This is a genomic window from Gordonia bronchialis DSM 43247 (genome assembly GCF_000024785.1).
Lineage (GTDB): Bacteria > Actinomycetota > Actinomycetes > Mycobacteriales > Mycobacteriaceae > Gordonia > Gordonia bronchialis.
Window position 1 is genome coordinate 684233 of the sequence record NC_013441.1, and the last position, 57671, is coordinate 741903.

50 protein-coding genes, 4 pseudogenes and 1 riboswitch (1 of these 55 cut by a window edge) are annotated in these 57671 nt (G+C 68.4%); of the genes and pseudogenes, 20 read left to right on the forward strand and 34 right to left on the reverse strand.

Annotated features, from left to right (window positions below):
* From GBRO_RS03110 to GBRO_RS03160, 11 genes and pseudogenes are all read right to left on the reverse strand, one after another.
* On the reverse strand, positions 1 to 4101 hold the 5' portion of the coding sequence (locus GBRO_RS03110) for a non-ribosomal peptide synthetase (protein ID WP_012832546.1). The gene continues 339 nt to the left of window position 1, outside the view; 4101 of the gene's 4440 nt are visible here — the first part of the coding sequence; it begins with the start codon at positions 4099 to 4101; the stop codon falls past the left edge of the window.
* Positions 4102 to 4194: 93 nt separating this feature from the next.
* Positions 4195 to 5133 carry a methionyl-tRNA formyltransferase gene (locus tag GBRO_RS03115; protein WP_012832547.1) on the reverse strand — a complete coding sequence of 313 codons (939 nt, stop codon included), beginning with the start codon at positions 5131 to 5133 and terminating at the stop codon, positions 4195 to 4197.
* An 8-nt stretch (positions 5134 to 5141) separates the two neighbouring features.
* Positions 5142 to 6512, reverse strand: coding sequence for a Rossmann-fold NAD(P)-binding domain-containing protein (locus tag GBRO_RS03120; RefSeq protein ID WP_012832548.1), 1371 nt, complete (start codon positions 6510 to 6512; stop codon positions 5142 to 5144).
* Positions 6509 to 7912 carry an acyltransferase domain-containing protein gene (locus tag GBRO_RS03125; protein ID WP_012832549.1) on the reverse strand — a complete coding sequence of 468 codons (1404 nt, stop codon included), beginning with the start codon at positions 7910 to 7912 and terminating at the stop codon, positions 6509 to 6511. Before GBRO_RS03125 ends, GBRO_RS03120 begins: the two co-directional genes overlap by 4 nt.
* Positions 7909 to 9273 carry a beta-ketoacyl [acyl carrier protein] synthase domain-containing protein gene (locus tag GBRO_RS03130; RefSeq protein ID WP_012832550.1) on the reverse strand — a complete coding sequence of 455 codons (1365 nt, stop codon included), beginning with the start codon at positions 9271 to 9273 and terminating at the stop codon, positions 7909 to 7911. The genes GBRO_RS03125 and GBRO_RS03130 overlap by 4 nt, the downstream gene beginning before the upstream one ends.
* A gap of 186 nt (positions 9274 to 9459) precedes the next feature.
* Positions 9460 to 10845, reverse strand: a complete 1386-nt coding sequence (locus GBRO_RS03135) for a SagB family peptide dehydrogenase (RefSeq protein WP_012832551.1) — start codon at positions 10843 to 10845, stop codon at positions 9460 to 9462.
* Between the two features lie 271 nt (positions 10846 to 11116).
* Positions 11117 to 12372, reverse strand: a pseudogene (locus tag GBRO_RS03140) (DUF222 domain-containing protein).
* A 214-nt stretch (positions 12373 to 12586) separates the two neighbouring features.
* Positions 12587 to 13237: an isochorismatase family protein gene (locus GBRO_RS03145; RefSeq protein ID WP_012832552.1), complete on the reverse strand. Its 651-nt coding sequence runs from the start codon at positions 13235 to 13237 to the stop codon at positions 12587 to 12589.
* Positions 13237 to 14250, reverse strand: coding sequence for an ABC transporter substrate-binding protein (locus GBRO_RS03150; RefSeq protein WP_012832553.1), 1014 nt, complete (start codon positions 14248 to 14250; stop codon positions 13237 to 13239). The genes GBRO_RS03145 and GBRO_RS03150 overlap by 1 nt, the downstream gene beginning before the upstream one ends.
* An 8-nt stretch (positions 14251 to 14258) precedes the next feature.
* Positions 14259 to 15482: an alpha/beta hydrolase gene (locus GBRO_RS03155; RefSeq protein ID WP_012832554.1), complete on the reverse strand. Its 1224-nt coding sequence runs from the start codon at positions 15480 to 15482 to the stop codon at positions 14259 to 14261.
* Positions 15479 to 19327 (reverse strand): non-ribosomal peptide synthetase, encoded by a 3849-nt coding sequence (locus GBRO_RS03160; protein WP_012832555.1) that lies wholly within the window; start codon positions 19325 to 19327, stop codon positions 15479 to 15481. The genes GBRO_RS03155 and GBRO_RS03160 overlap by 4 nt, the downstream gene beginning before the upstream one ends.
* Before the next feature lie 97 nt (positions 19328 to 19424).
* On the opposite strand from GBRO_RS03160, the gene GBRO_RS03165 reads away from it, so the two are divergent.
* From GBRO_RS03165 to GBRO_RS26210, 5 genes are read left to right on the forward strand one after another with little or no spacing between them, the layout of a single operon-like run.
* Positions 19425 to 21293: an AMP-binding protein gene (locus GBRO_RS03165; protein WP_041919697.1), complete on the forward strand. Its 1869-nt coding sequence runs from the start codon at positions 19425 to 19427 to the stop codon at positions 21291 to 21293.
* On the forward strand, positions 21274 to 22302 hold the full coding sequence (locus tag GBRO_RS03170) for a FecCD family ABC transporter permease (RefSeq protein ID WP_012832557.1): 1029 nt from the start codon (positions 21274 to 21276) through the stop codon (positions 22300 to 22302). Before GBRO_RS03165 ends, GBRO_RS03170 begins: the two co-directional genes overlap by 20 nt.
* Positions 22299 to 23381: a FecCD family ABC transporter permease gene (locus GBRO_RS03175; RefSeq protein WP_012832558.1), complete on the forward strand. Its 1083-nt coding sequence runs from the start codon at positions 22299 to 22301 to the stop codon at positions 23379 to 23381. Before GBRO_RS03170 ends, GBRO_RS03175 begins: the two co-directional genes overlap by 4 nt.
* A complete protein-coding gene (locus GBRO_RS03180) occupies positions 23378 to 24190 on the forward strand; it encodes an ABC transporter ATP-binding protein (protein ID WP_012832559.1) in 813 nt (270 codons plus the stop codon). The genes GBRO_RS03175 and GBRO_RS03180 overlap by 4 nt, the downstream gene beginning before the upstream one ends.
* Complete coding sequence (locus GBRO_RS26210; protein WP_012832560.1) at positions 24187 to 24339, forward strand: hypothetical protein; 153 nt, start codon at positions 24187 to 24189, stop codon at positions 24337 to 24339. The genes GBRO_RS03180 and GBRO_RS26210 overlap by 4 nt, the downstream gene beginning before the upstream one ends.
* On the opposite strand, the gene GBRO_RS03185 is transcribed toward GBRO_RS26210, so the two are convergent.
* The 3 genes from GBRO_RS03185 to thiC form a co-directional block, all read right to left on the reverse strand.
* On the reverse strand, positions 24320 to 25501 hold the full coding sequence (locus tag GBRO_RS03185; protein ID WP_012832561.1) for an amidohydrolase: 1182 nt from the start codon (positions 25499 to 25501) through the stop codon (positions 24320 to 24322). The genes GBRO_RS26210 and GBRO_RS03185 overlap by 20 nt on opposite strands.
* A 68-nt stretch (positions 25502 to 25569) precedes the next feature.
* Positions 25570 to 26442 carry a bifunctional hydroxymethylpyrimidine kinase/phosphomethylpyrimidine kinase gene (gene thiD / locus GBRO_RS03190; protein WP_012832562.1) on the reverse strand — a complete coding sequence of 291 codons (873 nt, stop codon included), beginning with the start codon at positions 26440 to 26442 and terminating at the stop codon, positions 25570 to 25572.
* Entirely contained in the window at positions 26439 to 28145 is a 1707-nt protein-coding gene (thiC, locus tag GBRO_RS03195; RefSeq protein ID WP_012832563.1) for a phosphomethylpyrimidine synthase ThiC, read from the reverse strand. Before thiC ends, thiD begins: the two co-directional genes overlap by 4 nt.
* Positions 28136 to 28249, reverse strand: a riboswitch (TPP riboswitch). It overlaps the preceding gene by 10 nt.
* A gap of 209 nt (positions 28250 to 28458) precedes the next feature.
* On the opposite strand from thiC, the gene GBRO_RS03200 reads away from it, so the two are divergent.
* The 6 genes and pseudogenes from GBRO_RS03200 (at position 28459) to GBRO_RS03220 (ending at position 32309) form a co-directional block, all read left to right on the forward strand.
* Positions 28459 to 28806, forward strand: coding sequence for a GNAT family N-acetyltransferase (locus GBRO_RS03200; RefSeq protein ID WP_012832564.1), 348 nt, complete (start codon positions 28459 to 28461; stop codon positions 28804 to 28806).
* Positions 28807 to 28873: 67 nt separating this feature from the next.
* Positions 28874 to 29626, forward strand: coding sequence for a siderophore-interacting protein (locus GBRO_RS03205; RefSeq protein WP_012832565.1), 753 nt, complete (start codon positions 28874 to 28876; stop codon positions 29624 to 29626).
* A 92-nt stretch (positions 29627 to 29718) separates the two neighbouring features.
* Positions 29719 to 30141 (forward strand): annotated as a pseudogene (locus GBRO_RS27460) (ATP-binding cassette domain-containing protein); the annotation flags it as partial.
* A 103-nt stretch (positions 30142 to 30244) separates the two neighbouring features.
* On the forward strand, positions 30245 to 30682 hold the full coding sequence (locus tag GBRO_RS27465) for a hypothetical protein (protein ID WP_321573994.1): 438 nt from the start codon (positions 30245 to 30247) through the stop codon (positions 30680 to 30682).
* Positions 30679 to 31491, forward strand: coding sequence for an ABC transporter permease (locus tag GBRO_RS03215; RefSeq protein ID WP_012832566.1), 813 nt, complete (start codon positions 30679 to 30681; stop codon positions 31489 to 31491). Before GBRO_RS27465 ends, GBRO_RS03215 begins: the two co-directional genes overlap by 4 nt.
* Positions 31488 to 32309, forward strand: a complete 822-nt coding sequence (locus GBRO_RS03220) for an ABC transporter permease (RefSeq protein WP_012832567.1) — start codon at positions 31488 to 31490, stop codon at positions 32307 to 32309. Before GBRO_RS03215 ends, GBRO_RS03220 begins: the two co-directional genes overlap by 4 nt.
* Before the next feature lie 3 nt (positions 32310 to 32312).
* Here GBRO_RS03220 and GBRO_RS03225 read toward each other — a convergent pair whose 3' ends face one another.
* The 6 genes from GBRO_RS03225 to GBRO_RS03250 are packed head-to-tail and all read right to left on the reverse strand — an operon-like array spanning position 32313 to position 36727.
* Positions 32313 to 33101, reverse strand: a complete 789-nt coding sequence (locus GBRO_RS03225) for an exodeoxyribonuclease III (RefSeq protein WP_012832568.1) — start codon at positions 33099 to 33101, stop codon at positions 32313 to 32315.
* A 1-nt stretch (position 33102) separates the two neighbouring features.
* Complete coding sequence (locus tag GBRO_RS03230; protein WP_012832569.1) at positions 33103 to 33603, reverse strand: barstar family protein; 501 nt, start codon at positions 33601 to 33603, stop codon at positions 33103 to 33105.
* The gene (locus GBRO_RS03235; RefSeq protein WP_012832570.1) at positions 33600 to 34202 is read right to left on the reverse strand and encodes a ribonuclease domain-containing protein; all 603 of its coding nucleotides are present in this window, start codon (positions 34200 to 34202) and stop codon (positions 33600 to 33602) included. The genes GBRO_RS03230 and GBRO_RS03235 overlap by 4 nt, the downstream gene beginning before the upstream one ends.
* Before the next feature lie 16 nt (positions 34203 to 34218).
* Entirely contained in the window at positions 34219 to 35247 is a 1029-nt protein-coding gene (locus GBRO_RS03240; protein ID WP_012832571.1) for an N-acetylglutamate synthase, CG3035 family, read from the reverse strand.
* A gap of 12 nt (positions 35248 to 35259) precedes the next feature.
* Positions 35260 to 35862 carry a peptide deformylase gene (locus tag GBRO_RS03245; RefSeq protein ID WP_012832572.1) on the reverse strand — a complete coding sequence of 201 codons (603 nt, stop codon included), beginning with the start codon at positions 35860 to 35862 and terminating at the stop codon, positions 35260 to 35262.
* Between the two features lie 28 nt (positions 35863 to 35890).
* The gene (locus GBRO_RS03250) at positions 35891 to 36727 is read right to left on the reverse strand and encodes an esterase/lipase family protein (RefSeq protein ID WP_012832573.1); all 837 of its coding nucleotides are present in this window, start codon (positions 36725 to 36727) and stop codon (positions 35891 to 35893) included.
* Between the two features lie 224 nt (positions 36728 to 36951).
* Here GBRO_RS03250 and GBRO_RS03255 point away from each other — a divergent pair, with 224 nt between their 5' ends.
* The 4 genes from GBRO_RS03255 to GBRO_RS03270 all read left to right on the forward strand — a co-directional run bounded on the left by GBRO_RS03255 (position 36952) and on the right by GBRO_RS03270 (position 39740).
* On the forward strand, positions 36952 to 37308 hold the full coding sequence (locus tag GBRO_RS03255; protein WP_012832574.1) for a DUF3263 domain-containing protein: 357 nt from the start codon (positions 36952 to 36954) through the stop codon (positions 37306 to 37308).
* 47 nt (positions 37309 to 37355) lie between these two features.
* Positions 37356 to 37841 (forward strand): LytR C-terminal domain-containing protein, encoded by a 486-nt coding sequence (locus tag GBRO_RS03260; RefSeq protein WP_012832575.1) that lies wholly within the window; start codon positions 37356 to 37358, stop codon positions 37839 to 37841.
* Between the two features lie 63 nt (positions 37842 to 37904).
* Positions 37905 to 38561 (forward strand): superoxide dismutase family protein, encoded by a 657-nt coding sequence (locus GBRO_RS03265; RefSeq protein ID WP_012832576.1) that lies wholly within the window; start codon positions 37905 to 37907, stop codon positions 38559 to 38561.
* 39 nt (positions 38562 to 38600) lie between these two features.
* Positions 38601 to 39740, forward strand: coding sequence for a glutamate--cysteine ligase (locus GBRO_RS03270; protein WP_012832577.1), 1140 nt, complete (start codon positions 38601 to 38603; stop codon positions 39738 to 39740).
* A 111-nt stretch (positions 39741 to 39851) separates the two neighbouring features.
* Here GBRO_RS03270 and mnhG read toward each other — a convergent pair whose 3' ends face one another.
* Genes mnhG through GBRO_RS03300 form a run of 6 tightly spaced genes read right to left on the reverse strand, consistent with a single transcriptional unit; the run spans position 39852 to position 46341 of the window.
* Complete coding sequence (gene mnhG / locus GBRO_RS03275; protein WP_012832578.1) at positions 39852 to 40184, reverse strand: monovalent cation/H(+) antiporter subunit G; 333 nt, start codon at positions 40182 to 40184, stop codon at positions 39852 to 39854.
* Positions 40181 to 40444, reverse strand: coding sequence for a monovalent cation/H+ antiporter complex subunit F (locus GBRO_RS03280; protein WP_012832579.1), 264 nt, complete (start codon positions 40442 to 40444; stop codon positions 40181 to 40183). Before GBRO_RS03280 ends, mnhG begins: the two co-directional genes overlap by 4 nt.
* Positions 40441 to 41205, reverse strand: a complete 765-nt coding sequence (locus tag GBRO_RS03285; RefSeq protein WP_052298212.1) for a Na+/H+ antiporter subunit E — start codon at positions 41203 to 41205, stop codon at positions 40441 to 40443. The genes GBRO_RS03280 and GBRO_RS03285 overlap by 4 nt, the downstream gene beginning before the upstream one ends.
* Positions 41202 to 42818, reverse strand: a complete 1617-nt coding sequence (locus tag GBRO_RS03290) for a Na+/H+ antiporter subunit D (RefSeq protein ID WP_012832581.1) — start codon at positions 42816 to 42818, stop codon at positions 41202 to 41204. The genes GBRO_RS03285 and GBRO_RS03290 overlap by 4 nt, the downstream gene beginning before the upstream one ends.
* A complete protein-coding gene (locus GBRO_RS03295; RefSeq protein ID WP_012832582.1) occupies positions 42815 to 43429 on the reverse strand; it encodes a Na(+)/H(+) antiporter subunit C in 615 nt (204 codons plus the stop codon). Before GBRO_RS03295 ends, GBRO_RS03290 begins: the two co-directional genes overlap by 4 nt.
* Positions 43426 to 46341, reverse strand: coding sequence for a Na+/H+ antiporter subunit A (locus GBRO_RS03300; RefSeq protein ID WP_041919699.1), 2916 nt, complete (start codon positions 46339 to 46341; stop codon positions 43426 to 43428). Before GBRO_RS03300 ends, GBRO_RS03295 begins: the two co-directional genes overlap by 4 nt.
* Positions 46342 to 46415: 74 nt before the next feature.
* Between GBRO_RS03300 and GBRO_RS03305 the strand changes: the two genes are divergently transcribed.
* Positions 46416 to 46847 (forward strand): hypothetical protein, encoded by a 432-nt coding sequence (locus tag GBRO_RS03305; RefSeq protein WP_012832584.1) that lies wholly within the window; start codon positions 46416 to 46418, stop codon positions 46845 to 46847.
* Positions 46848 to 47085: 238 nt separating this feature from the next.
* On the forward strand, positions 47086 to 47400 hold the full coding sequence (locus GBRO_RS03310) for a hypothetical protein (RefSeq protein WP_012832585.1): 315 nt from the start codon (positions 47086 to 47088) through the stop codon (positions 47398 to 47400).
* Between the two features lie 8 nt (positions 47401 to 47408).
* On the opposite strand, the gene GBRO_RS03315 is transcribed toward GBRO_RS03310, so the two are convergent.
* From GBRO_RS03315 to moeA, 4 genes are all read right to left on the reverse strand, one after another.
* On the reverse strand, positions 47409 to 49622 hold the full coding sequence (locus GBRO_RS03315) for an AAA family ATPase (protein WP_012832586.1): 2214 nt from the start codon (positions 49620 to 49622) through the stop codon (positions 47409 to 47411).
* Positions 49619 to 50680 (reverse strand): CDP-alcohol phosphatidyltransferase family protein, encoded by a 1062-nt coding sequence (locus GBRO_RS03320; protein ID WP_052298213.1) that lies wholly within the window; start codon positions 50678 to 50680, stop codon positions 49619 to 49621. Before GBRO_RS03320 ends, GBRO_RS03315 begins: the two co-directional genes overlap by 4 nt.
* Before the next feature lie 8 nt (positions 50681 to 50688).
* The gene (locus GBRO_RS03325) at positions 50689 to 51429 is read right to left on the reverse strand and encodes a phosphatidylserine decarboxylase (protein WP_012832588.1); all 741 of its coding nucleotides are present in this window, start codon (positions 51427 to 51429) and stop codon (positions 50689 to 50691) included.
* Positions 51430 to 51555: 126 nt separating this feature from the next.
* On the reverse strand, positions 51556 to 52776 hold the full coding sequence (gene moeA, locus GBRO_RS03330; protein WP_012832589.1) for a molybdopterin molybdotransferase MoeA: 1221 nt from the start codon (positions 52774 to 52776) through the stop codon (positions 51556 to 51558).
* Between the two features lie 77 nt (positions 52777 to 52853).
* Between moeA and GBRO_RS03335 the strand changes: the two genes are divergently transcribed.
* Together GBRO_RS03335 and GBRO_RS27660 are read left to right on the forward strand one after the other, a co-directional pair.
* Complete coding sequence (locus tag GBRO_RS03335) at positions 52854 to 53648, forward strand: HAD-IIA family hydrolase (RefSeq protein ID WP_012832590.1); 795 nt, start codon at positions 52854 to 52856, stop codon at positions 53646 to 53648.
* A gap of 109 nt (positions 53649 to 53757) precedes the next feature.
* Positions 53758 to 53850, forward strand: a pseudogene (locus GBRO_RS27660) (hypothetical protein); the annotation flags it as partial.
* Between the two features lie 593 nt (positions 53851 to 54443).
* Here GBRO_RS27660 and GBRO_RS03345 read toward each other — a convergent pair.
* The 4 genes and pseudogenes from GBRO_RS03345 to GBRO_RS03360 all read right to left on the reverse strand — a co-directional run bounded on the left by GBRO_RS03345 (position 54444) and on the right by GBRO_RS03360 (position 57080).
* The gene (locus GBRO_RS03345) at positions 54444 to 54902 is read right to left on the reverse strand and encodes an SRPBCC family protein (RefSeq protein ID WP_012832591.1); all 459 of its coding nucleotides are present in this window, start codon (positions 54900 to 54902) and stop codon (positions 54444 to 54446) included.
* 102 nt (positions 54903 to 55004) lie between these two features.
* Positions 55005 to 55460 (reverse strand): DUF350 domain-containing protein, encoded by a 456-nt coding sequence (locus GBRO_RS03350; RefSeq protein ID WP_012832592.1) that lies wholly within the window; start codon positions 55458 to 55460, stop codon positions 55005 to 55007.
* A 37-nt stretch (positions 55461 to 55497) separates the two neighbouring features.
* Positions 55498 to 56079 (reverse strand): annotated as a pseudogene (locus tag GBRO_RS03355) (F420-dependent methylene-tetrahydromethanopterin reductase); the annotation flags it as partial.
* A gap of 35 nt (positions 56080 to 56114) precedes the next feature.
* Positions 56115 to 57080 carry a helix-turn-helix transcriptional regulator gene (locus GBRO_RS03360; RefSeq protein ID WP_012832593.1) on the reverse strand — a complete coding sequence of 322 codons (966 nt, stop codon included), beginning with the start codon at positions 57078 to 57080 and terminating at the stop codon, positions 56115 to 56117.
* A gap of 124 nt (positions 57081 to 57204) precedes the next feature.
* Between GBRO_RS03360 and GBRO_RS03365 the strand changes: the two genes are divergently transcribed.
* Positions 57205 to 57600, forward strand: a complete 396-nt coding sequence (locus GBRO_RS03365) for a RidA family protein (RefSeq protein WP_012832594.1) — start codon at positions 57205 to 57207, stop codon at positions 57598 to 57600.
* The last annotated feature ends 71 nt before the right edge of the window (positions 57601 to 57671 follow it).

Sequence of the window (57671 nt, forward strand, 5' to 3'; positions counted from 1 at the left end):
AAGTGCGACGGTGCGGTGGACCTCCACCGGGACGTCCACCGCGGTATCCGCACCGTGGGCGGCGAACCGTGCCTGATCGAGCACCGACGTCAGCCTCAGATCGCCCGACAGATCATAGCGGAGTACGGCGGGTGCGGTCAGCGGCCCGATCAGCGTTGCGCTGGAGGGGGATTCGCGTCCGGTCAGGGTTCCCAGGAGCAGGTCGTCTCCCGGGGCGGCGTGGCCGAGTCGATGGGCGACGACAGCGGTCGCCGCGGCGTACAGGGCCGACTCGGAGAGCCCGGCTCCGACGGCAACCGCCTGCGCGCGGCGGCGGATGCCGGGGGCAACGGTGATGGATGCCGACACCTGGGGTTGCGTGATGGTGGTGACCCGGCGGGTGAGCGGCAGACCGTCGTAGGCGGAGCGCCACCACGCGATGGACGCGGCATCGGCCGTCGCGGTCGCGGCGTACCAGCGTGCGTAGTCACCGAATCGGCCGGAGACCGGTGAATGGCCACGGCCACTGTAGGTATCGGCGATCTCGGCAACGATCGCACGCACCGAGAACTCGTCGCCGGCGGCACGATGGGCGAACACCTCCAGAGTCGGCGCCTCCGCCGATCCGCGCAGCCGGATACGCCACAGCGGGGCACCCGGGGTGAGGTCAACAGCCAGGACACGTCCGGGTGCGTCCGGGGGACCCGTGAGATCCACCTCGAGTTCGACGCCATCGAGAACGGTGAACGTGAGGCTCGTCGCGTCTGCTGTCGTGAGCCGCATCGCATCATGTCGGCCGGCCACCTCGATGACGGCCGCGGTCAATGCCTCCGGATCGATCGGGCCACGCAGACGTGTCATGGCGCACACCACATGCGTGGTCCCGCGACGGACGGCGAGGATCTGGGCGGCGGTCGGTTCGATCAGCGCATCATCGGATCGGCCGGCGACGTCGAAGCCGGGCCGACGGCCCCGCGTGGCATCGACGGTGTCGGCGACGCCGGTGACCGTGGGTAGGCCGTACAACTGCTCGACGTCGAGCCGCACGCCCAGGTGCTCGCGCAGGGCGGCGAGAAACCGGTGGGCGGTGAGCGAATGGCCACCGAGGTCGAAGAACGAGTCGTCGGCGTACACGTCGTCGACGCCGAAGAACTCGGCGTACAGGTTGGCCACGCGTGTCTCGGTGACACTCCGCGGTCGCCGTTGGATGCCCGCTCCGACCGGTCGTGCCGAGGGAAGCGACGCCGCGTCGACCTTGCCGGCAGCGGTGCGCGGCAGAGATGCCAGCGTGGCAAACGCGGTGGGCACCATGACCTCCGGCAGCTGGTGGGCGGCAAACCGGCGTACGGCCGCTACATCGAGCGCATCGGGATTCGCCGTGACCAGATAGGCGTGCACGGCGTTGTCGCCATCCGCAGTGGGCGCCGCGCACACCAGGCAGTCGTCGACGTCGGGATGCCGGAGCAGGGTGGCAGTCACCTCGCCCAGCTCGATCCGGTGCCCCCGGATCTTCACCTGATCGTCGGCACGGCCGATGAATTCCAGAACGCCGGACCGGTTGCGTCGCACCAGATCACCCGTACGGTAGAGTCGCCCGCCGACACCGAACGGGTCGGCGACGAAGTGGGCGGCCGTCATCGCCGCACGATCGAGATAGCCTCGCGCGAGCTGCTTTCCGCCGAGATACAGCTCCCCGACGAGACCGTCCGCGACCACCTCGAGCCGATCGTCGAGGACATGGGCGTCGACATTGGTGTTCGGCCGGCCGATGGGTTCGATCGGATGGCCGGACGCCGGCACCACCGGATGGTGGGTGGCCGAGACCACGGCCTCGGTGGGGCCGTAGTAGTTGCGCAATTCCACATCCAGGGTGCTCAGCGCGCGGTCGGCGACCTCACCGGGTAACCGATCCCCGCCGACCGCAACATGGGTCAGGGCATGCCATTCCGCGCGGTGCGGCAACATGACGAGCTCGCGGAGCAGCGACGGCACGAGGTGGAGCAGGGTGACCCGACGGTCCGCGATCAGGGCGGCCAGATAGCCGAGGTCGCGCGCGCGTCGCGGATCGGGGACGACAATGCTCGCCCCGGTGCTCAGCGTGACAAAGATGTCCAGGAAGGAGGCGTCGAATCCGACCGACGACGTCAGCAGCACCCGCGACTCGGATGGAATCGGCCACTGCGCAATGAAACCGAGCACGTGGTCGGCGATGGCGGCATGTGCGACGGGCACCCCCTTGGGCGTCCCGGTGGAACCCGACGTGTACATCACGTAGGCAAGATTGTCCGGCCGCAACGGGCGAAGCCGGTCGGCGTCGGTGATGTCGGCCGAATCCAGTTGTCGGCCTGCAGTTTCCGCACCGCGCAGATCGTCGGCGTCCCACACCAGCGCCGGCTTCGCGTCGTCGGTCAGGGTGCGGACCCGTTCGGCGGGATAACCGGGGTCGATCGGCAGATAGGCGCCGCCGGCCTTGAGGACCGCCAGCGCCGCCACGACGAACTCGACCGATGGCGGCATACGCAGACCGACGACGACCTCGGTTCCCACTCCGGAAGAGATCAGCTGACGTGCAACACGATTGGCGCGTGCGTTCATCTCACGGTAGGCGATCTCCGCGACGGTACCGGCGCGATCGGCGATCAGTGCCGGACGCTGCGGCCTGGTTGCGACGATCCTCTCCACCACGGCGCACAGCGTTGTCGGCGGGTGGGACGCACGCGGTCCGTACGCGGCCGCCAGCACGGCATCCCGCCGCTCCGGTGGCAGCAGGGGTAGCCGGCCCAGCGTGGTTGCCGGCTCGGCGATCGCACCGGCGAGCAGGGTCAGGTATCGCCGGCCCGTTTCGGTGGCGGATTCGGCGTCGGAGCCGGTCATCGTCATGCGCACCTGCGGGCGTATGCCGTCGAGTTCGACGGCGAGATGCCACGGCACCGGCGGTTTCGGCCGATCCGCCCGGATGACCCGAATGGTGGCGGCACCAGCGTGACTCGCGGCGGAGACCACCGCGCCGGGCGCGGGCACCGCCGGGTGGACGGCGAAGCCGACGCGGGAGACTCGCGTCAGTCCATGGGCGCCGCGCGCGGGCCGGGTGGCCTCGAGCACGTCGTCGAGACCGTCGTCGAGGTGACGCGCCACCCGGTCCAGGGTGGCCGCCACGGCACTCACCTGATCGTCGAAGGTGGCGCCCGGATCGGGGTGCGAGCGCACCAGCATCGCGTTGCCGTATTGGCCGATCGGCGCCCGGGACATCGGTGTGTGGGCAGCGAGTGTGCGGGCGGCGATCGTGGCGGCCGGGACAGTGGTGACGAGATCGGTGATGCCGGTGCAGCGCAGCATGAATGCGCTGTGTGCCGCCAACAGGACGTCGACGAGGGACATCCGTCGGCGGCGTGCGAACTCGTCCGCGGCGCACAGCAGCGCGGGATCGACGTCGATGGTGGCAGTGACTGATTCGCCGGAGGCGGCCGGGCCCGGGGTCATCGGGTTCTGGGCTCTCGGGTTGAGGGCGGCGTCGGGGAGGTCGGCGAGCTCCGTTTGCCAGAACCCGATATCGGTCGCACCGATGCCGGACGTGGCCGTGGGCGCCGAATCGATTGTGTGAGCCCGGTTGTCGAGTTCGGATGCCACATCGTGCAGCAGGATGCCCAGCGAATCGTCGTCCCAGGCGATGGCATGGGCGGCCACGATCATGACGTGTCGGTCGGCGTCGACGCGCAGCACCGCGACCCGCAGCGGCGCCTGGTCCGCCAACTCGAACGGTCGCGCCGCGAGACGCTGCCGGACCACGTCGATGCGGCGCTCCGCGGCAGCAGGGTCGAGCGCCGTGAGGTCATGCTCTATCCACTCCGGTTCGACACCGGAACGCAACCGGTAGGGCTCACCGTCGGGCCCGACGTGGTGGGTACTGGTCAACACCTCGTGCCGCCGCCACACCCCGGCCATCGCCTCGCGCAACCGGGAGACGTCCGGCAGACCGTCGAACGACACCACCGAACACAGAATCCCGCTATCCGATCCGGCGCGGGTGCGACTGCGATCGAACCAGATCCGACGTTCCGCAGCGGACAGTTCCCGGCGCGGCGAGGTGCCGGTGTGGTGCCCGTTCGGGACCGAGATCGTCATGACACCCCCTCGTCTGTGCGGAATCGTCGGTTCGGAAGTCTGATGTGTGGGATCGTCTGGGCCAGAATCCCGCTGGGATCGATCAGCGGGCGATCACGGTGCGTCGGTCAGGTATCCGCCGCGCCGGAAGAAGGCCGCCCCGTCGTGTTCGACGCCGTCCGGCGTCCGAACGCGGGTGATGACCAGGCCGAAATTGTTGCCGCGCAAGGCATCCGGACCGCACACCACGGTGCCGCCATCCTCCTGCACGATCACCCGGCCCGCAGTACCGCCGTAACGCGCCTCGGAGACACGGGACGCGAGCACCTCGATGCGCTCCCCTCGATAATGGGTGAACGCCGGCGGATACGGTGCCGAGAGCGCCCGGATCAGGCGTTCGATATCGGCGGCGTCGCTGCGCCAGTCGATGAGACCGTCGCGCTCGGAGCGCTTGTGGAAGTACGTGCGCGCCGACTTGTCCTGCGGCCGCCACTGAGGATTGCCGGATTCCAGCGCGGCCAGCGCCTCGTTGACCGCGCCGGGGATCAATTCCATTCCGGCGAGGACGAGTTCGGTGCCGGTGATACCCGGCTCGATGGGCAGCGAATGCTGCACCAGGATGTCCCCGGTGTCGAGTTGCTCGTCCATCCGGTGCACCGTCAATCCGATCTCGTCGGCCCCGGAGATCAGCGCCCACAGCACCGGGGAGAATCCGGTGAACTTCGGCAACAGTGAATCGTGCAGGTTCAGCGTGCCGTGGCGGGGAAAGTCGTAGAGCTCCTTGGGCATCCAGGTGTACCAGCTGTTGACCACGATGACGTCGGGTGCGGCTCGCTGCACCAACTCGATGGTCTCCGGGTCGGCACGCTCGGTGAGGTGGACCGGAATGTTGTTCTCGCGGGCGAGTTCCTCGACGGAATCCGACCAGATGCCCTTGTAGGGATCGTCACTGGCCGGATGCGTCACGGCCAGAACCACCTCGTGGGGGGAATCGAGGAGGGCCTGCAGGGTTCGTCGGCCCCAGGTCTGGTAGCCGAATGAGACGATGCGCATGGTCGTGTCTAGTTCCTCGCGTTTGTGGTTTGGGCGGTTGTGGATGGGACGGTCGTCGGTCGGGTGGTGACTGCTGTCGGCCGCGTCGTCGGCGCGAGGACGCGGTCGGAGAGTTCGCCCAGGCAACTGAGATTCGGGAACCCGGGGCCCTGGGCAAGACCGGCGAGGTTGGGTAGGTACAGCGTCGGAGTGAGGTTCTCCAGTGCCAGGTCGTAACCGATCGCGGACTCGACCCGGGCATGCGTGATGGGTCCGCCGAGCGCGAGTTCGACGAGGTCCGAGGCCGGTTCGTCGAACAGCTCGAAGAACCACAGTGGTTGTCCGCCGGTCGCGTCGATGACGAGGTCGAAGGCGTGCACCTGATCCGGCCGGAACTCGTTGCGCAACGTCAGAGAGACGCCGTCGCCGTCGGGGACCACCCGGATGACCCGTCCCTGCAGATGGGCGACCCGCTCGTCGCTCAGCAAGGACTCCTGCACCCGGACGGAGAACACGCCACGGTCGGTGCGGCGTACCACATCTCGGCGTTCGGCCAGGCTCAGGCCGCGCCACTTGAGGGGGTTGCTGTACAGCGAGTTCTCGAAGTAGCTCTCGCCGCGGGTGTAGATGGTGGCGCCCGGCGAGATCACCGAGACGGTCAGCACGTTGTGCCGCATCAGTTCGTCGAGTGCCGATCCGGCTGTCTCGCCACCGCCGATCACCGCCGCCCGTGACGACGCGGGGATCTCCGACCGTGCAGCGAGTCGCCAGAACTCGGCGATGCTGAGCACGCGCGGATGCCGGGTGAGTGTTCGGGTGCTGCTGCCCGGTCCGGTGATCATCAACCGCTCGGCGTCGAGCACCCGTACCGGCGAGCAGGACTGCGAAGCGTCACCGCCGGATGTCGGTTCGGCGATCTCGATCCGCCAGTGCGGGTCAGGTTTGCCGTCGGTTGCGCAGCTGATGGTCCGAGCGCGGCCGATCACCAGGTCGAGATCGACCTTCTGTGCCGCCCACTGCAGATACTTGGCCCACAGGTGGTGTTCCGGACTCGGCCGGCCGCGATCCACCCACTCCGCGTAGGTGCCGCGTTCGATGAGGAAGGTCGCCCAGCTGAATGCCCGCATCCGGTCGTTGATCTCGGCGTTGTGGCCGCGGATCGCCGTCGAATGGTAGGGGAAACCGAGGTCCTTCTCCGGGCTGGTGCCCAGCCGGTGCCGTCCGTTGGTCCATCCGCCGTCCTCGAGCCAGTTGCCGCCCACCGTGGTTGCCTCTACGACGGTGACCCGGGGGGCGGGCAGGCCGGCCGACCGGAGGGCGTGTGCTTTGGCGGCCACCGCGATGGCCTTGGGGCCGGCGCCGATGACGACCAGCCGATCGGGCGTCGTCGCGGCGCTCATCCGGCGACCACCGGACTCGGGGACGCCGCTACGGGCGGCGCCCAGTACACCGTGGCGTCGAATCGGCTGTGCGGAAAATCAGGCAGCGGGATCTGATCAACCAATCCATCAGCATCCCAATGGAAGTCGCTGTCCGCGCCGAAGACGCTCAGCGCATTCGCGGTGAACTCGGCAAGCGGATCGGTTCTCTTCTTGCCGGTGCCGACGATGACGGCGTCGGCACCCTGCTCGGCCACGGTCTCCCCGATGGACAACAACATGGTGGGATGTTCGGACATCTCGACGAAGCCGGTGATCCCGCTGCGCACCGCGGTCGCGATGGCCAGATCGAAGCGCACGGTGTTGCGCAGGTTCCAGTACCAGTACGCGGCGAGGGGGAGATCACGGGTGATGGGTTCGCCGAGCGTGCCTCCGATACAGGGTATTTCGCCATCATGGAACTCGGTGGCATCGAGATGGGCTGCCGAGAGGGTGAATTCGTCGGCGTAGTGGCGGAGCAGGGACGAATGCCCGGCGTGGTCCACTCTGATGCGGCGCGCGAAGACACCGGCCGCGGTGAAGTCGGCGACCACGTCGTCGACGGCGGTGCGTTCCCCCGAGATCGCCTGGATGGTGGTGGAATTGACCACGGCGAGTTCCACCCACCCGGTCTGGCGGGCCAATCGGTCCTCGACGGCGTCACGAGTGGCGCCGATGACCGCCATCGCACTCGGTTCGTGCCGTCCGCTCGTCTCGACCTTCTCGATGCCGACCGCGCGGTCGGTGACCAGCATGATGCCGTCACGCAGACTGAGATGACCGGATTCGACGGCGGCCGCGAACTCACCCTGCGAGTGACCGATGGTGGCCGCCGGGCGTAAGCCGGCGTCCCGCCACATCCGGGCGAGTCCGAGGGTATGCAGAAAGATCGCCGGTTGCACCGAGCGCACGTCCTCGGGGTGGTCGTCGTCGAGCAGATAATCCAACGGCGAAATGCCCACGACACGGCCGAATTCGGAGTTCACGTCCTCGACGTGTCGCCGGTAGGAGGCGCAGTGCCGGTGGAATTCGATTCCCATGCCGGCGGTCTGACTGCCCTGGCCGGGGAACACCATGGCGACCGCGAGGCGTCGCGCCGGGCCGGGCCGGATCACGTCGGGGTGTGCGCTGCCCGCGGCGGCGGCGCGCAATGCCGCGATGGTGGCGTCATTGCGGGTGCGGTCGCCATGGGCCCGGACGATGACACGATGACGACGAAGCGATCTGGTGCGCAACAGCATTCGTGACACCGCGGCCGGATCGGCGTCCGGGTGGGTCTCGAGGTAGCCGGCGACGGCGGTCGCCTCGTCGGCGAGCCCGGCCGGGTGCTCGGACGAGATCGGCAGCGCGACCGTTCCGTCCGGCAGATGAATGCTCCTCACGCCTCGCCACCGGATCGCGCGTCGGCGGTGTGCGGTGTGGTCGCGGGCATCGTCACAATGGCGTGCGCATTCGTTCCGGCGATTCCGAACGACGACACCGCGGCGTGCCGCGCACCGTCGCGGTCAGGCCAGTCCTCGAGTTTGGCGGCCAGCCGCAATCCAGATGTGTCCCAGTCGATCTCGGTAGTCGGCGACTCGGCGTGCCGGGTCGGCGCGATCTGCCCGTGCAGACCGCAGAGCAGGACCTTGATCAGGCCCAGCATGCCGGCGGCGGCCTGCGCATGCCCGAGATTGGATTTCACCGATCCGATGACCGTCGGCTCGCCGGCCGAGCCGGCGCCGTAGACCGCGCTGAGCGCAGTCAATTCCAACGGGTCGCCGACGGCGGTGCCGGTGCCGTGACCTTCGATGAGATCGACACCCGGCAGGCCGGATCTGTCCCGCACGCGCGCCATGAGTCGTTGCTGGGCCGTCGCACTCGGCAACGCGATGCCGACGCCACCGCCGTTGTGGTTGACGCCGGTGGCCGCGATCTCGCCGTAGATGCGCCGATTGTTCGCGAGCGCACGAGAGCGGCGTTCGAGTACCACCACGCCGGCGCCCTCACCCCAGAGGGTGCCGTCGGCGAACGACGAGTACGGCCGGCACTGTCCGCCACCGGCGAGCGCGTTGTTCTTGGAGAACTCGTAGAACGCGGCCGCCGATCCCATGACGCAGACCCCGCCGGCCAGCGCGAGCTCACTCTCGTCGTCGCGCAAGGACCGCACGGCAAGATCGAGGGCGGTGAGCGAGGACGCACACGCCGTGTCGACCGTCAACGACGGTCCGGTCAGCTCCAGACAGCGCGAGATCCGGCCCGCGAGTGCGCCGAGGGCCGTACCCGACGCGCGGTAGCCCGAGTATTCGTTGACCTCGGCGGCGCGCGGCCCGTACTCGTTGATGGAACCGCCGACATACACGCCGACCTCGCGTCCGGACAGGCTTGCCGGGTTGATGCCCGCATTCTCGACCGCATGCCACGCGGTGCGCAGGACCACGCGCTGCTGCGGGTCCATCGCCACGGCTTCTCGTGGCGAGATACCGAAGAACAGGGGATCGAAGGCACCCGCACCGTCGAGGAACCCGCCGGCGTCGGCGACCGGGGCCCAACCATGGTCGGTGGACAGCGACAGGAGTTCCTCGACATCCCAGCCTCGATCGCGGGGGAACGGCGAGATGAGGTCGCGACCGTCGGCCAACGCCTCCCAGTACCCGGCCAGCGTGTCGATTCCGCCGGGCGCTTCGACCGCCATACCGACCACCACGACGGGATCGGGTTCAGCAGTAGGCGCTGTGGGATCCGTCGTTGTGGCGTCGGTCATGTCACTCCTCTGGCACCGCGTCGAGGCTCCATCCGATGGGCGACCGATGCCCGACGTCACGCGCGCCGTCCATCGACGCCTGGCTGTACGAATAGTTAGCCTGGCCTAAGTCAGTTTGAACAGTACCCGTCGTCACGGGACGAGACAAGACGTGGCCGCGGTGCGAGAATCGGGCCCGCGAGACGGTCACGACGGTCCCGAACCGGTCGCGATGGCACCCACCACGAAGGTCCCGACGTTGCATTCGACCAGCTCATCACGGCCGGTGGCGGCCGCGAATGCTGCGGTGTCGCCGTAGCCCTGGGCCACGCCGCCCAGGCCCATGGCGGTGGCGGCGAGATAGAGATTCTGGGTGAGCACGCCCACATGCTTGAGGATCACCGCGTAGGGCATCTGCTCATAGGTCCAGCTGATCCGGCCGGTTCGTGCGGCGAGCACCAGCAGGACCTGGGGGAGCCGGCCTTCCAGGGTGAGTGCGGCCGGGGCGATGAGCTTCTCGACGGCGGGATCGGCGTAATCGGCCACCGGGCGCAATGCGTGCTCATACGCGTCGTAGTGGTACATACCAGGGGACAGGCCGGCCGCGGTGCGCACCACCGGGTAGATCTCGAGCTCGTAGAGCGATCCCCCGGACGGGAAGGGCTTCGACGGGAGTTCTTCGGGCACAGTGCGTTTCGTGTTGGTGGTGCGCACCCCGCGAACTCGTGCACAGCGAAACAGCAACTCGCCCAGTTGTTCTGCGGTGATCGGATAGTCGTCGTCGAAGCTGCGGTGCGATCGGCGGTCCTCCACGACCGCAGCGAGAGGGACGTCCTGCGTGCGCAGCCGCGCGAGGTCGGGTTTCGGAAGGGGCAGCGGTTCACCGGGGTACTCGGCGGGACAGGCCGGCAGAGGTTCGAACTGGCCGTCCGCCCACCGCGTCGGCCCGAAACCGGCCCAACTGGTGCCGCGGTCACCGACCGTGCTGCGACGGTGAAACCACAGCTCGTGCGGATTCCAGCTGCGGGTCTCGAAGCTGGACTCCTCGACTCCGGCCGGGGTGAGATGACCCGCCCACCCGAGGTCGGCCCGTAGCCGATCACGCAGCACCGATGGGCTGATCGTGTCGGCGGACGGATCGGTGAGACCGGCGAGGACCGACGGATCGTGCAGGACGACGTCGGCCCAGGCGCGTGGGTTCTCCGCGACGAGTTCACCGTCGATGCGATGGCAGACGGTGAACCGCGACAGGACGCTCTCCGTCACCGTGCCGGGATCCGGGCGCGACGTCGGGGGAGCCCGGAAGGGTTTGACGGTGTAGACCGGCTTGTCGTCGACGGACACGGTCAGACCTACCGCACCCATGCCCAGGAGCCGCACCAAAAGGGTGTCGACGCTGTCGCCGGCATCGTCAGGGACGGACGCCGAACCCTGATCGAGGTTGCGCAGCAACGAGACCTGCGCGTCGTCGAGGCCGTCGATACGGACCTTGGCCGGCAGGATGATGGCGATCCGCCCCTTGCCCACCATGCAGCGCGCGCCGTCGGTGAAGGAATAGGTGGTCGTGAGTCCGGTGGCCGTCCCCGCAGTCATGAGGTCAGCCTAACCCGCGTCCCGTCGGCCGGGAGGTGCCCGTGTGGCCGCTGCCGCCCAACCCGGGTGGCCTTCCCGGGTTGCGCAGCAGCAGCTCGCGTGGCGCCGTTTCACGCTATGGAGTTCTCAAAGGACTGATGCGGTCCCGGCTGGGCCGGGTGCGGTGTGTGGTTGGTCTAGTTCATGATGCGGTGAGGTGCTGAGATTGCCGGGTCGGTCGAGCCCCGAAGTACTTGGTGACACAAGCACATTGGGCGATCACCGCCGGTTCTCATGCGGCGATGTCGTCGAGTCGCATGGTGCGCCGGTTGTAGGCGGGTAGTGGTCGGCGTCTCGGGTCGACGGTGGCGGGTGGGATGAGCCAGGGGTGTCGGTCATCGCCCATCACGACATCCCAGCCGTTGTGGTGGACGTCGGTGTGACACGACGGACAGAGCAGACATCCGTTGTCCAATACGGTTGTGCCTCCGTGGGAGTAGAACGTGATGTGGTGGGCGTGGGTCCAGCCGGCGGGTGCGCCGCATTTGATGCAGCACTGGTCCCGCACGATGAGTGCTTTGCGCAGTTTGGGTCCGAAGAGTCGGTCGTCTTGGCCGACGGCGAGGGGGACACGGTCGCCGTTGATGATGATGTCGGTGATGGTGGAGTCGCAGGCGAGCAGGCTGGTGGTGGCTCCGGAGATGGGGCCGGTGAAGGCGAGGACGCCGCGGCCGTCGGCGTCGGCGGGCATGGTCAGCAGCACGGTTTGGTGGGGTGCGCCGGGTAGGAGGCCGTGGTCGGCGGCGGTCATGGCGGCGTCGAGGATGCGTTCCAATGCCTCCGATTTGCGTCGCCCCACTGGGCGGGGGTCAGCAGAGCCGTCGGATTCGGGACGGGTGCGGCGAACGCGTCGATCAGGGTGTGCAGTTTCTCTCCGATGACGGCGTCGAGGTCACCGCGCACGATGGTGCGCCCATCCCCACCGGTTTTCGGTTCGTTGACGGTGACGGTGAAGTCGTTGATGGCACGATCCTCCGCGGCAGGCAACCCGACGTCGGAGGCGTCGGCGAGTTGATTGCCTAATGCGCGGGCGCGGTTGGTGATCTCCGAGGGGGTGGCACCGGAGAAGGTGTGGGCGAGCAGATCGGTCACCATACTTTGACGCTGCTCGTCGGACAGGGGTTGCCCGTTGCGGGAGCAGATGTGGGTCATCCCGCGGACCACCGCGTCGGCATGCTCGCCGGACACTGTGCCGTCGGCGGTGTGTCCGGCCAGCCGCGGCAGGGGCGTCAGGTTCCCGGCGACGCGTATCAACCGTGATGCGACGGCGGGGGCGCAGCCCATCACGATCAGTAGTTCGCGCATGGTGCGGCCCTGTTTCTTGGCGACGCCGAGTGTGGTCAGTCGCGTGACGAGCAGGGCGGCGTGGTGTTCGACGAGGTTGCGTAGCCGCAGCACCATCTGCAACGCGGTGTGGGCCTCGGGTCCGGTGGTGTCGTCCCAGGTGTGGTTGGCCAGGTGCTCGACCAGGTGTTCGATCTGCTTCATGCGTTCCACATTACTCGCACATGTGTTCGTGTCAAGGGATGTTTTTGCAGGTCAGAACCCATGAGCCTCAGCGGTGAACTGCAGTGAACCGTGGTGAACAGCAGCCCCACTCGTCACGCCGCAGATGTGGATGGAGGCCGTCGACTTCGAGACGCTCCATGCTCGTTGGTCGCAGGGCCTCCTCAGCCCGGCGGCGTGTGCTCCTCCTCGCGTCTCAGCAAGCGGGGTCTACCGTCGTCCCGCCCAGATCCTTGAGCAACTCCGCCGTCGTCAATGCCGCACCGCACGCCTCGTTGACGTACTTCACGGTGTGGCGATGCTCGGCAGCGGAGAAGTCGGCCACCGCGTCGGAGACGAGGAACGGGCGGATGTCGCGCATGAACGCGTCGGCGGCGGTCAGCATGCAGCCGATGTGGGCGTAGATCCCGGTGATGATGAGGTGGTCACGGCCCAGCTCCTGCATCGTCTGGCCGAGATCCGATCGCACGAAGGCCGAGTAGCGCCACTTCACCGTGTGCAGGTCGTCGGGCCGCGGCGCGAGCGGTGCGACGATGGCCGCCTCGTCGTCGGTCGCGATGCCGGTTCCCCACCGCTCGGTCAGCAGCCCGCGTACCTCGGGGTCCTGGCGCGGTGGTTGCGCCGAGTAGACGGTGGGGATCGAGAGCCGGTCGCAGGTGTCCCGGATCGCCCGGATGTTGGCGACCACATCGGGCAGCGGCGCCCCCTCGAAGGCGTCGACGAAATACGACTGCATGTCGTGGATCAGCAGGATCGAGCGCTGCGGGTCGGTGGACCAGCCGTCGCGCCGGGGCGGCAGGTCGGCGGGATCGGGGATCTCGTACGGCCGGATCGGAGGTATCGGCATCAGCGCATGGCCTCGGCGATGTCGTTCAGGATCAGCTCCACGCCGAGCGGTCCGGAGGCACTGGTCCACGGGACGCCGTCGACCGGATAGATGTGATTCGCCCGGGCCGCACCGAGAGCGGAGAAACCGGGGAGGTTCCTGGCGGCGGCGAGATCGCGTGCAGCCTGATCCTTGCCGGCGAGCGCGCCGAAGAAGATGTAGTCGGCGTCGATCAGGTCAAGATTCTCCAAGCTCACGTGCTGGCCGGATCGGTTCTGCGAGTTGATGGATTGCTGCGACGCCGGGCGCGTCATGCCGACCTGTTCGAGCGCCCAGGCCGACAGCGACGGTGCGCCGACCAGGGTGGGGCTACCGGCCGTCCAGCGCACGACGCTCGCCGTGAGCTGACGGTCGGCGGGCTTGCGGGCGGTGACGGCTGCGCGGGTGGTGGCGACCTGCTGATTGATCTGGGCGACCACGCGATCATGCTCGGTGGGACGGTTCAGCACATCGGCCATCGCCGCGAAGTACTTCTCCCAGCCGTCCGCATAGCGTCCCACGAGGACGGTCGGGGCGATCTTGGTGAGTTCGGCGATGGAGTTGCGGGCGCCCGTGGTGTCGTCGACGAGGATCAGGTCCGGGCGCAGCTTGAGGATCTGCTGGAGGTTGGGGCTACCCGACGACGCCACGATCGGGATGGTCGCCGCACGTTCCCCCAGGTAGGCCGGTGCCTTTTCCTGTCCGCGGGCGCTGGTGGTGCCGACGGGGGTGACGTCGAGTGCCAGGGCGCCGTCGAGGGAGATCTCGGACAGTGTCACGATCTTGGTCGGCTTCTCCGGGATCGCTACGGTTGCGCCGCTCGCGTCGCGGTATTCGCGTGTGGGCCCGGACTGTTCGAGGGAATCATCGCTCGAGCACGCCGTGACGACTGCGATGATCGCAACCGCCGCCAGCAGGGCTCCCAGCACGCGTCGCAGCGGCGCGGACAGTCCGCGCGGGAAAAGTCGGCTCTGGGACACTCTGCTCTGGGACATTCGGTCTCCTATCGGGGAGAAGGGTTGGAACGGACGGGGTTCGGAACGGCGGTGAGATCAGCGAGCAGCAGTGCCGCCCACCAGGCGTCGTCGTGACCGCCGGGGTAGAGGTGAAACGATGTGGGATGCCCGAGCGCCTCGACGGTCTCGGCGAGTCCGGCGACATTGGGTGCGAGTTCCTCCTCGAACTGCCCTGCTGCCAAACGGATCTCGGCGGAGGAGTCTGCTGCCTGCCGCAGCTGGTCGTGAATCCACCGCTGCGGATCACTCACCTGGGCCGGGCGCGATCGCAGCCCCGGACGCCACCAGACCGACGGCGAGTAGGCGAGCACCTCGTCGACGAGGCCGGGATGCCACGCGGCCAGGGTCAGCGCGGCCAATCCGCCGAGACTCTGTCCGGCAACCACGATTCGCGTTGGCGTGGTGGGCATCTCGTGGATAGAGCGGCCGACGAGCCCGGCGATCGCGTCGATGACCGGACGATTGCCGCCGAGTACCCGCAGCCGCTCCGAACTGTCCGCGGGCGAGTCGACGCCGATGACGGTGAAGGAACGTCCCGATCCGTCGTTCGCTGCGGTCAGCACCGCAGGAAGGTGATGGCGGTCGAACCACTTCTCGGCGTCGAAGACGAGCAGCAGGTCCGTCGGTGCGGGGGTGTCGGCTCCGACGATGCGGTACCGCAACACGGTGCCGTCGACGTCGAGGGCACCGGTCTGTATCTCGGCCACATGGCCGTCGGAACCTGTTGTGAACATGGACAAGTCGGGTGATCCGTCGGTGCGGAGCACCGATGCGAAGGATGATCCGGCGCGGACGAGAAGGTTGTGCGGATCGGGTCTGGCCTGCCGGACGATCTCGCGGGAGTACTCCACCCGCCCATCCCGGATGCCCGGGGACGACACGGTGAACGGGTAGATCCGATAGCCGGCCATGGTGCCGCGGGGCACGGTGAGCTCGGTCCACCAGATACTCGACCCGGGACGCCGCCGCATCACCCCGGCGTCGACGTGTCGCTTGTCGGTGAGCCGGTTGACCCACACATAGACACCATCGAGACGGTCCGCCGGGTCGGCGACCCAGAGGAACAGCGCCCGTTGATGATCGGGTCGGGCGGGATCGTCGGTGAGGATCGGCGTGCCGTGCGAATCGAGCAGAGCCGACACCTCACTCATGTCGACGGAACGGTCGTCGTCGACGATGAGGCGCCGAAAGTCGGTGGCGGAAAAGGTCACCGCACGACCTCGGCATCCGACCGGACGGCGGTGCCCCGGTTGAGTGCGTCGGCGATCATCGCCAGCGTGGCCGGCCGGATCATGCGTGGATGTGTTGTGGGAACATCGATCTGGCGGAGATCGCCGGTCAGGTGGGACGCCCATGCGCGGGGATCGAGGAAGTCTTCAGCGTCCTCGGCGGCGCGGAACAGCAGGATGTCACCGTCGACGACGGAGGTGCTGTGGGCGCGCATCAACGCCGCGAGATGCGTGACGACGTCGGCGATCGCCGCGATCTGTGAGGCCGACAAAGTCCCGAACGCGGTGTGTGCGACGCGCAGGGCGGCGAGGAGATCTCCGTCGGAATCCAGTGTGGTCTCGTCGATTCCGGCCATGATGAGGAAGGCGCGTCGGACTTCGGCGTCCGTCGGCGGTGGCTGGTTGCGCCACAGTTCACTCGGGTAGGCGTCGAGCAGGCACAGCTGACTCACCGTGCGACCGCGCGCCTGTGCCATGACGGCCATCTCGTGGGCGATCACCCCGCCGACCGACCATCCCAGCAGACGAATGGGGCCGTGCGGCACCACACGTTCCACCTCGGTGAGGTAGTTCTCGGCGATCTGCCGCAGACTGGTGGCCATCGGTTCACCGTGCAATCCGCGGGCCTGGAGCGCGAAGACGCCGCACTCGCGGTCGAGTTCGGCCAGTAGGCCGGTGTAGCACCAGCCCAGGCCACCGGCCGGGTGGATGCAGAACAGCGATGTGCCCGAACCGGATTCGCGCAAGGTGAGCAGCGTCCCGAACGGATCGACCGCGGTGTCACCGGTGAGGCGGCTGGCCAGCGCGGACACCGACGGCGCGGCAAAGATGTCCGAGACGGCGACCGACCGGTTGAGGGACTCGGAGATCCGCGCGGCGAGCCGGGCCGCGAGCAGCGAGTTGCCGCCGAGTTCGAAGAAACTGTCCGTGACCGACACCTCGGCATGCCCGATCACCTCGGCGAACACGGTGACCAGCGACATCTCCAGCGGATTGGTGGGGCTGTCGACCGTCGCGGATCCGAGGCGTGGTTCCGGGAGGCGGCGGCGATCCAGCTTGCCGTTGGACGTGACCGGCATGGCGTCGAGGATGACGATCGCGTCGGGCAGCATGTAACCCGGCAACCGACGCGCGAGACGGGCCCGGATGGTGAGTTCGTCGAGCACCTCGGGGCCGGAGAGGACCGTGTATCCGACCAGCAGGGCCGATTCGCCCGACCCGCGGACCACGACCTGCGCGTGCGCCACGCCGGAGAGCTGGCGAAGCGCGGTGGCGATCTCACCGAGTTCGATTCGGCGACCCCGGATCTTGACCTGATCGTCGACGCGGCCCACGTAGACGATGTTGCCGTCGGCGCGGCGCCGCACCAGATCGCCGGTGGCGTACATCCGTTCGCCCGCTCGGAACGGGTCGGCCACGAACCGGGTCGACGTCAATCCGCTGCGCCGCAGATATCCGCGGGCGAGTTGCGTTCCGGCGAGGTACAACTCGCCGATACAGCCGGTGGGCAGTGGGCGCAGGGCGTTGTCGAGGACGTAGACCGCGCTGTTGTGCACCGGCAGGCCGATGGGGACCGTGGTGTGATCCCACCCCGGGCCGGGAGCCCAGGCGGTGATGTCGACAGCCGCCTCGGTGGGCCCGTATAGATTGTGTACCTTGCCTTCGCCGAGGACCTCGATGGCGCGGGCGAGGGTGGCCGGCGGCAGCGCCTCACCGGAGCAGATCACCAACCGCAGTGTCGGTGTCGACGCGGCTGCGGGCTCGGCGAGGTACGCGGCGAAAGCCGACGGGACGAAGTGGCACACCGTGATCGCCTGCCGGGCGACGGTGGCCGCCAGTGCACCCGAGTCGCGTTCGGCCCCCGGGGCGGCGAGAACCAGTGTGGCGCCGGTGAGCAACGGCCAGAAGAACTCCCACACCGACACGTCGAAGGAGTAGGGGGTCTTCTGCAGCACACGATCCGCAGGGGTGAGGTGATAGGTGTCGTCCATCCAGCACAGACGGTTGACGATGCTGCGGTGCTCGATCACCACGCCCTTGGGACGACCCGTCGACCCGGACGTGAAGATGACGTAGACGGCGTCCTGCGGGCGAAGCGGGCGGTCGGAGGGCTCAATCACGGTGCGGTGCTCGATCATCCCCGCCGACAGCCTGCCGTGCCGCCACACGTCGGAGGTGTCGTCCGTCGCCGTCACGATCACCACCGGTGCGGCGTCGTCGAGGATCGAGGTGATGCGGTCGGCCGGCAGGTCGGGATCGATCGGCAGGTAGGCGCCGCCGGCCAGGATGGTCGCGAGTATCGCGACGACGGTCTCCGGGGATCGGCTCAGTCGCAGGGCCACGATCTCACCGGGACCGGCGCCCCGGCCCCGCAGGTGCTGGGCCAGGTCGGCGGCAGCCGCGAAAAGCTCACGGTAGGTGAGGGTTCCGTCATCCCAGACCAGCGCGGTCCGGTCGGTGTGGGTGGTGGCCGCACCGGTCAGCAAGTCGGCCAGGGTGGCGTCGGGCACCGGATGCGCGGTGGCGTTGTGGGTGACGATCTGTTCGCTGCGGTCGTCGGCGTCGGCCACCGGCAGCGCACCCAACGGCGTCGACGGCTCCCGGGTGGTCACCGCGTCCAGCAGCGCGGTCAACCGGTCGGCATGGCGTTCGGCGTCGGCCGCGGTGTAGCGCCGCGGATTGGTTTCGACCTCCAGGATCAGCCCGCCGTCGGGTTGCGGCGACGCCGTGACGGTCACATCGTCCACCGGGCCCATCGCGATGTTGGTGACGGTGCCCACCGCGGAACCGAAATGCAGTTCGGGAGTGAAGAACTTGACGTTGACGACGGGCCCGTACAGTGCGTGATCGGCGTCGAGGGCGCCCAGGTCGCGTCGCAGTTGATCGGCGCGATAGCGGCTGTGCGGGCGTACCTCCCGGATTTCGGTGGTCACCGACGTCATCAGATCGTCGATCGAGTCGGTGGGCCGGATACGCAGGTGCAGCGGCAGGATGTTCACCTGTGGTTCGACGGCCGGCCGGGCACCCAGCTTCCGATTGGCCCACGGCATTCCGAGGATCACATCGTTCTCGGCGGACAACGTGGAGGTGTACATGGCGACGGCCCCGGTCACCGATTCGGCCCAGCCGTAGCGCATCTCGGCGCGTCCGGTGAGCCGTCGGGTGGTGCGATGTGCGCGGTCCCGGGCAGGCTCATGCGGGGCGTCGGCGAGGCTCGGCGGATGATCGTCGTCTTCGCAACGGTCCCGCCAGAACTCGGCGTCGCCGTCGACCTCGACCTCGGGTGCTTCCGGGGTGAACGGACTGTCCGGGCGCGGCCCGCCGTCGACTGCCGCGGTGTAGGACGCGGCCACCCAGCGCAGCAGGGCCGCAAACGAGTAACCGTCGATGCACAGGTGATGAATCCGTTGCACCCAGATGTGATGGGTGGGCGACACCCGGATCAGGCATTGATCACTCAGCGTGGCACCGTCGATGACCTCGGCGCCCGATGTCTGCCCGGCACCGGGGACGCCGCCGGCCATCAGATCGTCGACGATCCGCGCGATCTCGTCGGCGTCCGAGGACTCGACTCGCCTCAGTTCATGCAGGCGGGAATCGGGCCTCCGGTACGGTCCGTCCGGTCCGGCGGAATAGCAGGCGTTGAGAGCCGGGATCGCCGCCAGCGCCGAGGCTAGTACCTCGGCGAACAGGGTGGCGTCGAAGTCGCCACGGATGTCGATGCGCTCGGCACATTGGTAGACCACCGAATGCGGGACCTGCTGCTGGCCGAACCACATGGCGGCCTGCGCAGCGGAGAGCGCTGTTGCGTCGGGGTGCTGTGGCATTGGTGCGATACGTGGCCTCACTACTCGGAGGTGATCGAGCGCGGTGGTCTCCACCGGTGGCAACCACTTAGGGTACCCAGACTATAGACTCGCTCGCGTGACTGGATATCCGCCTGACTTCGCTCGGCGTTACCGCGAGCGTGGTTACTGGATAGGGCAGACCCACACCGCGCTCCTCGAATCGGCTGCGGACGCCCACCCCGACCGGGTTGCGGTGATCGACGATCGCCGGACGCTGACCTACCGGCAACTCCTCGACTCGTCCCGTTCCCTGGCGCACGGATTCACCGGGCTCGGCCTGGACCCCGGCGCGCGTGTCGTGGTGCAGATGCCGAATGTCGGCGAGTACCTCGAGGTGGTGTTCGCCCTGTTCGACGCCGGTCTGATCCCGGTGTTCGCACTCGCCTCGCACGGCCGCGCCGAGATCGATGACCTGGTGACCCGCGCCGAAGCGTCGGCATATGTGACCGTCGACGCCTTCTCGGCCACGCGGTACGCCGACATCGCTGCGGCGATCCAGACCGCCCATCAGAGTGTCGCGGTCGTGGTCGCCCCGCTCGGTGGTTCCGACTCGCCGCTCCCGGACGGTGTTATCGGCCTCGACGACCTCCGTACCGGCACCGCCGGCAGCACGGGACGGTCGTCGAGTCCGGCCGACATCGCGTTCTTGCAGCTCTCCGGCGGGACGACGGGCGTGCCGAAGCTCATCGGCCGTACCCACGACGACTACCTTTATTCGGTCCGGGAGAGCGCCCGGATCAGCGGATTGTCGCCCGAATCGGTGTTCGGGGTGGTCCTGCCGGTCTCGCACAACTTCACGATGAGCTCACCGGGTGTGCTCGGCGCGATCCACGCCGGCGCGAGGATCGTCATGGTGGGTTCACCCGACGCCGGCACCGTCTTCGGTGCTGTTGCGAGGCATCGGATCACCCATCTGTCCGCGGTGCCGCCGCTGGTGGCCGCCTGGCTGGACTCGCCGGCGCGCACCGCACACGACGTGTCGTCGTTGCAGGTCCTCCAGGTCGGCGGGGCCAAGCTGTCGCGGGCGTTGGCCGAGCGGGTGCCCGACGCATTCGGCGTGTGTCTGCAGCAGGTCTTCGGGATGGCCGAGGGACTGGTGAACTACACCCGGCTCGACGACGACGCGGAGACCATCGTCGACACGCAGGGGCGCCCGATCAGTCCCGACGACGAGATCCGGGTGGTGGGGCCCGACGGTGGCGAGGTTCCCGACGGTAGCGCGGGGGCGTTGCAGACCCGTGGGCCGTACACCATCCGGAACTATTGGGGCGGAGTGTCGCCCGAGTCGTTCACCCCCGACGGCTTCTACATCACCGGCGACATCGTGGTGCGGGATGCGCGCGGCTACCTACGGGTCGTCGGCCGCGACAAGGACCAGATCAACCGGGCCGGCGAGAAGATCGCGCCCGAGGAGGTGGAGAACCATCTGCTGAGCCACCCGGCGGTGCGGGACGCGTCGGTGGTGGGCGTCCCCGACGACCGGCTCGGTGAACACATCCGTGCCTACGTCATCCCCGCGTCGAGCGCCGGACAGGAATTGCCCGACGAGGTGGGTATCCGCGGGTATCTCCGCGAACGCGGGCTGGCCGCGTTCAAGATCCCCGACGAGATCCTGGTGGTCGACGAGTTCCCGACGACGCCCGTGGGCAAGGTGAGCAAGAACGCGCAACGCGCCGACACTTCCGCGCCCGCACCGGACGCGGGTGTCGACCGGGACACCATTCTGGCCGACGTCGCAGAGAAACTCGGACTCGGCCCCGCCGCACTTTCGGGCACAATCCCGTTGGCCGACACCGGGATCGACTCGCTGGCACTGATGGCGTTGCTGGACAAGTGGCGGGCGCAGGGCGCGGCGGGCCTCGACTTCGAGGAACTCGCGACCGCGGAGACCGTCGACGACCTGATCGCGGGAGTACTCGCGGCCCATGCCCGACGTGGCAGCTGAGGCGACGCGCCGGCGCGCCGCGACCAACGCGCTGTGGTGGTGTGTGCTGGCGCTCGGCGTGGTGGCGCTGGCCTGGGCGAGTCTGTTCGTAGGAGCGCGACCGGTGTCGGCGTCCGACGTGTGGGATGCGGTCTTCGACTACGCCGGCAAGTGGGATCAGGAGGTGGTCACCGGATATCGGGTTCCGCGAGCGTTGCTGGCGATCGTGGTGGGCGCCGCACTCGGGGTCGCCGGCTCGCTGATCCAGCGGCTGATGCGAAACCCGCTGGGAGATCCGCAGATCCTGGGCGTCAACGCCGGTGCCTCGCTCGCGGTGGCCGTCGCGGTGGGTTTCTTCGGGATGACCAGCGTCTGGGGATACGTGTGGTTCGCCTTCGCCGGGGCCGTGGTCGCGATGGCCGTCGTGTACGGGCTGGGGACCGCGGGCCGCGGGCCGATGACCCCGGTGCGGGTGACCATGGCGGGAATCGCGGTGACCGCCGTGTTCACCGGCGCGGTGCGCGGCATCGCCCTGGTCAAGCCGGATGCCTTTGATGCGCTGCGCAACTGGGAGGTCGGCTCACTCGTCGGGCGGGACACCACGGTACTGGCCGCGGTCACCCCGTTCGTCGTCGTCGGAATCGTCCTGGCGCTCGGCCTGTCCCGGTCGCTCGACGCCATCGCCATGGGCGACGACCTCGCGGTGGCCATGGGTGTGCGGGTGCCGCGGGTTCGCACGCTCTCGCTGCTGGCGATCACCCTGCTGTGCGGTGCGGCGACCGCGGCCGCCGGGCCGATCGGATTCGTGGGATTGATGGTCCCGCACGCCATCCGGATGCTCCTCGGGGTCGGTGGCTGGTGGCTCACCGCGTTCTCGATGCTCGGTGGTGCGGCGCTCGTCCTGGTCTCTGACATCGTCGGCCGGGTCATCGTGCGGCCCGACGAGGTGCCCGTCGGCATCGTGACCGCCTTTGTGGGAGCACCGATCCTGATCCTGCTGGTCCGCCGACTGTCGGTCGGGACGCGATGAGCGGGCACATCGACTCATCCCCGACGCCGGCGGAGAGCATCGACTTCGGGCGGGCGACGCTGCGGTGGCGCTGGCGCGGGTACTCGCTACGCACCGACCGGCGGGCGTTCGTGGTGGCCACCGCGCTGGCGATCATCACCGTCGTCACGACGGTGATCGCGCTGGGCGCAGGGGATTACACCGTGTCACCGCTCGACGTGATCCGGGCCGCCTTCGGCGCCGGCGACCCGGCCGCACAACTCGCGATCCGCGAGTGGCAGGCACCGCGGGTGGTGGCAGCACTCGCCTTCGGCGCGGCACTGGCGTTGTCCGGGGCCATCTTTCAGCTGCTGACCCGCAACCCGTTGGGCAGCCCGGACATCATCGGCTTCGGCGTCGGCTCCTACACCGGCGCCCTGGTGGTGTCGGTGGTGCTGTCCGGGACGTATCTGATGACCGCGGCCGGGGCGCTGGCCGGCGGGCTGCTGACCGCGGTGGTGGTGTACGCGTTGGCGTTCCGGCAGGGGGTGAGCGGTTTTCGGCTGGTCATCATCGGTGTCGCGATCAGCGCCATGCTGTCGGCCGCCAACTATTGGCTGATCCTGCGTGCCGAACTCACCGACGCCATGAATGCCGCCCAGTGGGGCGCAGGCAATCTGAGCACTGTCACCTGGGATCTGCTCACCCCGGCGCTCGCCGTGATCGCGGTGCTCATCGTCGGCGTGGCGATGCTGGCGCGCCGAAATCCGATCCTCGAACTCGGGCCCGATCTCGGGCAGACGCTGGGTGCGCAGACCCGTGCTGTGCAGATCCTGCTCCCAACGCTGGGGGTGGCTTTGACCGCAGCGGCGACAGCGGTGGCCGGGCCGATCGCGTTCATCGCGTTGTCGTCACCACACATCGCGCGCCGGCTCGTCGGAGGTGGACAGACCCCGCTGGCCGCCACCGCGCTCACCGGGTCGTCGTTGTTGTTGATCAGCGATCTCATTGCGGCCCGCGCCTTCTCGCCGAAGGTGCTGCCGGTCGGTGTGGTGACTGTGTGCCTGGGCGGCTGCTATCTGTGCTACCTGTTGTATCGCGAATTGAGGCAGGACCGATGACGACGATCACCTCCCGACTCGGCGCCGACGGGGTCACCCTGGCCTACGGTGGTGCGCCGATCTCCCGAGACCTCACCGTGCAGATCCCGGACAACGAGTTCACGGTGATCATCGGCCCCAACGCATGCGGGAAATCGACTCTGCTGCGGGCGTTGTCGCGGCTGCTGGCGCCCACGGCCGGGACGATCATCCTCGACGGCAAGGCCATCGGTGACTACCCAGCGAAGGACGTCGCCCGGCGACTGGCCCTGCTGCCGCAGTCGTCGATTCCGCCCGAGGACATCCGGGTGGCCGAACTGGTCTCGCGCGGACGGTACCCGCATCAGCGATTTCTCCGGCAGTGGTCGCACGCCGACGAGGAGGCGGTGGCCGCGGCGATGGCCGCCACCGGCGTCGAACACCTGGCCGGCGAACGAGTGGACCGGCTCTCCGGTGGTCAACGCCAGCGTGTCTGGGTGGCGCTCGTACTCGCGCAGGACACGCCGCTCGTGCTGCTCGACGAGCCGACCACGTTCCTCGACATTGCTTTTCAGGTAGAGCTCCTCGACCTCTGCCGTGACCTCAACCGGGATCGCGGCCGCACCGTGGTGGCGGTTCTGCACGACCTCAATCAGGCATGCCGGTACGCCGATCACATCATCGCGATGAACAAGGGACAGATCGTGGCGGCCGGACCACCCGCCGAGATCGTCACGGAGACCCTGGTGGAAGAGGTCTTCGGGCTGCGCTGCCAGATCATCGACGACCCGCAGTCACATACGCCGCTGATCGTTCCGCGGGTGGCGGCCGGTTTCGGCGGTGGGCGGTGACGTACGCGGCGGGCACGGCACCGATCCTCGCCACCGTCCCGGCGGGCAGCGCCATCAGCGACATCGTGGTGGACCCGAAGGACGGAACGGTGTATGGGACACAGCATCAGAGCGGCAAGCTCACCGTGCTCAGGCTGATGCGCCGCTGATCTCGGCGATGGCCGTGCGGGCCATCTCGGCGAGGTAATGCGCGCCGCGGGTGAGGATCTCGTCGTTGAAGTCGTAGGTCGGGTTGTGCACCGGCCCGGCCTCGTCGGTGACCGGTCCGTTCCCGATGAACCCGTAGGCGCCCGGGATACGCTCCAGATAGAAGGAGAAGTCCTCGGCGGCAAGCAGTCCCGCGCAGTTGGCGTCGACGTGATCGCGGCCGGCGACACCGATGGCCGCGCGGGCGGCCCGCTCCGCACGGTCGGGGTCGTTGACGGTGCACGGGTAGCGGTGCACGAAGTCCAGCTCGACGTCGACGCCGTGCACATCGGCTGTCGCCGTACAGATGCGCCGGATCTGGTTCTCGATACGTTCGCGGGAGTCCGCGTCGAGACAACGAGCGGTGCCGAGCAGCTCCGCGCGCGTCGGCAACACGTTGTTGGTGGTTCCCGCGTGGAACGCGGTGATGGAAACCACCGCGGGCACAAGGGGATCGAGACGACGCGCGACGATGGTCTGCACCTGCGTCACGAGGTAGGCGCCCGCCGCGACCACATCACCGGTCCGGTCCGGGGCCATCGCGTGTCCGCCCTCGGCGGTGATGGTGATGGTGATGTCGTCGAAGGAGGCGAGGATGGTGCCCGGCCGGATCGCGAAATCCCCGGCCGGAATGCCGGGAATGTTGTGGATTCCGTAGATCTCCTGAATGCCGAACCGCTCGAGGAGTCCGTCGTCGAGCATGGCCGGCGCTCCGGCGGCCCCCTCTTCGGCGGGCTGAAAGACGAGGACCACGGTACCGGCGAGATCGTCGCGTGCACTGAGGAGTTGGGCCGCACCGAGCAGCATGGCGACGTGGCCGTCGTGCCCGCACGCGTGCATGACGCCGTCGTTTCGCGAGCGGTACGGCAGATCGCGCACCTCGGTGATCGGCAGGGCATCCATGTCGGCGCGCAGGCCGACGATCGGGCCGCCGGATCCGCCCCGGATGACACCGACGACCCCGGTGCCGCCCACACCCGTGGTCACCTCGATGTTGAGCTCTCGCAACCGGTCGGCGACCACCGCTGCGGTGCGGGTTTCGGCGAAGGCGAGTTCGGGGTGCGCGTGCAGATCGCGGCGGATGTCGCGCAGGTGGGTCAGATCAGGGGTCGTCGGGGTGGCCACCTGCTGGACGGTATCAGCCCGTTCGGTTCCGCACGCTGGTTGAGCTCATCGCGTACGGCTGTGATGTCTCAACCGCCCGGGGGACTCGGTGTTTCCGAAACCCGCCACAAAGGGTTGACCGCGCCGTGGCCGGTGCCCAGGGGGTAGGCCGCGGCCAGTCCGCGCGACACCCAGCGTTTGGCGAAGGTGACCGCATCGGGTACCGGATAGCCGTGGGCCAGGGCAGCGGCGATGGCGGCGGCCAGGGTGTCTCCGGCGCCGTGGTCGTGCCCGGTGTCGATACGCGCGTGCTCGAACTCGTGGAAGTCGTTGCCGTCGTAGAGGAGATCGGTGCTGTGATCGGAACTGCGCAGGTGGCCGCCCTTCACCAGCGCCCACTTCGCCCCCAGATCGTGCAGAGCGCGTGCGGCGTCGCGCTGGGTTGCGTCGTCGACCACGTCGATCCCGGTGATCAGCCGCACCTCGTCGAGGTTGGGTGTGACGACGGTGGCGATGGGAATGAGCTTGGTGCGCAGGGTGTCCAGCGCCTCCACGGCGAGAAGTGGGTCGCCGTGCATGGAGGCGCACACCGGGTCGACGACCAGCGGGACCGCCGCGTCGCGGCCCAGTCCGGAATCGTGGCACTGGGCGACGACGGCGTCGATGATCGGCGCCGACGCCAGCATCCCGGTCTTGGCGGCGCTGACGCCGATGTCATCGATGACGCAGCGCATCTGGGCGGCGACCACATCGGGGGCGATCTCCTGAAACCCGCTGACGCCCAGCGAGTTCTGTACCGTCACCGCTGTCACCGCGACGCAGGCGTGCAGGCCGAGCAGTGCGAAGGTGCGCATGTCGGCCTGGATGCCCGCTCCGCCGCCCGAGTCCGACCCGGCGATGGTCATCACCCGTGTCGGCGTCGAACCCGGTGCGGCAGTCGGTAACAGCGGTAGATCGGTCATCGGTCGGTGGTGCTCCCGGCAGTCTCGAGCGGAAGGTAGACCCGGTTGCCCGACTCCGCGAACTCGGCCGACTTCGCCGCCATCTCCTCGGCGATCTTGCGGTCGATGTCCTCGGCGGTGACGAGGTTGTTCTCCTCGGCGTAGGCGCGGACGTCCGCGGAGATCCGCATCGAGCAGAATTTGGGCCCGCACATCGAGCAGAAGTGGGCGGTCTTGGCCGGCTCGGCGGGCAGCGTCTCGTCGTGGTATTCGCGCGCGGTATCCGGGTCGAGTGCGAGGTTGAACTGGTCGGTCCAGCGGAACTCGAAGCGCGCCTTGGACAATGCGTCGTCGCGCTCCTGCGCGCGCGGGTGGCCCTTGGATAGGTCGGCGGAGTGGGCGGCGATCTTGTAGGTGATCACGCCGACCTTCACATCGTCCCGATTGGGAAGTCCCAGATGCTCTTTGGGGGTGACGTAACAGAGCATCGCGGTGCCGGCCTGCGCGATCATCGCCGCACCGATCGCCGAGGTGATGTGGTCATAGGCCGGTGCGATGTCGGTGGCCAGCGGGCCCAGGGTGTAGAACGGCGCCTCCTCGCAGTACTCCTCCTCGAGGCGGACGTTCTCGGCGATCTTGTGCATCGGCACGTGACCGGGCCCCTCGATCATCACCTGCACGCCATAGGATTTGGCGATCGTGGTGAGCTCACCCAGAGTGCGGAGTTCAGCGAACTGGGCTTCGTCGTTGGCGTCGGCGATGGAGCCCGGGCGCAGGCCGTCGCCGAGGGAGAAGGTGATGTCGTAGCGGCGGAAGATCTCGCACAGCTCGTCGAAGTTGGTGTACAGGAACGATTCCTGATGATGCGCCAGACACCAGGCTGCCATGATCGAACCGCCGCGCGACACGATCCCGGTGACCCGGCGCGCGGTGAGCGGAACGTAGCGCAGCAGCACACCGGCGTGCACGGTCATGTAGTCGACGCCCTGCTCGGCCTGCTCGATCACGGTGTCGCGGTAGATCTCCCAGGTGAGCCGCGTCGGGTCACCGTTGACCTTCTCCAGCGCCTGATAGATCGGGACGGTTCCCACCGGCACCGGCGAGTTACGCATGATCCATTCGCGGGTCATGTGGATGTCTTTGCCGGTGGACAGATCCATGATGGTGTCGGCACCCCACCGGGTGGCCCACACCATTTTCTCCACCTCCTCGGCGATGGAACTGGTCACCGCCGAGTTGCCGATGTTGGCGTTGACCTTCACCGCGAACGCCTTGCCGATGATCATCGGTTCGGACTCGGGATGGCGGTGATTGACCGGGATGACCGCGCGCCCGGCGGCGACTTCGGAGCGCACCAGCTCCACGTCGACATTCTCGCGGGCGGCCACGAACCGCATCTCGTCGGTGACGACGCCGGCCCGCGCCCAGGCGAGTTGCGTCGATGCCCCGTCCACCGGCTCGGGTCGCTGCCAGCTGTCCCGCATTCGTGGGAGTCCGCGCTCGACGTCGATGTCCGCGGCGTCGTCGGTGTAGGGGCCCGACGTGTCGTAGACGTCGAGATGCTCACCGTTGGTGAGGTGGATGCGTCGCTGCGGGATGCGGAGGTGCTCGAGTTCGAGGTAGTGCTTACGGCTTCCCTCGATGGGGCCGGTGGTGAGGATGTCGGCGTCGACAGTGAAGTCTTCGCCGGCAGAACGACGACCAGCAGATACACGTGTGTCCATGAGAGGCTCCCTACGCCGGCATTACCCGGACAGGTTCAGGCGGTCGGCGGCCGCCCTCCGCCATCTCAGCCCTCGGTGTCGTGAGAGCCCCCGCGATATGTGGTTGTTGCCACCGACACACTACGCCGGTCCGCACGGCGTCGCGACGGCCTGTCCGATCGGGCGGATTGCGCTCACGCTGACCGTGTCCTTGCCGTGCCTACGGTTCCGTAGGGTAGTGTGTGACCGGGATCACAGATCGAAGGATGCCGCCTGTTTGGGGAACCAGGTGACAGGTCGTGATCGCGCGCTTCAAGCTGTCCGGAGGGAACACGTGAACAGGAAACACCGGCAACGGCCGCCGCAGTCGGCCCAGGCCATATTGCAGCAGATCTCGCAGGTCGTCCACAATCCCGATCGGGATCGGTTCGAGCTGTGGGTGGCCGGTGACCTCGTCGGAGTGCTCGGGTATTCCACCGAGACCGTCGACGGTCAGACCACCGTCACCGTGCTGCACACGGTGCTCTACGACGAGTACTCCGGGCATGGCCTCGGCACCCGACTGACCCGCACCGCGATCGCCTACGCCCGCGACCAGGGCGCTCGGCTGCGGCCCGTGTGCACCTTCACCAAGCACTACCTCGACGCGCACCCGGGGATCGTCGCGGTGGCTCCGGCCTGACGCGAGACCGGTAAGAAGTTAGCCCAGGCTATCCTGGCGGCACATGTTGTCGACGGGAGGTCAAACGATGTCTGAGGTGTCCACGAAAGGCCGCGGCTGGCAGGGTGCGGTGCTCAAGCTGCTGGGTGCCGACGACGTCGCGCTGACGGTCACCAGCACCGAGGCGGTGACCGATCACTACCTGCGCCTCGGCTTCACCGGCGGAGGTCTGTTCACCAAACGCACGGTTCATCCGACGATGTGGGTGCGGCTGTGGTTTGAGTCCGACGGCAAGCTGCATCAGCGCGGATACACACTGGTCGACCCCGATCCCGCCGCCGACACCTTCTCGATCGAGTTCGCGATCCACGACGGTCCGGCAGCGCGCTGGGCGCAGCAGGCTCGGCCCGGCGACGTCATCAACGCCACCGCGATGGGCTCCAAGTTCGAGATGCCCGAGTCTGCGCAGGCGTTCCTGATCGCCGGGGACACCGCGTCGATGGCCGCGATCAATTCGCTGCTCGACGCGATCTCGGCGTCGTCGAATCCCCTGACGCCGGCGACGATCTGGTTCGAGTATCAGCACGACAGCGACAAGGACCTGCCGCTGCGGTTGCGCCCGCAGGACACCGTCCACTGGATTCCGCGGGAACGTGACGGGGCCGCGCTCGTCGATGCGGTCAAGGCGGCAGCCTTCGACGCCACCGGCCAATACGGTTGGGTGGCACTGGATTCGGCAAGCACCCGGGCGGTGTCGGCGGTGTTCAAGAACGATTTCAAGCTCGGCAAGAAGGCGGTGAAAGCCCAGGCCTACTGGGTGCACGGCCGCGCCTGGGGCTGACCGCCGACGTCGGGGGATGTCCCCGAACGGCTGATTAGGTTACCCTTACTCGCGATCGGTGGGTGTTGCTCACGAGTCGACGAGAGGCTGTCATGTCCCTGGTGGTGATCGAAGACCTGGTCAAGTCCTTCGGGGAGGTCCGCGCCCTCGACGGCGTCGGATTCGAGATACCCGAGGGCTCGATCCTCGGGCTGCTCGGACCCAACGGCAGCGGCAAGACGACCACCGTGTCGATCCTGTCCACGCTGCAGCGCCCCACGGCCGGGCGGGCACGGATCGCCGGATACGACGTCGTCGCCGACGCCGCGCAGGTCCGCGAGATCATCTCCCTCACCGGGCAGTACGCCTCGCTCGACGCAAAGCTGACCGCGCGGGAGAACGTCAGCATGTTCGGCCGGCTCACCGGCCTCTCGCGCCGCGATGTCACCGCGCGAATCGGTGTCGTCGCACGCGATTTCGGCCTCGACGAGTTCATCGATCGCAAGGTCGCCGATCTGTCCGGCGGCATGCGGCGCCGCGTCGACATCGCCTGCGCGCTCATCACCCGGCCGCGGGTGCTGTTCCTCTACGAGCCGCGACCCGCGCAGCCGGGCGGCGGTGTGGGACACCATCGCCGCGTTGCGCAACGACGGCATCACCGTGCTGCTCACCACCCAATATCTCGAGGAGGCCGACCGGCTCGCCGATTCGATCGTGATGCTCGACCACGGCCGCATCGTCGCGCACGGCACGCCGGAGCAACTGAAACACCGTGCCGGATCAGCGGTCTGCGAGGTGACGCTGCTCGACGCCGCCGATCTCACCCGAACCCGTGCCGCGCTGGCGGGCTTCGACGAACTCGACGTGGCCGCCGGTGAGCAACGGCCGAAGCTGTCCATCGCCGCGCCCGACGAACTCGGCACCGTCGCGGGCGTGGTGGAGGAACTGCGCCGCAACGAGATCCCGGTCTTCGACATCGGGTTGCGCAGACCATCACTCGACGAGGTGTTCTTCGCGCTGACCGGGGAGCGTCCGGTCGACGAGACCCCCTCCGGCGCGGCGGAACTGGCCGGATGAGCACCGACGCGCTCACCGATGCACGCTCGAGGGCCACGTCACCCCCGCGCACCGCTGTGCCGTTGTGGGTGGCGGTTCCCGAACTGGCCGCCCGCGGACTGAAAGCCGCTGCCCGCGAGGGGTATGTGATCTCGGCCATCGGATCGCCGATCGCGTTCTTCGTCTGCTTCTACGTCCCGCTGCACGCCCGGTTCGACCGGACCGGTGTCGACTACGCGCAGTACCTGTTGCCGCTCATCATCATGCAGGCCGCGATCTTCGTGGCGATCGTCTCCTGCGAGATCGCCGGCACCCAGGCGCAGAGCGGGGTGCGCGATCGGCTGGCGTCACTCCCGATCCCGCGGACCGCGCCCCTGTGCAGTCGGATGATCAGCGCGCTGGTGCGGATGGCGGCGTCGATCGCCGCCGCCTGCCTCATCGCGTGGGCATTCGGTTTCGGATTCCGCGGCTCATGGTGGGACACCGCGGGTTTCGTGACGATCGCGATCGCCTTCGCGCTGGCGCTCAGTCTGATGACCGACGCCCTGGCCTCCGTGGTGGACCATCCCGACAGTGTGGCGCAGATGCTGATGCTTCCCCAGCTCCTGCTGATCATGGTGTCCACCGGGCTCGTTCCGGCCCAGCAGTTCCCGGAGTGGATACAGCCGGTGGTGCGCAACAGTCCGGTGTCGGTGTTCGCCGACGCGATGCGTGAACTGTCCGTGGGTGCCGATCCCGATGCCGCCGGGGTGATCGGCTGGGCCGTCGGTCTCCTCGCGGTGGGCGTGGCATGCTCGGTTCTGGTGGCGCGCAGGCAGGTGACCCGATGAGCCACAACGACATCCAGCCCGGTACGCCGGCCGCGACGGTGTCCTCGCGCCGGGCTGTCGGCCTGGGCGCGCAGGTGGCGTCGTATACCGGTGCATTGCTGCGAGCCTGGGTGCGTGACCCCGGCATCATTGTCCAGTCACTTGTCTTCCCGGCATTCATGCTGGCGATGTTCCACCTCGTCTTCGGCGAGTCGACCACCGCGATCGGACTGGGGGACAGCATTTTCGGGACCACCGGGCTGGTCGCGCTGGTGGGCGCGATGTTCGGCACCGCGATGGCCGGACTGCAGTTCATCGAAGAACGCGACACCGGTCTGCTGCAACGGCTCTGGACGCTGCCGGTAGCCCGATCGGGGTATCTGATCGGCCGGATCGTCGCCGAGGTGGTGCGGATGTTCGCCGGCACGGTGATCCTGTTCGCGGTCGCCGTCCCCTTGGGTTTCCGATTCACCCAGGGGTGGCTCGCCGGCCTGGGCGCGCTGGTGGTCCCGGTACTGCTCGGGGTGGGAGTGGCGTTCCTCGTCATCGCGGTGGCCATCGTCTCCGGCAAGGCCGTGATCCAGCAACTCAGCATCCTGTTCCTGCTGATGTTGTTCTTCAACACCGGATTCGCGCCCGTCGAGGAGTATCCGGGGTGGCTGGAACCGGTGGTGCGGTATCAGCCGATGAGTCTGGCCATCGATACCATGTCCGGCCTCACCGAGGGCGGCCCGGTCCGTGACGCGTTGATCGGCACCCTGGTGTGGTCGGTCGGGCTGTCAGTCGTCTTCGGCGTGCTCGCCGTACGCGGGTATAGGCGTGCGGTGCAAGGGGATTGACACTCAATCCGCGAGGTCGACGATAACCGGGGCGTGATCGCTGGCACCCTTGGGTTTTCGGGCATCGCGGTCCACCGTCGCGCCCAGCACCCGGGTGTCGAGCGCGGGGGAACACAGCGCGTAATCGATGCGCATCCCCTCGTTGCGGGGGAAGCGCAGCGACGTGTAATCCCAGAAGGTGTAGCCGTCGGCGTAGGGGAGGGCCGAGTCGGTGAGTCCGGCGTCGAGGAACGCCGCGATGGCGGCGCGTTCGGCGTCGGAGACGTGGGGTTTGCCGGCAAAGAAGCCGGGGTCCCAGACGTCGGTGTCGCGCTGGGCGACATTCCAGTCACCGGCGAGCATGATCTGCGCAGCCGGGTCGTGCGCCAGCCACAACGCGGAACGGTCGGCGAGGGCTTCGAGCCAGGCGAGTTTGTACCGATAGTGCGGATCGTCGATCGCTCGCCCGTTGGGCACGTACAGACTCCATACGCGCACCCCCGCGCATCGGGCGGAAATCGCCCGGGCCTCGACGATCTCGCGTCCGTCGACGCTCAGCGGCGGCATCCCCTCGAAGCCGACCTCGATCTCGTCGAGGCCCACCCGGGAGGCGATCGCCACCCCGTTGTAGGCGCCCTGGCCCACGTGGGTGACGTCGTAGCCGGCGACCAGGAAACTCATCAGCGGGAACGCGTCGTCGTGGCATTTGGTCTCCTGCATGGCCAGGACGTCGACGTCGTGGTGTTCCATCCACGCGACCACCGTCTCCGAGCGAGCACGGATCGAGTTCACGTTCCAGGTCGCGATCCGCACGTCAGTCGATCTCCGTGACCGGCACACCCGCCGCTCGCCAGCGGGCGCGCACCGCCTCATGCGACCGCCGGGGCGCGGAGAGGACCACCGCGAACACCGCGGCCCGCCCGGACACCGACTGGCCGAAGTGATCCCGGTAGTGATCGCGATAGAACGGCAGCGACTCGGCGAACCAATCGAAGTCGGCCTCGGCGTCGGTGAGCAGCCGCTGGGCGTTGCGGATGTGGGTGAGGAAGCCGCGCGGGGCGGTGTCCGGGTCGTCGGCGCCGTCGAGGTCGCGCATGCAGTCGTCAAAGGCGGACTTGTTGCGTCCGAAGTACTCCGGGAAGTCCCACGCCTCGGCGAACGCGGTGTAGAGCCCGCCGAGCGTGGTGGCCTCGGCGCCGTCGACCCGACGGTGGCGGATGCCGGGCGGGACGTCGATCAGGCGGTCGGCGGGCAACAGCCCCACCACCGGTCCGCGGCCGCCGGCCTCGGTGAGGAACTTCGCCAACGGGGTCATCGCGGCCCTCGCACGACGACGAAGGTGCGGTAGTGATCGGCGGTGTACCACGCGGATCCGTCACTGCCGGTGACGATTCGTTCGGCGTCACGGCCCGAACCGCGGCGTTTGGGGTTCACATCCCACTCCCGATAGGTGATGCGGGCACCCGACACGTCGGTGACCGGCAGCTGACGTTCGTTGTTGCGGAACACATCTCCGCCGTGGGTGCCCGGCGCGTTGGCGGCGGCCGGCCACTTGCCGGCGTCGATGAGTGCGAGGGTCGTGCGGACCCGGGCGGGGATGCTCTCGGCAGGCTGCGACGACGCGCGGGTGCTACGGGGGCGTGCGGACGGCCGACGCGAGCCGGACGTCTTCGACGACGATGTCGCCGAATCCTTCTCGGCCGCAACGGTGGCCGATGTGGACGCGGCGGACGTGGAGGTGGCCGCCTTCGACGCCGACGACGCGTCGTCGCCGCGATGGTTGATCAGCCACGTCACGACGAAAACGGCCCCGATCACGGCCAGCGCGACGGCGGTGATGACGGCCTGTCGGCGGCGTGCGGCCGGTGACGGCGTACGCGATCGCGATGACGGCGACCCGGAACGGCTGGGCATCGAACTCCTTCTCTGCTCAGGGCGCCGGATTCGATGGCACGGTGAGGTAGTGCATGGTGTGGTGGAGTCCGAAGCCGCGGCGCCGATACCAGGCGCCGGCAACCTGATTGGTGGTCTCCACCTGAACGTAGGCCGAGGTGGCCCCCTGCTGCGCACCCCAGGCGACGAGCCGATCGAGGATCGCGGCGGACAGTCCGCGGCGGCGATGCGCCGCCTGCGTCCACAATGCGGTCAGGCCCAGACGTCGGACACCGTCGGGTCCCTCGGTGACGGCCGCGCGACCGGTCGCGATCACCTCGTCGGTGCCGATGGTCGCGAAGGTGAGCGGACCGCGGGCGGCGCCGATCACGGCGGCGGCCGGCTCGACGTCGATCTCGGGGCGGTCGTCGGACCGATCACCGCCGTAGGCGCGCAACCAGGCTGCTGACGGCGCGTCGTCGAGCCTGATGTCGGGGACGGCGCCCGACGATGCCGACCCGGAAGATGCAGGGCCTGAGAGGGTCTGGAGATCGGCGGTGAGGAACTGCACCTCGACGCCGGGGACGCCACTGAATGCACCGGGCGTGATGAGACGATCGGGCAGGGCCAGCAACACCGGCAGGTCGCGTCGGCGGTACCACTCGGCGATCCGCGGCAGGCTCGTCGCCGACCGTGCCGAGGGTTCCAGTGGCAGAGCGCAATTCGCGCGACGGGTGAATCCGCCCCCGGCCCGCACCAGCCAGCCGTCGATCCACGCCGACTCGACACCCGGCCAGGCGAGTGCGGCGGCATGCTCGACGGCCCGGATCTCGCTGTTGCGCACCGGTTTCGCCGACAGCAGTCGGATCGAGGTGATGGCGTCGTGCGGGATCGACTCGGTGACACCGTCGCGGTCGAGTTGTAGGGGTTCGCCCGTGCCGGGATCACCGGCGGCGACCAGGATGCCGGTCACATCCGACCGTGCCGCCCGCGGATCGCCGCGCCAGTCGGCGGGCGTGGCGTCGCCGAGCAGGTACCGCACGACGACGCGATCACCGATGAACAAGCCGGGGGCAGCGTCGGTCACCAGGTGTGCTCGTCAGTCGTCGTGGCCGAAGGGATCCTCGACCTCGCCCGGTGTCCAGGTCAGGCCGGGCACACCCCACTTGTTCTTCTTGATGGCCTTCTTGGCCGCGCGGGCGTTGCGTCCGACGAGGACGTCGACGTAGAGGAAGCCGTCGAGGTGACCGGTCTCGTGCTGCAGCATGCGGGCAAAGAAGCCGGTGCCCTCGACCACGACCTCCGCGCCGGTGCGATCCACCCCGGTCACCCGGGCCCAGTCTGCGCGGCCCGTCGGGAACTGTTCACCCGGCACCGACAGGCAGCCTTCGTCGTTGTCGTCGGGATCGGGCATGGTCTCGGGGATCTCCGAGGTCTCCAGCACCGGATTGATCACCTCGCCGCGGCGGCGCTCGGGCACATACCGCTCACCCTCGGGGCAGTCGTAAACGAACATGCGCAGTCCGACGCCGACCTGATTGGCCGCCAGGCCCACGCCGTGGGCGGCGTCCATCGTGTCGTACATGTCGTCGAGCAGGGCGATGACCTCGGCCGACGGCTTGCCCGCATCGTCGAGCGGCACCGGCTCGGTGCGACGATGCAGCACCGGCTCGCCGATGATGCAGATGGGGAGAATGGCCATGCGGGTCAGATTACTGCGCGGCGCGGGCTCACCGGGGCGCGGGGACGATCCGCGGCATCTGATCGCGCAGCAGGTCGCGGGCCGGGGGCGGGAAACCGGGGAACAGGGTGGACTGCCAGGTGAAGCTGTCCACCTTGTCGGTGACCACGTTGCCGGCGCAGCCACCGCGCAGCGAGGTGATGGTGTTGGCGATGATCACCGGCTGGGTGGGTTCGATGGTGTGGTCGAACCCGGTGTTGGCCAGCGGAACCGGGGAGTACGACCGGCACTGCGGGGTGCCGTCCAGACGGCCGTCGGTCCACTCGCCGTCGGACTGCACCACCGAGTAGCGCGTCGGTCCGGGGGCGTCGGGGCCCTTGTTGAGGCGTTTGATGACGTCGGAGTACATGCAGGTGTCGAAGCCGCCCCGGACCGGTTGCGAGCATCCGCCTGGCGACCCGTACTGGGCGGTGCCGATCGCGACGTACTGGTTCACGTTGGCGGCACCGTCGAGGAACTTGAGGTAGTAGCGCCCGCCGAGGCCGCCCGCACTGTGCGCGACGATGCCGACGAAGGAGGCGCGCTTGGCGACCGGGTCGATGGTCCGTTTGATCAGCGCGGCGTCGGCGGCGACGTTCAGCCCGCCGGCGGGGATGTAGGTCACGCGGTACCCGGCGGTGCGCAGCGACGTGGCGAGGGCGCCGTAGGCCTGCTCGTAGGCGCGCGGCGACGAGGTCACCTGCTGACCCGGGATGAGGAACACGACCTTCTCGCCGGCCGGCTTCGGCGCGGCGGTGGCCGTGGTCGTCGCCAGTGGTGCGATGGTCACCCCGAGTGCGATCGCGGCTCCCGCGATCAGCGTTCCAACCCTGCTGTGGATGCGCATCCCCCCCTTATCTGCGCGACGACGGACTTTGGTGAGGCCAACATTCTGCGCGATCGGCGTGCACCGGCCGACCTGCGAGAAGTCCGGCGAGGCGCCGAACCGGGCGAGTCACACCGCCTCGGCGGCCGCGCACCGTGGTTAGATGATCACGAACCACACCACTGTGATTCGGGTGCGGACACCGGTGGTGTGAGGATCGATGAGGGTAATCGTGAGGGAGCGAGATGGACGGCGCAGCTGCGCGTAGCCAGAAGCAGGGCGATCAACCCACCCCCGAGAACGCCGCCGCCGATCAATCGGCGGTGGACCCGCACGAGGTAGGGGCGGACGGGTTGTCACGACGGGAACACGACATCCTGGCCTTCGAGCGTCAGTGGTGGAAGTACGCGGGGGCCAAGGAAGAAGCCATCAAAGAGCTGTTCGGGTTGTCGGCGACCCGCTACTACCAGGTCCTCAATGCGCTGGTCGATCGGCCGGAGGCGCTCGCAGCCGACCCGATGCTCGTCAAGCGGCTGCGCCGGCTGCGCGCCTCGCGGCAGAAGGCCCGCGCGGCGCGGCGCCTCGGCTTCGAGATCACCTGACGGCTGGCCCCGGGCAGCCCGGTGCAAGTGCGTTAAGGTCGTCGGTGATGAATGCAGATCGTGAGCCCAATCGCCTGCCGTTGCGTGCCGGGGCCATGCTGCTGTTCGCCGTCGCCGTGGTCTTCGTCGGCCTGGGATGGCACTCGGCGGCGACTTCGGGGAACGACCCGGAGAAGGCCCTGGAAGCCGCCAACCGGCAGACGGCCACCACGTCTGCGCCTGCGCCGACGACGAGCAGCGTGGCGTCGAACGCCAAACTGGTGTGCGTGATCAACGCCGGAGACATCAGCGGTCTCGCGCAGGAGGTCACCGACCAGCTCAAGGCGCAGCAGTTCCGAACCGCCAGGCCACAGAACTACACCGGCGGCGGGTTTAGCGAGAACACGATCTTCTACGCCGACGACGCCGACAAAGCACAGGCGGACAAGGTCAACCAGGCACTCGGTGGTAGCTATTCGGTCGAGGAGCGGCCGTCGAGTTTCACCATGTGCCGCACCGGGATCGCCGTGATCGCCATCGAGCGCGCGCAATGAGCCGCACCGCCCGCCCGTTCTGACTTTTCTCATCAGCCGCACCGGACCGATCAAGGAGTTCTCATGACCGCCACCACACACCGCCCGACCACCCTGCGCGTGATCGCAGCGCTGGCCTCCGCGGGGGCGATCGGCGCGGTGCTGGCCGGCTGTACCCCCGACGAGCCGCCGACCGACGCGAAGGGCACCACGCCGTCGGTGATCTCCGGGCCGCCGCTGCCGCCGGGGTCGGTGCAGAACGAGGACGACGTCCCGACCGGCCAGCAGGCGAAGGCCGAGATCAAGAATCCGGACGGCGAGGTCGTCGGCGAGGCCACCTTCACCGCGCGCAACCCCGACGGCCCGGTGACGGTGAACGTCAGGGTGACCGGCGGGGACATCGCACCGGGCTTCCACGGCATGCACATCCACGCCAACGGCCAGTGCGCGCCGAAGGACGGCGAGGACTTCGGTGCCGCGGGCGGCCACCTGCAGGTCGGTGCCGCCAACGCCCATCCGTCCAGCGGTGACCTGGTATCGATCAACATTCTCAACGATCACACCGGCGAGACCGTCACCACCACCGACCGGGTGAAGCTCTCGCAGATCGTCGACAAGTCGATCATCATCCACGAGAAGCCGGACAACTTCGGCAATGTGCCCAACCCCAGTGAGAAGACGCTGATGACCGGCGATGCCGGAGCGCGGGTCGCGTGCGGCGTCATCTCACTCGAGCAGTAGGCGAGCACCGGCGCTGTCTCGGCCAGAGGCGAGGTGTGTGTGACCTCCATCCCGTCGATCCCGTTCCGGGGGTCACCGACACCGTCACTGGGCGTGGAGTGGGAGTTCGCGCTCACCGACAAACAGAGCGGCGACCTGTCGAACTCGGCGGCCGCGTTGTTCGCCGCCGTCGAGCAGCGACATCCTGAGCATGCCGGTCAGGTGCACAAGGAGTTGCTGCGCAACACCGTCGAACTCGTCACCGGGGTCTGCCGGACCACGGCCGAGGCGCTCGACGACCTGTCCGGCACGCTCGGGGTGGTGCGTGGCATCGCCGACGAACTCGGCGTCGACCTGTACGGCGCGGGTACGCACCCGTTCGCGGAATGGTCCACTCAGCTGCTCACCGAGGGGCACCGGTACGCCGAACTGATCGAACGGACCCAGTGGTGGGGACGTCAGATGCTCATCTGGGGCGTGCATGTCCACGTCGGTATCAGCCACCGCGACAAGGTGTTACCCATCCTCGACGCGCTGCTCAACTACTACCCGCATCTGCTGGCGATCTCGGCGTCGTCGCCGATGTGGGCGGGTCAGGACACTGGGTACGCCAGCAACCGGGCGATGATGTTCCAGCAGTTGCCCACCGCGGGTCTGCCGTTCCAGTTCGCGCGGTGGGACGAGTTCGAATCCTTTGTCGCCGACCAGAAGACGACCGGCATCATCGATCACCTCAACGAGATCCGGTGGGACATCCGGCCGTCACCGCACCTGGGCACCATCGAGGTGCGGGTGTGTGACGGCATGACCAATCTGCGCGAACTGTCGGCGGCGGTCGCGCTGATCCACTGCCTCGTCGTCGATCTGGATCGGCGGCTGGAGGCGGGTGAAACGCTGCCGACGATGGCCCCGTGGCTGGTGCAGGAAAACAAGTGGCGCGCAGCGCGTTACGGCCTCGACGCCATTGTCATCACCGACGGCAACTGCGCTGAGCGGCTGGTCACCGAGGATCTCGCCGGCGTCCTCGACCGACTCGCGCCGATCGCCCGCGACCTCGACTGCATCGACGAGCTGGCCGGGGTGACGAGCATCATCGAGAGCGGCGGTAGCTATCAGCGGCAGCGGGCCGTGCACGCCGGTGGCGGCACGATGCGAGACGTGGTGGCGTCGGTGGTGGGGGAGTTGGACGCGGCGGGTTGACCCGTTGATCGTGCGTCGAAAACCGTTGACCGGGCGGGGCGTCGGGGCGACGTCCGCACGATGAACGAGTCTGCCTGGCCGGTCGACGCATTTGGGCGCACGATGAACGCATCAGTCGTGATCCCCGGCCTCCATGTCCGCACGATCCATCAACCCGTCCCGGGCGCGCTGCTCCTGGTAGACGAGCCGGCCGATGCGATGGGCCACCACCGGGGCGGTCATCAGCGCGAACAGACCGGCCAGGATGAGCATGCCTACGTCCACGTTGTCGCCGAGCCGCAGCATCGCGCCGAGCAGCACCAGCAGCAAGCCGAAGGTCTGCGGTTTGGTCGCCGCGTGCATGCGGCTCAGCGTGTCCGGGAAGCGGACGATGCCGATAGCTGCGGTCAGCGCCATGACCCCGCCGAGCAGCAGCAGAGCGGCACTGATGATGTCGAGGATCATGTCTGGTCGTCCCGGACTCGGAAACGGGCGATGGCCACCGAACCGGTGAAGCTCAGCAGCGAGAGGGCGACGATGGCCGGAACCACCGTCGAATCCCGGCTGTAGGCGGCCCACAGGCCGAGCCCGCACATGCACAGCGCGATCAGCACGTCGAGCGCGACGAGACGGTCCAGCGTGGTGGGGCCGCGCAGGATGCGGATCGTCGTCAGCACCGCCGAGATCAGCAACATCGCGGCGACGAGCGACCACACGACACTCATGACCGGCCCCGTTCGCGACTCATGACCCGCTCCCGTTCGCTCGCCTTGACGCCGTGATAATCGTCGTCGATGCCGTGGTACGGGCTCGGATGCCACTCGCTGTCCCGCTCGAAGGCTTTGATGAACATGCGCTCCACGTAGGCGACCTGGGCGTAGAAGGCGCGGACCTTCTTCTCCGACCGCACGTCGAAGACGTGGATGTAGAGCATGCGCCGACGGTGGTCGATCTCGAGCACCATGGTGCCGGGCACCAGGTTCAGGTAGTCGACGGCCAGGGTGAGAACCATGTCGGATTTGATCGCCACGCGCATCCGGATGACCGCGCCGAGCGGCGGACGCCCCGGCCGGATCGCCATCCATCCCACCTGGGCGCTGGACACGATGAAGTCGAAGATGAGCCGGAGCACCAGACGCAACAGTGTGAGCGGGTGAATTCGCCCCTCGACAGGTACCCGCGGCAGCGGCAGCAGCGTGAGGATCGCCACGGCCAGCACCAGGCCGCCGAGCACGTTGGCCCAGGAAACGGTGCCCCACAACAGAACCCACACGAACGTCAGCCACGCGATGGTCCACAGCCGGACCGCCACCTCGCGGCTGTCGGTGCCCAGCCAGGCGGGCAGCCGCACGTGCCCGCGAATCCACACGAGCGCACCGACGAAGTGCCAGAAGATGAACAGCAGCGACACCCGCCACACGTTGATGATGAAGGAGCGCACGGGTCCCTTGGTGGAGACCACCGGTGCTCGTCCGATGGGGCTCACCGTGACCCACTCCCTTCACCCAGCACGGCGTCGATGTAGACGGTGCGATTGACGAGGTCGGTGGCGGCGCGATCGGTGAAGTCGATGATCGGTCCGGCCCACAGCGTCAGCACCAGGCCGGCCGCCACCATGATGGCTGTGGGGACCACCATCGCGACCGGCATGCGGCCCACGTCGGCGCGGTCGTCGAAGGCGATGTCGGAACTCTCGTCGATCAGTGCCGAGGGGCCGCGGTCGGCCATGTCGCCTTCGGGGGCGTCGGCGCGCGGGCGCCAGAAGCCTTTGGTCCAGATGCGCGCCACCACGTACAGCGTGAGCAGGCTGGTCACCACCGAACCCGCGACCAGGAACCAGGCCAGCACCGACCCGTTCTGGGCACCCGCCTCCAGCAGTGCCACCTTGCCGATGAAGCCCGAGAACGGTGGGATGCCACCCAGATTCAGCGCCGGTATCAGGAACAGGGCGGCCAGCACCGGGCTGGCGATGAGCCCGCCGAGCCGCCGCAACGACGCGGAACCGGCCTGCCGCTCGATCAGACCCACCACCAGGAACAGGGTGGTCTGCACCAGGATGTGATGGGCGACGTAGTAGATGGCCGCCGACATCCCCAGCTCCGAGGACAACGCGATACCGAACACCATGTAGCCGATGTGGCTGACCAGGGTGAACGACAACAATCGTTTGATGTCGGACTGGGCGATCGCGCCGAAGATGCCGATCAGCATGGTGAGCAAGCCGGCGATGAGCAGCATGTCGTCCATCGATCCGCCGGGGAACAGCAGCGTGTGCGCACGGATGATCGCGTACACACCGACCTTGGTCAGCAAGCCGGCGAACACCGCGGTGACCGGGGCCGGGGCCGTCGGATAGGAGTCGGGCAACCACGCCGACAGCGGGAACACCGCCGCCTTGATGCCGAAGGCCACCAGCAGCACCGCATACAGCGCGTTGCGGGTGCCGTCGGGGACGTCATCGAGGCGCAGGGCCATCTCCGCCAGGTTCAGCGTGCCCGTCGTCGCATAGGCGAAGGCGATGCCGGAGAGGAAGATCAGCGACGACACCATCGAGACCATCACGTACGACGCACCCGCGCGGACACGTTCGGCGCTGGCCCCGAGCGTGAGCAGCACGAAGCTGGCCGCGAGCAGTACCTCGAAGGACACGTAGAGGTTGAACAGGTCGCCGGCGAGGAAGGCGTTGCACACGCCCGCGGTGAGGATGAGATACGACGGCAGAAAGATCGACACAGGCTGATGGGTGGTGCCGTCGCGGATACCCTGGCCGATCGCGTAGACGACGACGCACAGCAGCACGCCGACGGCCACCACCAGCATCAGCGCGGCGAGTTGATCGACCACCAGCGTGATGCCGAGCGGGCCGTTGCCGAAACCCTTGTCGCCCCAGCCGCCGATGGTCAGTGACCAGGTGCCGTACCGGTTGGTCAGGTACAGCATCAGGCACGACGCGATGAACGCGACGCCGATGGCGCCGGTCGCGATCGCGCGCTGGAAACGGGGACTGCGACCGCGCAGCAGGGTGAGCGCCGCGGCGAGCATCGGGACGAGCGTGGGCAGCGTGATCAGTACCGGCAGCCACGATTGCTGGGGGGTCATCGCTCACCCCCGGAATCGGTTCCGGCGGTGGTGGCCGCGGCGTCATCGTCGTCGTCACCGGGGGTGTCCTCGTCGATGACGTCGTCGGAATCGGTCGGCATGAGGTCTGTTTCCAGCAGCAGCTCGTGCCGCGCGGCAGCTTCTTCTGCGGTCAGCGGGTTGCCCTCGTCGTCGTAGAGGTCGCCGGCGGAGGTGTCGGCCAGCGTCAGCGGGTCGTCGGTGCGGTCACGGTCGGGCGCGGTGTCCAGCGAGCCGGAGAGGATCTTGACGTCCTCGGTGTCGTCTTCGAGGTCGTCGTCGTCGCGGTTGAGGACAAACAGGCGGTACACCAGCGCCAGCACGAACGCCGCCACACCCATCGTGATGACGATGGCGGTGAGCACCATGGCCTGCGCGAGCGGGTCGGCGTCGGTGGCGCGATTGTCCGACGATCGGCCCATGATCGGGGGATTCCCCATCCCGCCGGACACGACGATGATCATCAGGTTGATCGCGTTGCCGCACAGCAGAAGTCCCAGCAGCATCCGCACCAGGCTGCGTTCCATCAGCAGGTAGGCGCCGCATGCGGCCATCGCGCCGACGACGATCAGCAGGAAGAGATTGACGCTCATCGGCCCACCCGCTGATCGTTGAGTGGCTGATTGGTGCCGGCGGTGGTCTCCACGTCGAGGCGCGCCCCGAGGCTGCGCAGCACGTCGAGGACCAGCCCGATCACGATCAGATAGATACCGAGGTCGAAGAACAGGGCGGTCACGAACTTGATGTCGCCGAGAACGGGGAGGTGCACGGTGAACACCGCCGACGACAACGCCGGTGCGCCGAGGAACAGCGACACCACCGCGGTGGTCGCCGAGATCGCCAGGCCCGCGCCCAGGATGCGGCCCGGTTCGACGGGCAGGGCCTCGCCGAGTTCGTAGCGGCCGCCGGCCAGGTAGCGCAGCACCAGCGCGAGTCCCATCGTGAGTCCGCCCGCGAACCCACCACCCGGTGCGTTGTGCCCGGCGTAGAAGAAGTACACCGACAACACCACCATCGTCGGGAAGATCAGCCGCGTGGTGGCCTCGAGCACCATCGACCGGTGCCGCGGATCGCGGAAACCGCTGCCCAGCAGCCAGGTGGTGCGGTCCGGTGGGATCGGATCGTCGTCCTCGTCATCATCTCTGCCGTTGCCGTTCATTCCATCCTGCAGGCGGGCGGCGTCGGCGACCCGCGGGACCGCTCCGAAGCGGCGGTTGCGGAACACCATCGACGCGACGCCGGTGGCGGCGACGATCAGCACCGAGACCTCTCCGAGGGTGTCCCAGGCGCGGATGTCGACGAGCAGCACGTTGACCGCGTTGGCGCCGTGCCCGAACTCGTAGGCGGCGGCCGGGATGTCGATGTGCAGTGGTGTCTCGGAGCGGGCGGCCGCGGCGAACAAGCCGATGGTGACCAGCATGATGCCGAAGGCGACACCGATCAGGGCGCGCAGCGGTTTGAAGCCGGTGGAGTGCCGCGGCTCGGGCTCGGCGGGCAACTTGCGCAGCACCAGCACGAAGATGACCAGCGTCAGCGTTTCGACCAGGAACTGGGTGAGCGCGAGGTCGGGTGCACCATACAGCGCGAACAGCATGCCGCAGCCGTACCCGGTGACGCCGACGATGAGCGCGCCCGCCAGGCGGTTGCGCAGCACCGTGGCCACCAGCGCGGAGGCGATCATGATGCCACCGATCACGTACTGCGACGGTGAGCCGCCATCGAGGTCGAGCTGGTTGCGGCCACCCCAGAACAGGACGGCGACCGGCACCAGGATGGAGGTGGTCAGGATGACGCCCTGGGTGATGGGCAGCGAACCGCGCTGGGTGTTGCGGGTCAGCATCAGCGAGAGCGTGTCGGCGGTGCGCAGCGTCGAATCGTAGATGCGGTCGGCGTTGAGCAGCGGCCGGTAGCGGAAGAGTTGCTCGCGCATCCGGCGGGCCAGCAGAAACACCCCGGCACCGGCGACGATCACGATGATGGAGAACACCACCGGCAGCCCGAAGCCGTGCCACATGGCGAGGTGTTCGAGGTGATGGCCGTAGTCGGGGAGGGTCTCGGCGTAGGGCTCGAAGAGGTTGCCGATCTGCGGGCTGGCGAGCGCGGCGACGATCCCGCCGATCGCGAGGACCACCGGCGAGAAGAAGAACATCGCCGACGGCGGATGCATCTTGGCCACCGCCGGGCTCGGCGTGCTGCGAACCTTGCGCCCGAAGGCGCCCCACAGGAAGCGGCAGGTGTAGGCGAAAGTGATGATCGAGCCGACGAGCAGCACGATGTCAACCACCTCGGCCTGCCACGACGAGAACGCACCGGTGGCCCAAACCGACCCGAAGGCGGTCTCCTTGCCGACGAATCCGAAGGTGAACGGGATTCCGGCCATACTGGCGCCGGCGATGGCGGCGACGAGTGCGAGGGCGGGGAGCCGATGCCCCAGCCGGGCGAGTTTGCGGATGTCGCGGGTACCGGTGGAGTGGTCGATGATGCCGACGACCATGAACAACGACGCCTTGAACATGGCGTGCGCCACCAGCATGGTGAGCCCGGCCATCGCCACGTTGGCGTCGCCGATGCCGACGAGGACGGCCATGAAACCGAGCTGGGACACGGTGCCGAAGGCGAGGACGAGTTTGAGATCGAGTTCGCGCAGGGAGCGCCAGCCACCGAGCACCATGGTGATCGAGCCGAGGACGACGACGGCGACATGCCAGCTCAGCGTCGTCGCGAAGGCCGGGGCGAGCCGGGCGATCAGGTAGATGCCGGCCTTGACCATCGCGGCGGCGTGCAGATATGCGCTGACCGGGGTGGGGGCGGCCATCGCGCCCGGCAGCCAGAAGTGGAACGGCACGATGGCCGACTTGCTCAGCGCACCGATCAGCAGCAGCACGATCGCGATTTCGATGTAGGTGCCTGCTGCGGGCGGGTTCGCGAGGATCTCCGAGAGCAGATAGGTGCCGCAGCGCTCGCCCAGCACGATGATCCCGACCAGCATGGCCAGACCGCCGAGGGTGGTGACCAACAGTGCCTGGGTGGCGGCGCGCCGCGACGTGGTGCGCACCGCGTAGAAGCCGACGAGCATGAATGACAGGACGGTCGTGAGTTCCCAGAAGACGTAGAGCACGAGCATGTTGTCGGAGACGACGAGACCGAACATGGCGGCGGCGAAGGCGATCATCTCGCCGCCGAAGACCGCCACCCGTGGGCGTGCCTCGTCGAAGTAGTGCGCGCAGTAGCAGAGCACGAGAGCGCCGACCCCGAGGATCAGCACCGACATGATCGCGGCCAGGGTGTCGAACCGGGTCACGATGTCCATGTGCAGACTCGGAACCCACGCCACGGTCTCGGTCCGCGCGTCGGCGGGATTCCCGTCCGGCCACTCGGCGATCACCCAGACCAGGGCGCCGGCCGGGGCGAGCGCGAGGATGTAGAAACCCTTGGTGCCCACGGCATGGATCACTGCTGGCGCGAGGACAGCGCACACTGCCAACGCAGCCAACACAGAAATCAAAAGGGCACTCCGTCTTCTCCACCGGCGGGGTGTCACGGACGACTGCCCGCGCGACCTAGCTTACCGTTGCTCTCATGTTCAGGTTCGGGTGGCTCATGCGTTGCGCGCTGACAGTGGCCGCGGTCACGTTCGCGGTCGGGGTCGTCGGGGGCTGTGGGACCGCCGAGGAATCGGCCCCGAACGGGGTGCCGCTGCCCGGTGACTTCCCCAGAAGCGAGGTGCCGCTGATAGACGGCACGGTGCTCAGCGCGTCGGGCACCGAAAAACCTGGCTGGACGATCATCGTGCAGGGTCCGGCCAACGGCGGCAACCAGCTCGACGCCGCGGTCAAAAAGCTCACCGACGTCGGGTACACCGAGATGTCACGCAACTCCGAAGGCGGGCAGATCGCGGTGACCCTGTCCACGGACAAGGACGGCGCGCGCTACGTGGTGACTGCCGGCACGTCGACCCAGGCGGCGGCCGGGACGTCGTCGGTGATCTACCAGGTGACCAAGGCGGGCTGAGCCGGCCCGTTCGAGGGCTGCTCTCACAGCCGATTGTCAGGCGCCCGGCAGTCCGGGCAAAGCGCCCGTCGGCACTGTGGTCTCACATTCAGCGCACCCGGGGTGCGCGCGACGAAAGTGAGATCACCGATGACCGAATCCAGCGATTCCGCCGGCACCGCAGACCCTGCCCGAACCAAGCGCTGAACCCAGCACCGAACCCACCCCGACGACGCCGCCCGTCGACGACCGCGGCGGTGTGACGCTGGCCCCGAAGGTCAAGAACGCGATCATCGCCGGCGGCGTCGGTATCGCCGTGCTCGGCGGACTGCTCGGCTTCGGGGCCGGGTACATCGTCGGCGATTCGTCGTCGAGCACCACCAACCAGATGCGGGGCGGACCGGGCGGGATGAACGGTCAGATGCCCGGCGGGATGAACGGTCAGATGCCAAACGGCAGGAACGGCATGGGCGGGCCGGGTGGCATGAACGGACAGATGGGTCCGCAGGGCCAGATGCCGCCCGGGATGAATGGCCAGACGGGTCAGCAGACGACTCCGGCGCCGGCCGCCTGAGTCCCGCTCTACTCCACCCGACGCTGGGCGTAGGCACGCAGGTTCTCCACCTGCGCGGCGTCCAGCGACGGGCGGACCCGGGACCGGGCCTCGGCGACGTCGGCCGCGGTGACCGCCGCGGTGTTGATGTCGCGTCGCATCGCCGACAACGCCGCCTCCCGCAGCAGCGCCGAGCAGTCGGCGGCCGAATAGCCCTCGAGGTCGGCGGCCAGTTCGTCGAGGTCGACGCCGTCGAGCGGGACGCTCTTGCCGGTCGCGCGCAGGATGTCACCGCGCGCGGCGGCGTCTGGCGGCGGCACGAAGACGAGTCGTTCCAGCCGGCCCGGCCGCAGCAGCGCGGGGTCGATGAGGTCGGGACGGTTGGTCGCGCCGAGCACCACCACATCCTGCAGCGGCTCGACGCCGTCGAGTTCGGTCAGCAGCGACGCGACCACCCGGTCGGCGACCCCGGAGTCGGTGGACTGGCCGCGCCGGGGCGCGAGAGCATCCACCTCGTCGAGGAAGATCAGCGACGGTGCCGATTCCCGCGCGCGGGCGAACAGGTCGCGGACCGCCTTCTCCGACGCGCCGACCCACTTGTCCATGAGCTCGGCACCCTTCACGGTGTGCACCGACAACCGGCCCGACGCGGCGAGCGCCCGCACCACGAACGTCTTTCCGCAGCCGGGCGGACCGAACAGCAGCACCCCGCGCGGTGGGTCGACGCCGAGCCGCGCGAACGTGTCCGGATGCTGCAGCGGCCACAGCACCGCCTCGGTGAGCGCCTGTTTGGTCTCGACCATGTCGCCCACGTCGTCCAACGTGATGGAGCCGAGCGCGATTTCGGGTGAATCCCCGCGCGACACCGGCCGGATCACTTCGAGCGCCCCGAGCAGGTCGTCGGTGCGCAGCGCGGGAGCGGTCTTGTCGGAACTCGCCCGGGCGGCCGCGCGCAGAGCGGCCTCGCGGGTCAGCGCGGCCAGGTCACCGGCGACGAATCCGGGCGCACGAGCGGCGACCGCGGCGAGGTCGAGATCGCCTTCCGTGGGCACGCCCTTGAGGATCGCCGAGAGCAGCCGGGCGCGGGTCGCGGCGTCGGGGAGCCCGACGATGAGTTCGCGGTCGCACAGGTCCGGGTCCCGAAGGCGCGCATCGAGCCGGGCAGGTTCGGCGGTGGTACCCACAAGCGCGACGGTGCCGTCGGCGATGGCCGAGCGCAACGCATCCAGGATCAGGGTGGCCACCGGTTCGGGTTCACCGGGCAGCAGGGCGTCGACGTCGGTGATCAGCAGCACGCCGCCGCCCGGTCCGAGGCGGGCCACGGCGTCGGCCACGGCTTTCAGACGGGCGTTGGATTCCATTGCGCCGGTGGTCGGGCCGTCGACGACGACGAGGTTCCGCTCGGCACACACCGACCGCACCAGGGTGGCCTTGCCGGCTCCCGCGGGACCCGAGATCAGCACGCCCAGTCGCGGTGCGGCACCCAGCGTGCGCAGGACCTCCGGCTCGTCGAGGGTGATCGCCAGCCATTCGGTGAGTTTGGCGATCTGGGTGTCGACGCCGACCAGCTCGGACACCGGGCGCACCGGGCGGCGGTCCTGATTCGACGGCGCCGGGGCGGGGGTGGTGGCCGGCACGATGCCGAGCCCGCCGGGGATCGTGGGAGCGCCACCCGCGGCGGCGGGTCCGCCGTCGGCCCACAGCACAGCGGTGTTGGGTTGCACGCTGACCGGCGACGACGGATCGGTCGCCGACACCGTCAGCAGCTCGTTGGTCCATGTGATGCCGACTGAGCGGGCCAGCGACCGGGTGGCCTCGGTGGCCGCGAGTTCGGGACCCAGGTCCCGGGGCAACAGCGACACCGCGTCACCCACCGACACCACCTTGCCCAGCAGCGCCCGGCGCAGCGTCGCCTCGTCCACCGATCCCGACGCCAGGACCGAGCCGGTCACCACGACGCGGCTCGCACCCTGCACGATGACCCGCGAAAGAACAACGGGCGCATCCTCTTTCACCCCGGCGTTGGAGAAGGTGAGATCGTCGAGCAGGACGAGTCCGGCCGGCGTCGACGCGTCGGCGGCGGCGATGACCGCGGCGGTGACCCGCGCACCGGTGATCGACACGGCATCCCATTCGCGCAACCCGAGCGCGGTGAGCGCCTCGGGGTGCACTCGCACCAGGCCGCGGCGGGCGTCGGCGGCCGACGGGTTGAGCCGGGCGGTCAGCGTCAAACCGGCGCTCATGCAGTGGGTCCGTCGTCGGCGGGGTGATCGGTTGCCTGCGCGGTACCGGTGCGTCCGGCCGCCGTGGTGCCCGCGGGCCGGTTCAATCCCAGCCGGGCCTGTGACTTCTTCAGCGTGGGCCGGCGCCGACGGCCGCCCGTCACCGCGCGGATGGCGCGGCGTTGGGCCCGCCGCTCGGCGGGCCGGTCGTCCCAGAACTCGGGGCGCGAGGCCACCCAGCGTCGCGACCGCCAGGCGAACGGGATGTGCACGGCATAGCCGGCGATGGCGATCATCATCAGCACATACGGGAAGGTCAGCAGCAGGGCCGCGCCGATGGCCACCACGATCAACACTGCGGCCAGCGCGCGCGGCGGCACCGAGGCCGCCTTGAGGGATGCGGTGGGGATGCGGCTGACCGCCAGGAACGCGACGATCACGAGCCACCCGCCGACCGCGGGCAGGGAGGTCCACCAGCCGTCGCCGAACTGCTGGCTCAGGCCGATGGGCAGCAGCGCGCAGATCGCCGCGGCGGGCGCCGGGACGCCGACGAAGAAGTCGCGGGTGTAGGCGGGAGCGTCGTCGTCGTCGAGCAGGGTGTTGAATCGGGCCAGTCGCAGCACGATGGCGCAGCAGTAGATCAGGGCCAGCGTCCAGCCGAGGTCCTGGCCGTTCATCAGGTGGAAGTAGACGATCATCGCGGGCACCACGCCGAAGTTGATCGCGTCGGCCAGCGAGTCGATCTCCGCGCCGATCCTGGTGGTGGCACCCATCATTCGGGCCACCCGGCCGTCGATGCCGTCGAGGAGTGCGGCCGCGACGACGAGTCCCATCGCCACGTCGACGGCGCCGGTGGTGGCCGCGCGCATCGCGGTCAGGCCGGCGCAGATGGCCAGGATGGTGAGCGCCGACGGCACGAACATCCGGCCGGCCGCGGCCTGTCGTCGCAGGCGGTTGCGTTCCGCGGGTGTCGTCGCGGCAGTCGACCGGGTGGTACGCCGGGCCGAACGGCTCGTCGGGATGCGCGCCGAGCGGGCGGTGCTGTCCGGTTTCACGCGGTCCGGCTTGGGGGTGATCATCGCCCCGCTCACCCCTCCAGGATCGCGAGCGTGGTCTCGCCGCCGACAGCCCGCTGTCCGACGGCGACCTGCAATCGGGTGCCCTTCGGGAAGTAGACGTCGACGCGGGAACCGAAGCGGATGAGCCCATAGGTGTCGCCGATTCCGACCTGGTCGCCGACACCCGGTTCACACACGATGCGCCGCGCGATCAGCCCGGCGATCTGGACGACGGCGATCTCGGTCTCGCCGCCCACGGCGTCGGCGCAGCGCAGCGTCATCGTGGTGCGCTCGTTCTCCGAACTCGCCGCCGGCAGATCGGCCGAGACGAAGGTGCCCGGGGTGTGGGTGACCGAGGTGACGGTGCCCGCGATCGGTGCCCGTTGCACGTGCACGTCGAAGATGGACAGGAACGTCGACACACGTGGCAGCGGGTCGGTGCCGAGGTCGGCCTCGGCAGGTGGGACGGCCTCGTCGACCAGCGCAATCGTGCCGTCGGCGGGGGCCACAACGATCCCGGCGCCGGTCGGCGGAACCCGCGAGGGGTGACGGAAGAAGGCGGCGCACGCACCGGCGGCGAGCAGCGCGGGGCGCGCGATCCAGCGGTGTTTGCGGCCCAGCAGTGCGACGGCTGCGGGACCGGCGACAAACGGGATGCCGGCCCGATGGATCGGCGGGATGGTCTCGCGGGCGAGGTCGAGCACGTGGGCAATCGGGTTTGCGGGAGTCCCGTCGCTGGTCACGTCGTCCGGTCGCGGACGTCTGGCCACGTCAACCTCCTGCTCGGGCGCTCCGCCACGTGCGGAATGAGACGCCACGCCGGGCATGGCCGGCACGCCAACAGCTTAGTGGTTGCCCGATGGCTCGCCCGGCGGACCATCCGGCAACCCCGACGATCAATCGTCGAGTGCCAGTACGTCGACACCATCGCCCACGGCGAGTTCGACGACGTCGGCGGGGATGTCGATCAGCGCGTCGGCCGCGGCCAGATACCGCAGATGATGCGACGCGGGCGGACCGATCGGGTCGATCACCAGCCCGTCCTCGCCGGTGCGCAGGACCCCGCGCAGGAACTGTCGTTTGCCGTTCGGGGAGCGCACATCCGCGCCGAGCCGCGCGGTCAGGCGTGGCCGATGCGGCGGCATCCCCATCGCCGCGCGCAGCGGCGGCCGGATGAACACCTCGAAGGACACCAGCGCGCTGACCGGGTTACCGGGCAGGGTGATGATCGGGATGCTCCCGCCACTCGGCGTCGGAATCCGGCCGCAGCCCTGCGGCATCCCCGGCTGCATGGCGACCTTGACGAATTCGACGCTCGGGTTGCGGCTCAGCGCGTCCTTGACCACCTCGTACGCTCCGGCGCTCACGCCGCCGGAGGTGATGATGAGGTCCGCGTCGTCGGCGACCTCGTCGAGGCGGGCGAGGAAGTCGTCGACGTCGTCGGGCACGAAATGCAGATGCCGCGCCATCGCCCCGGCGGCCGTCACCGCCGCGGTCAGCATCGCGCCATTGGACTCGTAGATCTGCCCGTACTCGAGTTCTGTTCCGGCCGTGACCAATTCGGAGCCGGTGGACAGCACGACGACGCGCAGCCGCCGCGCGACGAGGACCTCGGCGATGCCGAGGGCCGCGAGCAAACCGATCTGCGGTGGCCCGATGGTGATGCCCGCGGGCAGCGCCTGCTCGCCGCGGGTGATGTCGGAGCCGGCACGGCGGATGTGTTTGCCCGGCTCGACGGCGGCGGTGATGGACACCGTCGTGACCGAACCGTCGGTCAGTTCGACGGGTACCACGGCGTCGGCGCCGTCGGGTAGCGGCGCCCCGGTCATGATGCGGTGCGCGGTACCGGGTGCCAGCGTCAGTCGGTCGGTGCGCCCGGCCGGGATGTCGTGGGCGACCGGCAGCGCCACCGGACGCTCGGCGGACGCGCCGGCGACCTCGGCTGCGCGGACCGCGTATCCGTCCATCGCCGAATTGTCGAAGCCGGGCAGGGAGATGGGAGCGTCGACGTCGTCGACGGTGACCAGACCCAACGCGGTCGCCGTGGGTACGCGGACGGCTTCGGGGGCGGGGAACAGGGCCGCCACGGCGGCTTGATGGTCGGGCACCGATCGCATGCGCTCAGCATGCCACCCATAGGGTTCGGCCCACACGCTGTGCTGCGGTCCGCGGATCGTCGCACTACATTCGTGCCATGGCCTTGGGCGTGCTGCTCGACATCGACGGGGTGATGGTCACCTCGTGGAAAGCGCTGCCCGGCGCCGTCGATGCCCTCGCCGAACTCGCCGATCGCGCCGTCCCGCGCATGTTCCTCACCAACACCACGTCGCGGTCACGTGGCGAGATCGCGCAGCTGCTCGGCGACTGCGGCTTCGACGTCGACGCCTCCGAGATCCTCACCGCAGCCGCCCTCACCGCCGAATACGTGTCGTCGACCTTCCCCGACAAACGGGTGTGGGTGCTCAACCAGGGTCCGATCGCCGAAGACATGGTGGGTGTCGAACTCACCGACGACCCGTCGTCGGCGCAGGTCATCGTGCTTGGCGGGGCCGGCCCGGTGTTCACCCACGACGCGTTGTCCAAGGTTCTCGAGCTGATGCTCGACGGCGTCCCGGCCATCGCCATGCACCGGTCGATGACGTGGTCGACGGCCGACGGACTCAAGATCGACACCGGCGTCTACCTCGAAGGTCTCGAGAAGGCGGTGGGCCGCAAGATCAAGGCGATCGGCAAGCCGTCGCCGCTGGGGTTCCGGGCCGCCGTCGACCTGATGCAGATGGAGCCGACGCAGGTGGTGATGGTCGGCGACGACATGCACAACGACGTCCTGGGCGCCCAGGCGTCGGCGCTGATCGGGGTCCTGGTCCGGACCGGCAAATTCCGCGAGGAGGCGTTGCGGGCGCTGCAGCGTGACGAGTTCGGGCCGGTTCCCGATCACGTCATCGACTCGGTCGCCGATCTGCCGACGTTGCTGGACAAGCTCGCGTAGCCGGCACGACGCGGTTGGCGACGTTGTAGTAGAAGGTCATCCCACGAGTGACCTTCTACTACAACGTCAGAAGGGGAACCGCTCGGACCGTGGGCGCGTCCAAGTAGACATGCCGATCCCATTCAGGTTGCGTGACCACGCGCTCGAACTCGACGGCGTGATCACCGCGGCCGACGCGCGGAGCCTCGGTGTCGACCGGGCGACGATCCGGCGGCTCGTCGTATCCGGCGAACTCATTACTGTCGGACGCGGGGTGCATCGGATGTCGGCGCACCCGCTCACCGGCCGTACGCGCGTCCGGATGACGACACTGCGCGTAGGACAGCGGGCAGTCCTCAGCGGTGCGGCCGCCGCGTGGTGGTGGGAGGCCGACGACCGGTTCCCGTCGCAGATCACCGTGACGATGCCGGTGGGGGATCATCGTCGTGACGTTCCCGGAACGCGCGTTCGCCACCGTCGCCTCGACGCCGAGGACCAGACCATGCATCGCGGACTCGCGGTCACGTCGGTGCCGCTGTCGGTCCTCGAGGCCGGTGTCGAATGGGGCTCTCGATCGTCGACAACGCGGTGCTCCGAGAGCTCGTCACGGTGGATGGCCTCGCTGCGGCGTATCAGCGCCGCCGCAAGTGTGAAGACGCCGCGGCGGTGGGTCGCATCATCGAAGCTCTCGGATCAGGTGCTCGGTCGGCGGCTGAGCGCGAAGCCGTCGCCATCTTCGAAGCTCACGGGATCGACGGTTGGGTGGCCGGGTACCCGTGCCTCGGCTATGACCTTCTACTACAACGTTCAGGCGACTCAGGCCTCGGCGGCCTTCTTGATCTTGCCCAGCGACTCGGCCATGCCAACCTTCAGTTCTTCCTCGAAGGAGTCGTTGCCACCGAAGACCTTGTCGACGAGGAACGCCGACACCGTCGACGTCTTGCCGCCGGGCGCCTCGCGACGCTCGGTGACCGTGACGCCCTTCTCGGCGGGGGTGATCTCGTAGCTCCAGACGGTCCGGTTCTCGGTGACGCGCCAGCCGATGCGCTTGTTCGGCTCGAACCGCACCACCTTGGCCGTGGTCGGCCACACCAGCGGTCCACGACGATTGATGTTGATGGTCTTGGTGTCCAGATCCACCTTGCCGCCGCGGATGATCATCTTCTTGCACTGCGGGCTCCACTCGCCCATGCGCTTGAGGTCGGAGATCACCGCCCACACCTTCTCCGGTGTCGCATCGACGTCGATGGAATCCTCGATCAACTCGGCAGCCATGTTTCCCCCTCATTGGGTGTGCACTCGGGTCGGCACGTGTCGCCGACCACATCGGCGCTCACCCTATGGCGCTACTGTCTGACCGTCAATAAGGGTCCGGGGTCAGACGATGAGCGTGACGCCGATGATCGCTCCGACGCCGACGAAGACCGCGGCGCTGATCCAGCCGGCGGGATGCGCATCGTCGGCGGAGTGCCGGCCCGACTCCGCGTCGTCGAGCAGCAGGGTGCCCAGCTTGCCCGGGGTGAGCCAGTCGATGAACACGAACGACCACATCATCACCGCGATCGTCAGGACCGCGTAAATGGCGGTGTAGAGCACCGCGCGCCAGAGCACCAGGCCCGCGGTGTCGATGACCGAGCAGACCAGCACGAACGACAGGCCGATCACCATCGAGCCGGCCAGGATGGTCGCGTTCCGGTTGTGGTCGAGCCACACCAGCTGCCGCAACCGGCCGGGGGTCACCAGATCGAGAGCCAGGAAGCCGACGGCGAGCAGGACGATTCCCGCGATGCTGAACGCGGCGGCGTGGGCGAGGTTGTCGCGCAGCATGTCCATGGGAGAACCCTATCCATGCTCGTGGCGATCGGAGTGGTTATCCGACCGCGACACCGAGTCCGAGGTTCTCCCGCAGAGTTCGTCCGGGATAGGCGTCGCGATAGACGCCGAGTTCCTGCAGGACCGGCACCACGTCGTCGACGAAGCGGTCGAGCCCACCGGGCGTGATGTGCGGGACCAGGATGAAACCGTCGCTCGCGTCGGCCTGTACGAGCCGGTTGATCTCGGTGGCGACGGTGCGCGGCGACCCGACGAAGGTCTGCCGCCCGGTCACCTCGATGATCAGCTCGCGGCTCGACAATCCCTTGGCAGTGGCGAGTTGACGCCACTGCGCGGCGACGGCACGCGGATCACGGTGGATGCGGACGCTGGCGCGGCCCTTGCTCACCGTGTTCTCCCCGGCGACGGGGTCGACGTCGGGAAGGGGGCCGTCCGGGTCGTGGCCGGAGAGATCACGATTCCAGAGCTGTTCGAGGAAGACGATCGCGGTCTGCGGGCTCACCTGCGCGAGCCGGACATCATGCGCGATCTCGGCGGCCTCGGCGTCGGTGTCGCCGAGCACAAAGGTCGCCGCGGGCAGGATGAGCAGGTCGTCCCGCGATCGGCCGTGCGCGGCTAGGTGTTCTGACCGGACACGTTAGTCGGTACGGATCGTCAGGATCGATAGCGTGCCGTCAATGCTTCGGCACGCACGTACATGGCATCGCGGACGGAATCTGGCGCTAGTACTTCGGCGTCCGTATCAAGCCGCCACACTGCCCACACCGCATGGCGCAGGTCTTCGAAGGTCACGTCGAGGCGGATCCAATCATCCGGCTCCGGTTCCTCGGCACGGACAGCACTGGCATTCTCCAGCAGTTCCTCACGACGTGAGGTCTTGATGCGGACGACGACGGGGATGTGGTTCTCGGAGAGGAACTGTGCGGTGCGCTCGGCCCAGATGCGGTCGAGGTCGACCTGCGCGGGGCGTTGCGCTGGTTCGGGGAGCGCTTCGGCCCTGAGCATCCGAGACAGACGGTAAGTCCGATCGTCTCCGGACCTCGTCGCCAGCAGGTAAGTGCGCCCGCGGACGGTGACCAGTCCAATCGGATCGACGGTTCGACGACTCGGTGCTTTGCCAGGTGCCGCGTAGTTGAATCGCAGCCGGCGGCCGGTGAGCACCGCGGCTCGGACCTCGCTCATGACGCCGTCGGCCAGGTCTTCGGTGGGGGCACGGCGAGAGAGAAGGTCGGTCTCCGGCTCCACGAGGAACCGTTTGGCCGCATCGCCAAGACTCACCTGGTGCCCCTCGGGCAGCGCGTCGACGACCTTTCGCATCGCCGAGGCTAGCGGTGCGCTGAGGCCGAAGACCTTCTCGCCGCGGGATGATCCGGCGGTGAGCAGCGCGAGTGCCTCGTCATGGTTCAGCCCGGTCAGTTCGGTGCGGAAGCCGGGAAGGAGTGAATAGCCACCGTATCGACCGCGGTCGGCGTAAACCGGGACGCCCGCAGTCGAGAGGGCGTCGATGTCGCGCAGCACGGTGCGCGTGGACACTTCGAGCGCACTGGCCAGCTGGTCGGCGGTTATTCGGTCTCGCTGCCGCAGCAGGAGCACCAGCGAGACCAGTCGGTCTGCTCGCATGCATCCATCTTTACCAGAATACACGACACAAGGTGTCGTGATTCGTTGGGAGGCTAGTAGCGCAGCGTCGAGGACGGCGGCCATAGGGCGGCCGGGCGCTGCGGAACGAATGAACGGAGCAGCGATGGAACGCACGGCAGTAAATCCGGTGACTTGGTCGCAGGAGATGGGCTTCAACCAGGGCGAAGTCATCTCAGGGGAGACAAGGACGCTGTACATCTCGGGACAGACAGCGATGAGCAAGGATGGTCGGCCCGAGCATGACGGGGACGTCGAGGCCCAGCTCGCGTTGGCCGTGGCGAACCTCGAGGCCGTGCTCGCCGAGGCCGGCATGTCGATGGAGAACCTGGTCCGCCTCAACGTCTACACCACCGACGTGGACGCGATGTTCCCGCATTACGGCGTGCTCGCCGGGAAGCTCGGGGCGGCAGGAGTCGCCCCGACTACCACGATGCTCGGCGTCACCCGCCTGGCGATCCCCGGCCAGATGGTCGAGCTCGAAGGAACCGCTGTCGCATAACGTTTCCCCCTTTTTGAATCTCATCTCGGACGGTCAGCAGGGTAACCCTGCTGACCGTCCGAGAGTCCTAA

Coding starts and splice junctions, on each gene's coding strand:
- GBRO_RS03115 (WP_012832547.1), bottom strand. CDS start 5,133: ATGCGCATCGTCTCATTCGGCTACCAGACCTGGGGCCGACGAACCCTG.
- GBRO_RS03120 (WP_012832548.1), bottom strand. CDS start 6,512: ATGAGCGCCGCGACGACGCCCGATCGGCTGGTCGTCATCGGCGCCGGC.
- GBRO_RS03130 (WP_012832550.1), bottom strand. CDS start 9,273: ATGACCGACGCCACAACGACGGATCCCACAGCGCCTACTGCTGAACCC.
- GBRO_RS03135 (WP_012832551.1), bottom strand. CDS start 10,845: ATGACTGCGGGGACGGCCACCGGACTCACGACCACCTATTCCTTCACC.
- GBRO_RS03145 (WP_012832552.1), bottom strand. CDS start 13,237: ATGCCGATACCTCCGATCCGGCCGTACGAGATCCCCGATCCCGCCGAC.
- GBRO_RS03150 (WP_012832553.1), bottom strand. CDS start 14,250: ATGTCCCAGAGCAGAGTGTCCCAGAGCCGACTTTTCCCGCGCGGACTG.
- GBRO_RS03160 (WP_012832555.1), bottom strand. CDS start 19,327: ATGCCACAGCACCCCGACGCAACAGCGCTCTCCGCTGCGCAGGCCGCC.
- GBRO_RS03170 (WP_012832557.1), top strand. CDS start 21,274: ATGCCCGACGTGGCAGCTGAGGCGACGCGCCGGCGCGCCGCGACCAAC.
- GBRO_RS03175 (WP_012832558.1), top strand. CDS start 22,299: ATGAGCGGGCACATCGACTCATCCCCGACGCCGGCGGAGAGCATCGAC.
- GBRO_RS03180 (WP_012832559.1), top strand. CDS start 23,378: ATGACGACGATCACCTCCCGACTCGGCGCCGACGGGGTCACCCTGGCC.
- thiD (WP_012832562.1), bottom strand. CDS start 26,442: ATGACCGATCTACCGCTGTTACCGACTGCCGCACCGGGTTCGACGCCG.
- thiC (WP_012832563.1), bottom strand. CDS start 28,145: ATGGACACACGTGTATCTGCTGGTCGTCGTTCTGCCGGCGAAGACTTC.
- GBRO_RS03205 (WP_012832565.1), top strand. CDS start 28,874: ATGTCTGAGGTGTCCACGAAAGGCCGCGGCTGGCAGGGTGCGGTGCTC.
- GBRO_RS03215 (WP_012832566.1), top strand. CDS start 30,679: ATGAGCACCGACGCGCTCACCGATGCACGCTCGAGGGCCACGTCACCC.
- GBRO_RS03220 (WP_012832567.1), top strand. CDS start 31,488: ATGAGCCACAACGACATCCAGCCCGGTACGCCGGCCGCGACGGTGTCC.
- GBRO_RS03230 (WP_012832569.1), bottom strand. CDS start 33,603: ATGACCCCGTTGGCGAAGTTCCTCACCGAGGCCGGCGGCCGCGGACCG.
- GBRO_RS03235 (WP_012832570.1), bottom strand. CDS start 34,202: ATGCCCAGCCGTTCCGGGTCGCCGTCATCGCGATCGCGTACGCCGTCA.
- GBRO_RS03245 (WP_012832572.1), bottom strand. CDS start 35,862: ATGGCCATTCTCCCCATCTGCATCATCGGCGAGCCGGTGCTGCATCGT.
- GBRO_RS03250 (WP_012832573.1), bottom strand. CDS start 36,727: ATGCGCATCCACAGCAGGGTTGGAACGCTGATCGCGGGAGCCGCGATC.
- GBRO_RS03255 (WP_012832574.1), top strand. CDS start 36,952: ATGGACGGCGCAGCTGCGCGTAGCCAGAAGCAGGGCGATCAACCCACC.
- GBRO_RS03260 (WP_012832575.1), top strand. CDS start 37,356: ATGAATGCAGATCGTGAGCCCAATCGCCTGCCGTTGCGTGCCGGGGCC.
- GBRO_RS03265 (WP_012832576.1), top strand. CDS start 37,905: ATGACCGCCACCACACACCGCCCGACCACCCTGCGCGTGATCGCAGCG.
- mnhG (WP_012832578.1), bottom strand. CDS start 40,184: ATGATCCTCGACATCATCAGTGCCGCTCTGCTGCTGCTCGGCGGGGTC.
- GBRO_RS03280 (WP_012832579.1), bottom strand. CDS start 40,444: ATGAGTGTCGTGTGGTCGCTCGTCGCCGCGATGTTGCTGATCTCGGCG.
- GBRO_RS03290 (WP_012832581.1), bottom strand. CDS start 42,818: ATGACCCCCCAGCAATCGTGGCTGCCGGTACTGATCACGCTGCCCACG.
- GBRO_RS03295 (WP_012832582.1), bottom strand. CDS start 43,429: ATGAGCGTCAATCTCTTCCTGCTGATCGTCGTCGGCGCGATGGCCGCA.
- GBRO_RS03305 (WP_012832584.1), top strand. CDS start 46,416: ATGTTCAGGTTCGGGTGGCTCATGCGTTGCGCGCTGACAGTGGCCGCG.
- GBRO_RS03315 (WP_012832586.1), bottom strand. CDS start 49,622: ATGAGCGCCGGTTTGACGCTGACCGCCCGGCTCAACCCGTCGGCCGCC.
- GBRO_RS03320 (WP_052298213.1), bottom strand. CDS start 50,680: ATGATCACCCCCAAGCCGGACCGCGTGAAACCGGACAGCACCGCCCGC.
- moeA (WP_012832589.1), bottom strand. CDS start 52,776: ATGCGATCGGTGCCCGACCATCAAGCCGCCGTGGCGGCCCTGTTCCCC.
- GBRO_RS03335 (WP_012832590.1), top strand. CDS start 52,854: ATGGCCTTGGGCGTGCTGCTCGACATCGACGGGGTGATGGTCACCTCG.
- GBRO_RS03345 (WP_012832591.1), bottom strand. CDS start 54,902: ATGGCTGCCGAGTTGATCGAGGATTCCATCGACGTCGATGCGACACCG.
- GBRO_RS03350 (WP_012832592.1), bottom strand. CDS start 55,460: ATGGACATGCTGCGCGACAACCTCGCCCACGCCGCCGCGTTCAGCATC.
- GBRO_RS03360 (WP_012832593.1), bottom strand. CDS start 57,080: ATGCGAGCAGACCGACTGGTCTCGCTGGTGCTCCTGCTGCGGCAGCGA.
- GBRO_RS03365 (WP_012832594.1), top strand. CDS start 57,205: ATGGAACGCACGGCAGTAAATCCGGTGACTTGGTCGCAGGAGATGGGC.